The organism is Paenibacillus sp. EKM206P (assembly GCF_011066155.1).
GTDB lineage: Bacteria > Bacillota > Bacilli > Paenibacillales > Paenibacillaceae > Paenibacillus > Paenibacillus polymyxa_D.
Window position 1 is genome coordinate 288,357 of record NZ_JAAMNQ010000004.1, and the last position, 57,671, is coordinate 346,027.

At 47.0% G+C, this 57,671-nt stretch carries 61 protein-coding genes (1 of these 61 only partly in view); 3 read left to right on the forward strand and 58 right to left on the reverse strand.

The window, feature by feature from the left end; translation table 11 throughout:
• The 27 genes from G9G53_RS11135 to G9G53_RS11265 all read right to left on the reverse strand — a co-directional run.
• On the reverse strand, positions 1 to 436 hold the 5' portion of the coding sequence (locus G9G53_RS11135) for a flagellar biosynthetic protein FliO (RefSeq protein ID WP_029517000.1). It extends 98 nt beyond the left edge of the window; 436 of the gene's 534 nt are visible here — the first part of the coding sequence; the start codon lies at positions 434 to 436; the stop codon falls past the left edge of the window.
• Positions 437 to 448: 12 nt separating this feature from the next.
• A complete protein-coding gene (locus G9G53_RS11140; RefSeq protein ID WP_010346372.1) occupies positions 449 to 814 on the reverse strand; it encodes a response regulator in 366 nt (121 codons plus the stop codon).
• Positions 815 to 843: 29 nt separating this feature from the next.
• The gene (gene fliY, locus G9G53_RS11145) at positions 844 to 2,154 is read right to left on the reverse strand and encodes a flagellar motor switch phosphatase FliY (protein WP_165147592.1); all 1,311 of its coding nucleotides are present in this window, start codon (positions 2,152 to 2,154) and stop codon (positions 844 to 846) included.
• Positions 2,144 to 3,142 carry a flagellar motor switch protein FliM gene (gene fliM, locus G9G53_RS11150; protein WP_029516998.1) on the reverse strand — a complete coding sequence of 333 codons (999 nt, stop codon included), beginning with the start codon at positions 3,140 to 3,142 and terminating at the stop codon, positions 2,144 to 2,146. Before fliM ends, fliY begins: the two co-directional genes overlap by 11 nt.
• Positions 3,143 to 3,185: 43 nt before the next feature.
• Complete coding sequence (locus G9G53_RS11155) at positions 3,186 to 3,659, reverse strand: flagellar basal body-associated FliL family protein (RefSeq protein ID WP_023988194.1); 474 nt, start codon at positions 3,657 to 3,659, stop codon at positions 3,186 to 3,188.
• Positions 3,656 to 3,880, reverse strand: coding sequence for a flagellar FlbD family protein (locus G9G53_RS11160; RefSeq protein WP_013309896.1), 225 nt, complete (start codon positions 3,878 to 3,880; stop codon positions 3,656 to 3,658). The genes G9G53_RS11155 and G9G53_RS11160 overlap by 4 nt, the downstream gene beginning before the upstream one ends.
• Before the next feature lie 60 nt (positions 3,881 to 3,940).
• Positions 3,941 to 4,759: a flagellar hook-basal body complex protein gene (locus G9G53_RS11165; RefSeq protein ID WP_029516997.1), complete on the reverse strand. Its 819-nt coding sequence runs from the start codon at positions 4,757 to 4,759 to the stop codon at positions 3,941 to 3,943.
• Between the two features lie 103 nt (positions 4,760 to 4,862).
• Positions 4,863 to 5,243: a TIGR02530 family flagellar biosynthesis protein gene (locus G9G53_RS11170; RefSeq protein WP_165147595.1), complete on the reverse strand. Its 381-nt coding sequence runs from the start codon at positions 5,241 to 5,243 to the stop codon at positions 4,863 to 4,865.
• Positions 5,240 to 5,773 carry a flagellar hook capping FlgD N-terminal domain-containing protein gene (locus G9G53_RS11175; RefSeq protein ID WP_165147598.1) on the reverse strand — a complete coding sequence of 178 codons (534 nt, stop codon included), beginning with the start codon at positions 5,771 to 5,773 and terminating at the stop codon, positions 5,240 to 5,242. Before G9G53_RS11175 ends, G9G53_RS11170 begins: the two co-directional genes overlap by 4 nt.
• A 19-nt stretch (positions 5,774 to 5,792) precedes the next feature.
• Complete coding sequence (locus tag G9G53_RS11180; protein ID WP_165147601.1) at positions 5,793 to 7,250, reverse strand: flagellar hook-length control protein FliK; 1,458 nt, start codon at positions 7,248 to 7,250, stop codon at positions 5,793 to 5,795.
• Positions 7,251 to 7,276: 26 nt separating this feature from the next.
• Positions 7,277 to 8,260 carry a magnesium transporter MgtE N-terminal domain-containing protein gene (locus G9G53_RS11185; protein WP_023988189.1) on the reverse strand — a complete coding sequence of 328 codons (984 nt, stop codon included), beginning with the start codon at positions 8,258 to 8,260 and terminating at the stop codon, positions 7,277 to 7,279.
• Positions 8,261 to 8,307: 47 nt separating this feature from the next.
• Entirely contained in the window at positions 8,308 to 8,751 is a 444-nt protein-coding gene (fliJ, locus tag G9G53_RS11190; protein ID WP_029516992.1) for a flagellar export protein FliJ, read from the reverse strand.
• Between the two features lie 10 nt (positions 8,752 to 8,761).
• Entirely contained in the window at positions 8,762 to 10,081 is a 1,320-nt protein-coding gene (gene fliI, locus G9G53_RS11195) for a flagellar protein export ATPase FliI (protein ID WP_029516991.1), read from the reverse strand.
• Positions 10,068 to 10,904 carry a FliH/SctL family protein gene (locus tag G9G53_RS11200; RefSeq protein WP_165147604.1) on the reverse strand — a complete coding sequence of 279 codons (837 nt, stop codon included), beginning with the start codon at positions 10,902 to 10,904 and terminating at the stop codon, positions 10,068 to 10,070. The genes fliI and G9G53_RS11200 overlap by 14 nt, the downstream gene beginning before the upstream one ends.
• Positions 10,897 to 11,913 carry a flagellar motor switch protein FliG gene (gene fliG / locus G9G53_RS11205; protein WP_013309887.1) on the reverse strand — a complete coding sequence of 339 codons (1,017 nt, stop codon included), beginning with the start codon at positions 11,911 to 11,913 and terminating at the stop codon, positions 10,897 to 10,899. The genes G9G53_RS11200 and fliG overlap by 8 nt, the downstream gene beginning before the upstream one ends.
• A gap of 11 nt (positions 11,914 to 11,924) precedes the next feature.
• Entirely contained in the window at positions 11,925 to 13,508 is a 1,584-nt protein-coding gene (gene fliF, locus G9G53_RS11210; RefSeq protein WP_013309886.1) for a flagellar basal-body MS-ring/collar protein FliF, read from the reverse strand.
• A 35-nt stretch (positions 13,509 to 13,543) separates the two neighbouring features.
• On the reverse strand, positions 13,544 to 13,858 hold the full coding sequence (gene fliE / locus G9G53_RS11215; protein WP_029516989.1) for a flagellar hook-basal body complex protein FliE: 315 nt from the start codon (positions 13,856 to 13,858) through the stop codon (positions 13,544 to 13,546).
• 39 nt (positions 13,859 to 13,897) lie between these two features.
• Positions 13,898 to 14,350, reverse strand: a complete 453-nt coding sequence (flgC, locus tag G9G53_RS11220; protein ID WP_029516988.1) for a flagellar basal body rod protein FlgC — start codon at positions 14,348 to 14,350, stop codon at positions 13,898 to 13,900.
• Between the two features lie 6 nt (positions 14,351 to 14,356).
• Positions 14,357 to 14,764 (reverse strand): flagellar basal body rod protein FlgB, encoded by a 408-nt coding sequence (flgB, locus tag G9G53_RS11225; RefSeq protein WP_165147607.1) that lies wholly within the window; start codon positions 14,762 to 14,764, stop codon positions 14,357 to 14,359.
• Between the two features lie 409 nt (positions 14,765 to 15,173).
• On the reverse strand, positions 15,174 to 16,574 hold the full coding sequence (hslU, locus tag G9G53_RS11230; protein WP_029516987.1) for an ATP-dependent protease ATPase subunit HslU: 1,401 nt from the start codon (positions 16,572 to 16,574) through the stop codon (positions 15,174 to 15,176).
• A 36-nt stretch (positions 16,575 to 16,610) separates the two neighbouring features.
• Complete coding sequence (gene hslV / locus G9G53_RS11235; protein ID WP_013309881.1) at positions 16,611 to 17,153, reverse strand: ATP-dependent protease subunit HslV; 543 nt, start codon at positions 17,151 to 17,153, stop codon at positions 16,611 to 16,613.
• Positions 17,154 to 17,179: 26 nt separating this feature from the next.
• A complete protein-coding gene (trmFO, locus tag G9G53_RS11240) occupies positions 17,180 to 18,520 on the reverse strand; it encodes an FADH(2)-oxidizing methylenetetrahydrofolate--tRNA-(uracil(54)-C(5))-methyltransferase TrmFO (protein ID WP_039274718.1) in 1,341 nt (446 codons plus the stop codon).
• A gap of 27 nt (positions 18,521 to 18,547) precedes the next feature.
• Positions 18,548 to 20,650, reverse strand: a complete 2,103-nt coding sequence (gene topA, locus G9G53_RS11245; RefSeq protein ID WP_165147610.1) for a type I DNA topoisomerase — start codon at positions 20,648 to 20,650, stop codon at positions 18,548 to 18,550.
• 352 nt (positions 20,651 to 21,002) lie between these two features.
• Positions 21,003 to 22,121: a DNA-processing protein DprA gene (gene dprA, locus G9G53_RS11250; protein ID WP_029516984.1), complete on the reverse strand. Its 1,119-nt coding sequence runs from the start codon at positions 22,119 to 22,121 to the stop codon at positions 21,003 to 21,005.
• Positions 22,122 to 22,347: 226 nt separating this feature from the next.
• Positions 22,348 to 23,277: a succinate--CoA ligase subunit alpha gene (gene sucD / locus G9G53_RS11255; RefSeq protein ID WP_029516983.1), complete on the reverse strand. Its 930-nt coding sequence runs from the start codon at positions 23,275 to 23,277 to the stop codon at positions 22,348 to 22,350.
• Between the two features lie 49 nt (positions 23,278 to 23,326).
• A complete protein-coding gene (gene sucC / locus G9G53_RS11260; protein ID WP_029516982.1) occupies positions 23,327 to 24,487 on the reverse strand; it encodes an ADP-forming succinate--CoA ligase subunit beta in 1,161 nt (386 codons plus the stop codon).
• Between the two features lie 336 nt (positions 24,488 to 24,823).
• A complete protein-coding gene (locus G9G53_RS11265) occupies positions 24,824 to 25,294 on the reverse strand; it encodes a MarR family winged helix-turn-helix transcriptional regulator (RefSeq protein ID WP_039274724.1) in 471 nt (156 codons plus the stop codon).
• A 147-nt stretch (positions 25,295 to 25,441) separates the two neighbouring features.
• On the opposite strand from G9G53_RS11265, the gene G9G53_RS11270 reads away from it, so the two are divergent.
• A complete protein-coding gene (locus tag G9G53_RS11270; protein ID WP_013370662.1) occupies positions 25,442 to 25,870 on the forward strand; it encodes an organic hydroperoxide resistance protein in 429 nt (142 codons plus the stop codon).
• Between the two features lie 281 nt (positions 25,871 to 26,151).
• Here G9G53_RS11270 and G9G53_RS11275 read toward each other — a convergent pair whose 3' ends face one another.
• The 28 genes from G9G53_RS11275 to G9G53_RS11410 all read right to left on the reverse strand — a co-directional run bounded on the left by G9G53_RS11275 (position 26,152) and on the right by G9G53_RS11410 (position 52,398).
• The gene (locus G9G53_RS11275) at positions 26,152 to 27,771 is read right to left on the reverse strand and encodes a YifB family Mg chelatase-like AAA ATPase (RefSeq protein ID WP_165147613.1); all 1,620 of its coding nucleotides are present in this window, start codon (positions 27,769 to 27,771) and stop codon (positions 26,152 to 26,154) included.
• Positions 27,772 to 27,932: 161 nt separating this feature from the next.
• Positions 27,933 to 28,484, reverse strand: a complete 552-nt coding sequence (locus tag G9G53_RS11280) for a nitroreductase family protein (RefSeq protein ID WP_134904001.1) — start codon at positions 28,482 to 28,484, stop codon at positions 27,933 to 27,935.
• Positions 28,485 to 28,639: 155 nt separating this feature from the next.
• Complete coding sequence (locus G9G53_RS11285) at positions 28,640 to 29,023, reverse strand: YraN family protein (protein WP_039274735.1); 384 nt, start codon at positions 29,021 to 29,023, stop codon at positions 28,640 to 28,642.
• The gene (locus G9G53_RS11290; RefSeq protein ID WP_023988176.1) at positions 29,023 to 29,322 is read right to left on the reverse strand and encodes an EscU/YscU/HrcU family type III secretion system export apparatus switch protein; all 300 of its coding nucleotides are present in this window, start codon (positions 29,320 to 29,322) and stop codon (positions 29,023 to 29,025) included. The genes G9G53_RS11285 and G9G53_RS11290 overlap by 1 nt, the downstream gene beginning before the upstream one ends.
• Positions 29,319 to 31,445 carry a DNA ligase gene (locus tag G9G53_RS11295; protein ID WP_165147616.1) on the reverse strand — a complete coding sequence of 709 codons (2,127 nt, stop codon included), beginning with the start codon at positions 31,443 to 31,445 and terminating at the stop codon, positions 29,319 to 29,321. Before G9G53_RS11295 ends, G9G53_RS11290 begins: the two co-directional genes overlap by 4 nt.
• Before the next feature lie 92 nt (positions 31,446 to 31,537).
• Complete coding sequence (locus G9G53_RS11300) at positions 31,538 to 32,185, reverse strand: ribonuclease HII (RefSeq protein WP_165147619.1); 648 nt, start codon at positions 32,183 to 32,185, stop codon at positions 31,538 to 31,540.
• Positions 32,186 to 32,394: 209 nt separating this feature from the next.
• Positions 32,395 to 33,255 (reverse strand): ribosome biogenesis GTPase YlqF, encoded by an 861-nt coding sequence (ylqF, locus tag G9G53_RS11305; RefSeq protein WP_029514994.1) that lies wholly within the window; start codon positions 33,253 to 33,255, stop codon positions 32,395 to 32,397.
• 86 nt (positions 33,256 to 33,341) lie between these two features.
• Positions 33,342 to 33,968, reverse strand: a complete 627-nt coding sequence (lepB, locus tag G9G53_RS11310) for a signal peptidase I (protein WP_025721709.1) — start codon at positions 33,966 to 33,968, stop codon at positions 33,342 to 33,344.
• 101 nt (positions 33,969 to 34,069) lie between these two features.
• Complete coding sequence (gene rplS, locus G9G53_RS11315; RefSeq protein ID WP_010346403.1) at positions 34,070 to 34,414, reverse strand: 50S ribosomal protein L19; 345 nt, start codon at positions 34,412 to 34,414, stop codon at positions 34,070 to 34,072.
• Positions 34,415 to 34,638: 224 nt separating this feature from the next.
• The gene (trmD, locus tag G9G53_RS11320; RefSeq protein WP_029514996.1) at positions 34,639 to 35,457 is read right to left on the reverse strand and encodes a tRNA (guanosine(37)-N1)-methyltransferase TrmD; all 819 of its coding nucleotides are present in this window, start codon (positions 35,455 to 35,457) and stop codon (positions 34,639 to 34,641) included.
• On the reverse strand, positions 35,457 to 35,972 hold the full coding sequence (gene rimM / locus G9G53_RS11325) for a ribosome maturation factor RimM (RefSeq protein WP_013309864.1): 516 nt from the start codon (positions 35,970 to 35,972) through the stop codon (positions 35,457 to 35,459). Before rimM ends, trmD begins: the two co-directional genes overlap by 1 nt.
• A gap of 97 nt (positions 35,973 to 36,069) precedes the next feature.
• Positions 36,070 to 36,300 (reverse strand): KH domain-containing protein, encoded by a 231-nt coding sequence (locus G9G53_RS11330; protein ID WP_013309863.1) that lies wholly within the window; start codon positions 36,298 to 36,300, stop codon positions 36,070 to 36,072.
• A 23-nt stretch (positions 36,301 to 36,323) separates the two neighbouring features.
• Positions 36,324 to 36,596 carry a 30S ribosomal protein S16 gene (gene rpsP / locus G9G53_RS11335; protein WP_013309862.1) on the reverse strand — a complete coding sequence of 91 codons (273 nt, stop codon included), beginning with the start codon at positions 36,594 to 36,596 and terminating at the stop codon, positions 36,324 to 36,326.
• A 66-nt stretch (positions 36,597 to 36,662) separates the two neighbouring features.
• Entirely contained in the window at positions 36,663 to 38,039 is a 1,377-nt protein-coding gene (ffh, locus tag G9G53_RS11340; protein WP_069011393.1) for a signal recognition particle protein, read from the reverse strand.
• Positions 38,040 to 38,090: 51 nt separating this feature from the next.
• Positions 38,091 to 38,459, reverse strand: a complete 369-nt coding sequence (ylxM, locus tag G9G53_RS11345) for a YlxM family DNA-binding protein (protein WP_165147622.1) — start codon at positions 38,457 to 38,459, stop codon at positions 38,091 to 38,093.
• A 166-nt stretch (positions 38,460 to 38,625) separates the two neighbouring features.
• Positions 38,626 to 39,276, reverse strand: a complete 651-nt coding sequence (gene trhA, locus G9G53_RS11350) for a PAQR family membrane homeostasis protein TrhA (protein WP_025721713.1) — start codon at positions 39,274 to 39,276, stop codon at positions 38,626 to 38,628.
• A gap of 165 nt (positions 39,277 to 39,441) precedes the next feature.
• The gene (gene ftsY / locus G9G53_RS11355) at positions 39,442 to 40,458 is read right to left on the reverse strand and encodes a signal recognition particle-docking protein FtsY (RefSeq protein ID WP_025721714.1); all 1,017 of its coding nucleotides are present in this window, start codon (positions 40,456 to 40,458) and stop codon (positions 39,442 to 39,444) included.
• A gap of 38 nt (positions 40,459 to 40,496) precedes the next feature.
• Positions 40,497 to 44,066, reverse strand: coding sequence for a chromosome segregation protein SMC (gene smc, locus G9G53_RS11360; RefSeq protein ID WP_165147625.1), 3,570 nt, complete (start codon positions 44,064 to 44,066; stop codon positions 40,497 to 40,499).
• 255 nt (positions 44,067 to 44,321) lie between these two features.
• Positions 44,322 to 45,020, reverse strand: a complete 699-nt coding sequence (gene rnc / locus G9G53_RS11365) for a ribonuclease III (protein WP_029515003.1) — start codon at positions 45,018 to 45,020, stop codon at positions 44,322 to 44,324.
• A gap of 12 nt (positions 45,021 to 45,032) precedes the next feature.
• Entirely contained in the window at positions 45,033 to 46,271 is a 1,239-nt protein-coding gene (fabF, locus tag G9G53_RS11370; protein WP_029515005.1) for a beta-ketoacyl-ACP synthase II, read from the reverse strand.
• Between the two features lie 228 nt (positions 46,272 to 46,499).
• Complete coding sequence (locus G9G53_RS11375) at positions 46,500 to 46,733, reverse strand: acyl carrier protein (protein WP_007429985.1); 234 nt, start codon at positions 46,731 to 46,733, stop codon at positions 46,500 to 46,502.
• A 108-nt stretch (positions 46,734 to 46,841) separates the two neighbouring features.
• Complete coding sequence (gene fabG / locus G9G53_RS11380; RefSeq protein ID WP_039274753.1) at positions 46,842 to 47,591, reverse strand: 3-oxoacyl-[acyl-carrier-protein] reductase; 750 nt, start codon at positions 47,589 to 47,591, stop codon at positions 46,842 to 46,844.
• 50 nt (positions 47,592 to 47,641) lie between these two features.
• A complete protein-coding gene (gene fabD / locus G9G53_RS11385; protein WP_165147628.1) occupies positions 47,642 to 48,586 on the reverse strand; it encodes an ACP S-malonyltransferase in 945 nt (314 codons plus the stop codon).
• A gap of 81 nt (positions 48,587 to 48,667) precedes the next feature.
• Positions 48,668 to 49,657, reverse strand: a complete 990-nt coding sequence (locus G9G53_RS11390) for a beta-ketoacyl-ACP synthase III (RefSeq protein WP_029515009.1) — start codon at positions 49,655 to 49,657, stop codon at positions 48,668 to 48,670.
• An 8-nt stretch (positions 49,658 to 49,665) separates the two neighbouring features.
• Positions 49,666 to 50,658, reverse strand: coding sequence for a phosphate acyltransferase PlsX (gene plsX / locus G9G53_RS11395; RefSeq protein ID WP_029515010.1), 993 nt, complete (start codon positions 50,656 to 50,658; stop codon positions 49,666 to 49,668).
• On the reverse strand, positions 50,642 to 51,238 hold the full coding sequence (gene fapR / locus G9G53_RS11400) for a transcription factor FapR (protein ID WP_039274761.1): 597 nt from the start codon (positions 51,236 to 51,238) through the stop codon (positions 50,642 to 50,644). Before fapR ends, plsX begins: the two co-directional genes overlap by 17 nt.
• 281 nt (positions 51,239 to 51,519) lie before the next feature.
• Entirely contained in the window at positions 51,520 to 51,693 is a 174-nt protein-coding gene (rpmF, locus tag G9G53_RS11405) for a 50S ribosomal protein L32 (RefSeq protein WP_007429979.1), read from the reverse strand.
• A gap of 186 nt (positions 51,694 to 51,879) precedes the next feature.
• Positions 51,880 to 52,398, reverse strand: a complete 519-nt coding sequence (locus G9G53_RS11410) for a YceD family protein (RefSeq protein ID WP_029515015.1) — start codon at positions 52,396 to 52,398, stop codon at positions 51,880 to 51,882.
• Positions 52,399 to 52,754: 356 nt separating this feature from the next.
• Here G9G53_RS11410 and G9G53_RS11415 point away from each other — a divergent pair, with 356 nt between their 5' ends.
• Positions 52,755 to 53,990: a nucleotidyltransferase gene (locus G9G53_RS11415; protein WP_165147631.1), complete on the forward strand. Its 1,236-nt coding sequence runs from the start codon at positions 52,755 to 52,757 to the stop codon at positions 53,988 to 53,990.
• Here G9G53_RS11415 and G9G53_RS11420 read toward each other — a convergent pair.
• Positions 53,980 to 55,011 carry a YlbL family protein gene (locus G9G53_RS11420; protein WP_165147634.1) on the reverse strand — a complete coding sequence of 344 codons (1,032 nt, stop codon included), beginning with the start codon at positions 55,009 to 55,011 and terminating at the stop codon, positions 53,980 to 53,982. The genes G9G53_RS11415 and G9G53_RS11420 overlap by 11 nt on opposite strands.
• 197 nt (positions 55,012 to 55,208) lie before the next feature.
• Between G9G53_RS11420 and G9G53_RS11425 the strand changes: the two genes are divergently transcribed.
• Positions 55,209 to 56,492 (forward strand): nucleoside recognition domain-containing protein, encoded by a 1,284-nt coding sequence (locus G9G53_RS11425; RefSeq protein WP_029514738.1) that lies wholly within the window; start codon positions 55,209 to 55,211, stop codon positions 56,490 to 56,492.
• Here G9G53_RS11425 and coaD read toward each other — a convergent pair.
• Both coaD and rsmD read right to left on the reverse strand, forming a co-directional pair.
• Positions 56,455 to 56,976: a pantetheine-phosphate adenylyltransferase gene (gene coaD, locus G9G53_RS11430; protein ID WP_029514739.1), complete on the reverse strand. Its 522-nt coding sequence runs from the start codon at positions 56,974 to 56,976 to the stop codon at positions 56,455 to 56,457. The genes G9G53_RS11425 and coaD overlap by 38 nt on opposite strands.
• Complete coding sequence (rsmD, locus tag G9G53_RS11435; protein WP_029514740.1) at positions 56,969 to 57,610, reverse strand: 16S rRNA (guanine(966)-N(2))-methyltransferase RsmD; 642 nt, start codon at positions 57,608 to 57,610, stop codon at positions 56,969 to 56,971. The genes coaD and rsmD overlap by 8 nt, the downstream gene beginning before the upstream one ends.
• Positions 57,611 to 57,671: the final 61 nt, after the last annotated feature.

Consider the following 57,671-nt stretch of genomic DNA (forward strand, 5'->3'; position numbering starts at 1 on the left):
TCTCGTGAAAAGATGTCTCCTCTTCAGGCTGCTGCTGTGCCGCGTTGTTCCGGCGAAGCTTATCCGCAATTTTAGCGAATAGCGGGGCAATCGGGCCGCGCTGCAGAGAAGCTTCCTGCTCCAGTGCGGCCAAAATTTGCTCCACTTCTTCAGGATCGGATACTTTGTCAACAAGCTGGATATCTTCTCCCACACCAATGAGGTACACACTGCTACCTACTTCAACAAGCTGAAGGGATTTATTGGGACCCAGTCCCACGCCTCCCAGTATGCGAACGGAGCGGTTGCTGAACCAGCTCTGATTTCTTTTACTCAAAAACCGTATCAAGTACACGATCAGTACGATGATAAAGATTAGCACGAAAAGGACCCAGGCAATGTTGCCTATATTGCTGGATGTACTCAATGCGTCAGAGGCACCCTGTTGTGTATCCATACTGGGTGCGCCTTACACACCCAGTGTTTTGTTGATGGCTTCGATAACCCGATCCGATTGGAAAGGCTTAACGATAAAATCTTTTGCGCCAGCTTGAATGGCATCAATAACCATTGCTTGCTGACCCATCGCGGAACACATGATAACCTTTGCATTCGCGTCAATTTGTTTGATTTCCTTCAGAGCGGCAATGCCGTCCATTTCAGGCATCGTGATATCCATCGTAATCAGGTCCGGACGAAGCTCCTTGAATTTTTCAATGGCCTGTGATCCATCTTGGGCCTCTCCTACTACCTCAAATCCATTTTTGGACAGGATGTCCCGAATCATCATTCTCATAAATGCAGCATCGTCCACGATCAAAATACGGTTTGCCATCTGAAATAAATCCTCCCTAAATTATGCTTTTATTGTAATTTTTGAATACGGTCCCATTGACTTACAATATCTGTTACGCGCACACCAAAGTTCTCGTCGATTACGACAACCTCGCCCTTGGCAATCAGTTTGTTGTTAACCAAAATGTCCACCGGCTCCCCAGCAAGCTTGTCTAGTTCAATAATTGAACCTTGTGAGAGCTCCAGAATATCTTTAATTTGCTTTTGGGTCCTTCCTAATTCTACGGTGACTCTAAGGGGAATGTCCATCAATAAATTTAAATTGTTTTCATCCACTTGCGCAAATGCACCGGACTGCAAGTTAGAAAATTGTACAGGTTGTACATTTACATTACGTCCCGGTACTGCGCCGTAATGATGAGGCGTTCCGTAAGGAGCTTGCGGCGGTACACCAGCTGGCATTCCATAACCCGGTGTTCCATAGCCTGGAGCGCCCTGCTGCCCATATCCCGGGTCTTGAGGATACATTGGCGGTTGTTGACCATAGCCTGCGTCTTGCGGCGCCTGCGCGGCTGCAGGTGGCTGTTGATAGGCTGGTGCAGGCGGTTGCTGCGGAACGCTAGCTTGTTGCGGCGCTTCGGGAGCAGCTGTTGCAGCTACCTGCTGTGCGGACGCTTGCGGTTGTTCCTCATCCTCTCCGCCATTCATTAGGATGCTCACCATTTTTTTGGCGAAATTAACAGGTAACAGTTGCATCAGCGTAGAGTCAATAAGATCCCCGATCAATAACCGGAAGGAGACTGTGATGAGCGTCTCTTCATCCGGCAGACTGGATACTCCATCACCGTGCATAGGATCCAAAATATCAATCCCCGGTGGAGAGATATTAACAAAACGATTAAACATAGTAGACATTGAGGTCGCCGACGATCCCATCATCTGGTTCATCGCTTCCTGCACAGCACTAATGTGGATCTCATTCAATTCTTCATCTGCTGGGTTTCCTTCACCACCAAGCATTAAGTCCGCTATCACTTGTGCATCACGCTTTTTGATTACGAGTGAGTTAATACCCTCGAATCCATCGACATAATTTACATGTACAGCTACGTGTGGCTTTGGAAATGCAGTTTCAAATTCAGAACGGGTAATAATTGAAACTTTAGGTGTCGTAATATCCACCTTTTGACCGAGCAGTGTGGAAAGAGCCGTAGCTGCGCTGCCGAACGTTATATTACCGATTTCCCCGAGAGCATCCTGCTCCAGAGGAGTCAGAAAATCGTCAACGGTCTTGCCTGCGGGAGTAGAATCCGTCCCCGCTTCAGACTGTTTCAGCAAGGCATCGATTTCCTCCTGGGACAAATAGTCTTTACTCGTCAATTTCTTCAACTCCTTCGTTGACAATTTCATCAATTTGTACGGCAACACGATCTCTTACCATGCCGGGACTTCCCATAAACTTCAATTTCTCGCCTACCCGGATGGATAGTCCTTCTTTGACAGGTTTGTTCAATGAAATGACATCCCCGACCGAAAGACCCAGAAACTCGGCTACATTTATCCGGGATTCACCCAACTCCGCAATAATAGGGAGCTCTGCTTTGGTGACCCGTAATCTCAAGGCGTCAATCTCTTCGGGCGCCCTTGATTTCTTTTCGGATGTAAACCACTGGTGCGTGGACAGTCTAGCCATAATGGGTTCCAATACCACATGCGGGATACAGAGGTTAATCATCCCTGTGGTATCACCAATTTTGGTACTAAGCGAAATCAGAGCAATCGTTTCATTCGGCGAGACAATCTGCATGAACTGCGGATTTGTTTCCATCGCCTCTAGACGCGGTTCAATGTCCAGTACCGTTTTCCAAGCCTCTTGCAGGCTATCAAAGGTACGACTGAAAATTCGCTCCATAATCGTCGTCTCGATTTCGGTCAACGCAGTAACCTTTGACGGTGCCGAACCTGTTCCTCCGAGAAGCCTGTCCAACATGGCATAAGCAACGTTCGGGTGAACCTCAAGCACCATACGGCCTTCCAGCGGTTCAGCTTCAAAAATGTTTAGAATGGTCATTTTCGGAATGGAGCGAATGAATTCATCATAAGGAAGTTGCTCCACCTGAACGACATTAATTTGGACAAAAGTACGAAGCTGCGCTGAAAAATATGTGGTCAGATACCGAGCAAAGTTCTCGTGTATCCGCGTCAGACTCCGTATATGATCCTTGGAAAACCTAAGCGCTCTTTTGAAATCATAAGCGCGAACTTTCTTTTGGGTATCTTCCTTTTTAAGTTCTTCCGCATCCATTTCACCGGACGAAAGAGCTGCTAAAAGGGCATCAATTTCCCCTTGTGACAGTACATCCACCAATGTTATTCACCCCCTTACGTGTTCCTGACAAGTTCACCTGGAATCAAATGGCTGCCAGCAAAAAGTCTGTAATTTTGGCGTTCCCCAGGTGACCTTCAGGGAGCGACTTGTTGATGAGATCCGTCAGCTTGTCACTGAACTGGTCCCGGCCTTTAGCCGTTCTGAGCTCATCAGGTTTGGTGTCTGCAAGTAATTGAATAACGATGGGCTTAATACTGATGTCTTTGATTTTTTCAAAAGATTCTTTTGCTTTGGCATCGTTCAATTGAAAAGATAGGTTCATCTGAACAATGTAATCTGCGTCTGCCAGATTTGTTTTGATACCGGTAATTTCAGAACTCACTTCCACCAATTCATCTGCTGACAATCTTGGGAGTTGTTCTGCCTGAGCAGCTTGCGCATTCGGTATGACTTCCGACTTCTTCCCGCTAAGCGCTGGTATAAGTACAAAGGCCGCGCCTGCAATCAAAGTAATCGCGAGTAAAATTGTAATGAGCCATGGCAGCATCTTCTTCATTCGTCTTCCTCCATTTGTTGCACTTTTATCGTGGCGGCATGCATGCCGATTTCACGGCTGTAACCCTTGATCAAGGAGACGACATCTGCCGCTTTTTCCAATACAATCAACCGTTTCCCCGTCACCAAAGTGACGTATGTATCCGGTGTTTCCTCCACAGTCTCAATGAGCAGCGCATTAAGCCACATAGGCGAGCCGTTCAGCCGCGTTAACGGGATCATCGTAATACCAACCTCCTGATAGGTGCGGAGGAGCCTCTACTCCTCCGCGTTTAAATAAGATTATCGTTTCAAGTTTACAACTTCCTGAAGCACTTCATCCGAGGTCGTAATGATACGCGAGTTCGCTTGGAATCCGCGCTGAGCTACGATCATTTCGGTAAATTCGCCTGTCAGATCAACGTTAGACATTTCCAGCTGACCTGAGATAATAGCACCGGTGCCATCATCAGTGCTGTTTGCTTCCATAGCAGTGATTTCACCCTCGTTTCCAGAGTTAACTGTAGCACGATACAGACTACCCCCGATTTTTTCTAATCCTTCTGGATTGATTACTTTAGTTACTCCAATTTTGGTAGCATTATCTGTTCCACCAGATGCCAAAGTTTGTACAATGGTTCCATCCTGAGAGATTGAGAAAGCAGTAACATCGTCTGCTAACGTAATGGGAACTCCACCACCTGAATCAGCAACAAAAAAACCGTCCGAAGTTACCAAATGCCTATTTCCGTCAATGTGAAAATCTCCTGCTCTAGTCAAGTATGGAGCTTCTTGATCCGCATTCATTTTAACCAAAAAGAAACCATCACCATTAAGGCGTAAATCTGTTGGATTATTCGTCGTCATGGCACTTCCTGGTAAATGAAGCGTGTCAATGGAAGCCACAGTCGAACCCAATCCAATTTGCTTTGCGTTACTTCCTGCCGTTTCTTCTCCAGACGCACTTGCACCTGAACTCGTTTGGCTCAAGATATCCTTGAACATCACTCGGCTGGACTTGAAGCCTGTAGTATTTACGTTTGCAATGTTGTTACCGATAACGTCCAGCTTCGTTTGAAAGCCCTTCATGCCCGATACACCTGAATACATTGATCTCAACATTGAGTATAAATCCTCCTCTGATTGGTTGCTTAGTTGACCGCATCAGTCGATCCGCGGCTTTTTCATGGCTTTCCTATTCGGGCCAGCCACTTCGTATACATTTTTATGAAATAATTACAGCACTATCTATCTGCGTAAATACGTTATCCTCCATGGATTTCTTATCCATCGCGGTAACAACTGTTCGATTAGGTACACTTACAATCAAAGCCATATCCTGCATTAAGATCAGTGATTCTTTGGCGCCTTTGGCAGCTGCTTTATCCACAGCAGAGTTGATTTTCGCCATTTGGTCACTTCTCAACTCTATTCCCCGCTGCTCCAGACGCTTGGCTGCATGGTTGCTCAGCTTGAGCACCTGATCCTGCAACACCTGACCGAACGGTCTGGCACTCTTCGATACCGAATTTACTCGGTTTTGTGAGATTGCTGCTGGGGGCACATTGGCGGGAAAAAGGCGTCCGACCGTTATTCTGTCATTCATGAGTTCTCACCGCTTCCAGTAGAGGAAGAAGATGAAGTATCCGATGTATCTGTAGCGGGAGTCGTTTTGTTAGCCTGGCTCACTGATGTTACATCTTTTAATGCCACCTCAGCCGCTCCCATTTTGGCATACTGCACACCGTCACGAATAACGATGGAATCCACGATTCCACTTTTCACTGTACCCGCACCTGTTTCACCTGTAATGGAGTCTTTTTTACCTGCCTCAATCCAGCTGACTTCTTTTCCTATCAAACCGGAGGCTGTACCTAAAGACTGTCCCAATGCATTCAACTGCGTAGAAATGTTCATCAGTTGTTCCACCGAGGAAAACTGGGCCATTTGAGCGATAAATTCTTTATCCTCCAAAGGCTGCATCGGATCCTGATTTTGTAGCTGGGTGATCAAAATTTTCAAAAACTGATCTTTACCCATCGTTTTAGTATCCTTGGCACTTGCTGTTTTGACATTATTCACATTGTAATTCGGCCAGACGTTACTGGTGGATACATTGTTGTCTGTAGTCGTCATTGTGTTCTCACCTCCATCATTACGCTTGTGCTGTAAAGGAGCCTGTCCGATTCATATCATCTGCGCGTTGTTCAGCTGTCCAGTTACGAAGCTCTTCTGCCATTTCAGCTACCTTCAAAGCATCCTCGCTCTCTTCTCTACCTCGAGCTTTGGAACGTTGATTGGATTGCTGCTGCTGATTAGCTCCAGATCCGCGTCCATCCTGATACATATGGGAGGAAAGCGACTCATTGTGCGTTACTTCTACCTTATCTACCTGGATACCTTGGCTCTGGAGACTCGAACGCAGCTGCGACATTTGCTGTTCCAGCAAATCCTTCGCTCCGCTATGCTCAGTCATGAACTGGGCAACCAGATGACCATTTTGCATTGTCAGCTTAACCTCCAGCTGGCCCAGATGATCTGGACGAAGCATGATAGTCGCTTCCGTCAAGCCAGTGTGTTTTACAATGTCAAGTTTCTGCACTACAAATTCGGTCATCTCCTTGGCAAATTGCCGCACATGTACGACTGGTTGGGCCGGAGCCGAAGGCGTTGTTCCTTGCGTTTGTACCGAAAGCTGTCCCGCAGTCGTGATCACTGGAGTCTGATTGTCAGTTGCTGTCGAATCCGCTTGCTCAGTTGCATCTACGAATGCACTCGCTTCATCCGTTGCAGTCGTCTTAACTGCAGACTGAACGAGAATATTAGTTGATGAACGTTGCCCTTCTGAACCTTGTTGATTAGTTTCGCCTTGACTAGCTTGCTGCTGAGAAGCAACAACCTGTTTGTCTGTAGTGGCTGTAGCTACGGTCTGAGTACCATTTGTTCGATTTGCAGAAGGCTGAACTGCTTGTGAATCCCCACCATCAGCAAGTTCCACAGCTTTCATTACACCATTCCACTGCTCATCGGAAATTGCTCCCGTACCTGCCGTTGCGCTTTGGAGCGATTGTAGCAACTGTGTCACCTGGGACTTTTGGTCTCCAGAAGCCTGCTCTGCTACATTGGCAAGTTGTGACAAAGCGTCCTGCAATGCAAATCGAAGAGTAGCCGGGTTGGCTGCCAAGGCTGTTAAGCCTGTCGCCTCTGTCGTTTCTCCACCGTTTAACTGTTGATTTGTTCCGTCGCCTTGCAAAAACTGTTGTACTTGCTGAATCCAAGCTTGCAGAGTTGCAAGCAGAGCAGGATCGGCAGCTACTTGATCATCCAACTTTTCGAGATTCTGCAGCAAAGGAGCCAGTGTTTCGACCAGCGACTCGGTTGGAGCTTCCGTGGATTCTCCAGTCGCAATAAGCGGGAGTACCATAACTAATGGAGAACCGTTCGCATCTGTGCCTGCTGAGCCCGTTTGCCCGCCTGTCATCATTTGCGTAAGTGTTTGATTAAAAGCACCCGTGGTTGCTCCAGCAGCTGTGGCTGTAGTCGTTGTTGAGGCCGTTGTACTGCTAGCTGTCTGACTGGAGCCGAGCGATACACTTTGAGAAATAAGGGTCATTTATTTTTCACCTCCCTTCATTTAAATTACTTACTGCCCATCAATTTGTTTAAAATTTTTGCGGTCTGAGCCGCATCCTTGGCAGACATATTTTGTAGTAAAGAACCACGTGTCGAATCATCTACTGTATTTAATATGTTTAATGCCTTGTCTGGACTGATTTTGTAAGTTTGCAAAATAAGTTCGGCACCGCTCTTCTTGTCCATGGAAGCAAATGTGCTACTGATTTGAGTGCTTTGCAAACTCTTACTCGTCGTGCCAGCTGTGGTACCTTGATCCTTTTTCAGACGAGACTGCAACGCTGCAACTGACAAATCCGTAGATGGCGTTACGTTTTTCAGAGCCATAGTAATATCGGCTGCTTTTTTAGCGTCCATCTTTTGCAAAATCTTCGCACTGTTGGCAGGGTCCATGTAGCTTAACAGCTGCACAGTCTCTTCCGTAGTCAGATTCTCCATAATCGGTGCCGCTTTACTAGCTGTCATTCCTTCATACATGCTAGCAAGATCTCTGGCCTGTTTTACATAAGGATCTTCATTTGTTGTTCCACCTGTAGTTTGCGTACCAGCCTGTCCCTGCTGACTGGCCTGTGGCTGCTGTTCCTGTTGCGTTTGGAGCGTATTGACCTGATTCTGCAGTTCAGTAACCTTTTTATCTTGTGTCGTCTTAGCAGCGGTAGCCTTTTTAAGCTCCTCCGTCTGCTTGGCTAGATCTGCCTTTAACTGCTGAATGGTTGCTTCAGAACTTTCGGACTGAGCCTTTTGATCTGCCTCTTTCGTCTGTGTAGCCTTATCTTTCGGTTCAGGTACCCAATTTTTAACAACTGGTATTTTGTTCCCTAATGAAATCATTTCGCTTCTGAAGTCCATATTGAACAATGTAAGCAGGACCCCGACCAGAACGATTGTGAACACAATCGGAATCAGGAAAAACATAAACCGTTCAAATCCCCCGCCTGATTCTTTTCCTAAATCCATATCCAGTTCATTTTCTGCTAACTTCTGTGCCATCGTCTTCCTCCTCAGGCAGCTGATATGCGTATCCTATGACTTTCCGCTTACCGGGCTTTCATGGCAAATCGCACGGAAGCCATTTCATCCAGCTCGTTCTGCTCGCGCAGGAGCACTTCCTGTTGGAATTTCACGTTGGCCTTCTCTCTCGCTTTCAGCCAAACCTGTTCATCCAGCATTTTATCGGTCAAAACGGTTTGTTTGCTTTGCACATTTTGCTGCGCATATTGAACATCCCTATGCTTGCGTGTAATACATTGGTCCAGATGATTAACATAAGCCTGTAATTCCTGAATGGTAGAGAGTGGTGCGCAATCCTCGGCAGCCTTTTGGATGGCTGATATGACTCGATTCCTTTCGCCTACAAGCTGTGTTAATGTCTGCTCCTCAGCCTGCAATTGTCCAACAGCACTGGAAAGCAACCATTCGGCCTGTGACTTTTCGTTGGTTTTCAAGTCTACAACTTTCTGAAAGGAATACTGAAATCTCATCGTTCAACCTTCATCTCCTCGTAAATTCAGAAATCAAACGCTCTCTTACCTCGTCCAGCTCAGCCTTTTCATCTGTTCTTTGTCTTGTAAAATCCCATATATCCCGTATACGCTCCATGGATTCGTCAATTTCTGCATTTGAACCCTGCTGATAGGCCCCAATATTAATCAGGTCCTCCGAATCTTTGTAAATGGCCATCAAGCGCTTAATGTTCTCGGCAGCGTCTATCTGATCTCGTGGTGCGATATCCTTCATAACCCGGCTAATACTCGCTAACACATCGATTGCCGGAAAATGTCCTTTGTTCGCAATTCCACGATTCAAGACAATGTGTCCATCCAAAATCCCGCGCACCGCATCCGCGATGGGCTCGTTCATATCATCACCATCGACCAGTACCGTATAGAAAGCGGTTATGGAGCCAGTAGGGCCTGTCCCTGCACGTTCTAGAAGCTTAGGTAGACTAGCAAACACGGAAGGTGTGTACCCTCTCATTGCCGGTGGCTCCCCTACGGCTAGGCCGACTTCACGTTGGGCCATCGCATACCGGGTAACTGAATCCATCATCAGCATGACATTCAACCCGCGGTCCCGAAAATATTCCGCGATCGTCGTTGCAATAAGTGCACCCTTAATACGGATTAACGCAGGTTGGTCGGAAGTTGCCACAATGACCACGGAACGTTCTAGTCCCTCCGGACCTAAATCCCGTTCAATAAAGTCCAGCACCTCGCGTCCACGTTCCCCGATCAAGGCGATTACATTCACATCAGCTTCCGTATTACGGGCAATCATTCCCATCAAGGTACTTTTACCTACACCCGAACCTGCAAAAATACCAACCCGTTGTCCTTTACCGATAGTAAGCAACCCGTCAATAGCGCGCACCCCGATACTGATTGGTTCCTGCACACGCGGACGATTCAGCGGATTGGACGGAATATTGAAGGTTGAATATCTCGCCATTCGCGAGGGAATCAATGAGCCATCCAGAGGCTGACCCAAGCCGTCCAGCACCTTGCCTAACAGTTCCGACCCGACCTGCACATTCAACGGCTTCCCTGTTCCTACTACATCACAACCGGGACCAATGGATTGCAGTTCTCCAAGTGGCATTAGAAGCACTTTATTGTCCCTGAAGCCTACAACCTCCGCTTGCAACGGCTTTGCCGTTTTACCCGGATAAATGTAACAAACATCCCCGATACTGGCATCTGGACCTTCCGATTCAACCATCAGGCCGATAACCTGCGTAACCTTGCCATTTACCCGAACCGGGTCCAGCTGGCGCAAATGATCCATGTAGCGCTGCGTATTAAGCCCCTTCATGTCTTCGCTCCTCATTCTCATGTGCCAGACGCAGTAGTTCCTTTTTGATCTCAGCTAATTGCGTATCAATCCGCGCATCCACGCTCCCAAAAGAAGAACGGATAACACAACCGCGATCTTTCACGGTACCATCAGGAATAATTTGCAGTTCTGCCTGCGAATCGACAGTTAATGACAATTCTTCTCGTGCACCTTGCACAAATGCGAAATGCTGAGGCGACACACACAATGTAATGGTTCCTTTTTCCCGCTTACGAGCCAAATTTTTACGAATTAATTCAATTGTGTAGTCCGGCTCAAGGCTAAGCTGTTTCTCAATGACCTTCTCAGCAATAGCACTACTCAGTTCAACCAGAAAAGGCTCAGCTTCCTGAATTAGTTGTTCCTTTATCTCATAGGCCTGACGTAGAATATCCTGTGCTTCTTCCATCATCTGCTCTGATTTCGTCTGAAGCTCGGCCTCAGCCAGCTTCTGACCTTCTTCATATCCTTGCTGAAACCCATCAGCCTTTAACGACTGAGTCAGCTGATCGTCATGCTCGCGTCGCTCCTGCCACCAGGCTTCAATCTGCTGCTGCGCCTCCTGAAGCATCCGTTCCGCTTCTTCAGCTGCCTCGCGAACCTGACGTTCGGCAAAATCCTTAGCATCTTTCAGCATTTCATCCCGTAGCCGTTCAGCCTCATGATCTCGCTGAGGCTCCGGCTCCGTATATTCAGTTGTGATTTCTTCGTCCGTCGTTTCTGGCGCATACGTATGTGCCACATCAATTGTTTTCAAAGCCTCTACAGGAATATATTGGAAAGATTTGATCAAGTTAGACAATGATGTCATCTCCTCCGCCGCGTGCGATTATAATCTCACCGGCCTCTTCCAATCTGCGGATCGTCGATACGATACGTGTCTGTGCTTCTTCCACATCACGCAACCGCACCGGTCCCATGTACTCCATTTCCTCTTTGAAGGTTTCTGCCATACGTTTCGACATATTTCGGAAAATCACATCACGTACTTCTTCACTGGATACTTTAAGCGCCAATTGCAAATCTGCATTGTCGATATCGCGGACAATGCGCTGAATGGAACGGTTGTCCACATTGACGATATCCTCGAACACGAACATTCTTTTCTTAATTTCCTCAGCCAGTTCTGGATCTTGAATTTCAAGCGAGTCGAGAATCGTACGTTCGGTTCCGCGGTCTACGCCATTCAAAATCTGAACAATGGACTCAATACCACCTGCATTCGTATAATCCTGCGTCGCGGTTGCAGACAGCTTTTGCTCCAACACTCGTTCCACCTGGGAAATAACTTCCGGAGATGTACTGTCCATGACAGCGACACGCCGGGCCACATCTGCCTGCTTTTCCTGTGGCAGAGACGACAGAATTGCAGCCGCCTGCTCGAATTGCAAGTACGAAAGCACGAGAGCAATCGTTTGCGGATTCTCATTCTGTATAAAATTCAATATCTGGTTTGGATCAGCTTTGCGGGCAAAATCGAAGGGTCTTACCTGTAACGTCGCTGTTAGACGGTTAATGACCTCAACTGCTTTTTGCGATCCGAGTGCTTTTTCCAATATTTCTTTAGCGTAATTAATACCGCCTTGGGAAATGTACTCCTGAGCCAAACAAATTTGATGAAACTCGGCCATGATGGAGTCCTTCTCAATGGCATCGACCTTCCGCACATTGGCAATTTCCAATGTAAGTTGCTCGATCTCCTCATCACGCAAATGCTTGAATATTTGAGCAGATACCTCTGGTCCCATTGTGATCAGAAGTATAGCTGCTTTCTGTCTTCCCGTTAAACCTTGACTGCTTGCCTTTGCCAATGAACTCACCTCTATTCGTCAGCCAGCCATGTACGAAGCAGATTGACGAATTCGTCGGGTTTCTTTTTCGCCAGACTTTCAAGCTGTTTACGCACTTGACTTTCATTTGTCACACTTTCCATGGTAATAGACGGGAACTCCGTCGGCGTTGGCATAAGTTGCAATTCTTCATCCAACTCTTCTTCCTGCTTACGACGACCGCGTACGATGAGGAAGATTACACCCGCCAGCAGTGCCAGAACAGCAGCTCCGATGCCCCATAGCCAAGGGTTGGAAGCTGAGAAGAATGTATTTGTGCTCGCAGGCGCCGGAACTGCTTGTGAGAACACCGAAACCTTCTTAGCCAAATCAGCGTCTGTAATTGTAGTACCAGAATTCGCCAACGACGCTCTTACGATATTAACCAAAATATTTTGAATTGCTGTCTGAGTTGCAGTATCCAACGTTTGCTGACCTGTTGGTGGTTCAACTGCTACATTAATGGTTAAATCTTTTACAGTGTACGGACTTTGGATAATATCCCTTGCAATTCGGTTAACTTCGTAGTTAATCGTACTTGAGCTCTTATCTGAGCTGGTATTGCCGGAATTAGCTCCTCCGGGGTAGCCCGGAACATCCTGTGTTCCTGTTCCTGCAACTCCTCCGGTTTGTCCACTACTACCTGTATAGCTTTCCTGAATTTGTTGGGCGCTAATTTCAATACCCTTCATTTTTGTTTGATCAACAGGTGTAACCATTTGTTCCTTTGATGTTACTTTGTCGAAATTTAGCTGGGACATCACCAGCACATTTACCTTGTCGTCTCCAACAATTTTCGACAAAAATTGTTGAACATTATTCCTTACATCGCTCTCAAACTTCTTCTGTAGAGCCATGTTTTCTTGAACACCACTAGTGAGCCCACCTTGGCCGCCCTTGGCCGTTGGAATCAACTCATATTCCTTATTAGTGATCGTAATGTTTTCCACTGGAAGATTCGGTACGGCCGTTTTTACCAGATTAAAGTATCCATCGATCGCCTGCTGATTTGGAGTAAAGCCAGGCTCGAATTCCATTTGAATCGAAGCGGAGGCTTTGTCCTTTTCCTCAAGTCCGGCAAAAATGTTTTCCTTTGGCATATTAATGACAGCTTTGGAGCTTTGGACACCATCCATCCGTTCCAACAGTTGCTGTATTTCGCCGTTCAATGCATTATTGTACTTCACATTGAACTCGTTCTCCGTCATGCCAATGGCAGAGGAGGACTGGTCAAAAGCGCTCATGCCGATTGAACCCTTCTGAATCAGGCCTTGAGACCCAACATCTACCTTCGCCTTATCCGCATTAGCGGTTGGGACTGAGATTTGTGTCCCACCAGCATTAAGTTGATACGGTATACCCGCAGAATCGAGATATTTAATGACTCCGGCAGCATCGTTAGCATTTAAATCTCGGAAAGCCACTTCATACTCGGTTTTGGTAAACTGCATCGTTAGCACTACAACAGCGATAATGATGAATGCTAATGTCGAAACAAGTAATATCTTCTGTTTTTTGCTAAAATTATTCCAATACCCGGAAATCTTATCCCGATATTGGGCGATTCTCTCGTTCACTCCGTCACCCCATCCGAAACTTTGCTAAACCCTCTTTACATCTGTGTACGCATGATCTCCTGATAGGCTTCGATCGCTTTGTTTCGGACCTGTGTAGTAAGCTGCAGGGAAAGCAGCGCTTGTTGGGAAGTGATCATGACCTGATCTACATCAACTTTGCCTGCCATGAATTGGTCGGACATCTGGTGCGTAGCGGCTTCCTGCTGCCCTACTTCATTGAGAGCATCCTTTAGGAAGGAACCAAAGTCCTTCAAGGATTCGGAAGGCGTCGCTTTCGCCAACTCATTGTTAGGCGATTGAATCTGCTGTATTACCGGTGTCTGTACATTAAACATGGCGTTCTGAATCATGTTTTACTCTCCCTATTAAGTAATTAGTAGTCCTAGAGCTTAGCGACCGATTTCAAGCGCTTTGGAAACCATAGCCTTTGATGCATTCAGAGCTGTTACATTGGCTTCGTATGAGCGTGTTGCGGAAATCATGTCGACCATTTCTTTCATAATGTCTACATTAGGCATATATACATAGCCATCTTTATCAGCATCCGGGTGACCCGGATTGTACACAGGCTTCAAAGGTGACTGATCTTCCTGAATTTGCGAAACCTTAACGCCAGCAGCGCTAGTTCTACTTCCTTCCATTTGAGCCTTCAAAACATCGGCAAAGCCAGATTGGTTCGGCTCCAAAACAACCGTTTTTCTCCGATATGGAACTGCTTGTCCATTCTCCACTTTCGCCCGAGTTGTCTCTGCGTTGGCAATGTTGCTAGATATAACGTCCATCCGCAACCGTTGGGCCGTAAGAGCAGACGCACTAATATCAAAGCCGTTGTTAATCTTCACCTATTCCTATCTCCCTTCTACCGCTGTTCTCATCATCTTGATGCGCTCATTAATTTCTTGGATGTAGGTATTATATCTTAGTTGATTTTCAGCCATAAGACTCATTTCTCTGTCGATATCTACGTTGTTCATATTGTTATTCATGACTGAGTACCCATCTTTGGTGACCGTGGCATCTGGAATGGAGTTCACAGGTCCTATTTGAAAATGTCTTGAATTGGTTACTTTTCCACGTAGTGGTGTGACGTTCCCGTCCATTTGCTGCTGAAGCAGTTCTTCAAATGAAACCTCCGAACGCTTAAAATACGGGGTATCCGCATTGGAAATATTGTCAGCCATCACACGTTGTCTCGTATTTGCCGCCTGTACACCTGCCTGAAGCTTTTGAAAGCTCATATCACCCAGCAGATTCATTTAGCTCCTCCCTCCCAGCGTCTACTCCAAAGTAAGATTCAATAAAACAAGATTTTTCACTTTTTTTCGACAATAAAATTTCATAATTATACATTTCTTTTAGGTCTTAAGTAGAAAATAATAACTTTCTGTCATATATTCTAAGTTTCGTAGAGTTGGGACCTAATTACAATAAGAAAAAAGCCCTATCTTTTTAAAAAAAGAGGGCTTTAGATGCATAAATTGTTAAATTTTTCAGGTTTTTTTCAAGAAAATGAATGTTTTCTTAGCACTTTACACCTGTAAAAGATTATACGTCCTACTTTTGGAATAGACAGAAAAATCATCAACTTGACCATTATCTAGGTCTAAATGACGGTGCAAGATAGTGTTATTCTGGACCACACACCCTATTTTTAGAAAACCCTATTCATAAAATATACTGACTAAGGTCCCTGTTTTGGGCAATATCTCCCAGCTTCTCACGTACATATTCCGGGGTAATGATCATACGATCCAATGTAAGCTCTGGTGCTTCAAACGACAGATCCTCCAGCAGCTTTTCTAGAATGGTATGCAAACGACGTGCGCCAATATTTTCGGTGTTGCGATTTACAGACTCAGCAATACTGGCAATCTCACGAATCGCTTCCGCAGAAAATTCGACTTCAATCTCCTCGGTACGGAGTAGATCAGTGTATTGCTTGGTCAGCGCATTTTTAGGCTCCGTCAGTATCGACACAAACTCATCCAAAGTCAGGCTACTTAATTCCACACGGATTGGAAAACGGCCCTGAAGCTCAGGGATCAGGTCAGATGGTTTTGCAACATGAAAAGCTCCTGCAGCAATAAACAGAATGTAATCTGTTCTTACCGGACCGTATTTGGTCATGATGGTAGATCCCTCGACAATAGGTAAAATATCGCGCTGGACGCCTTCTCTCGACACATCGGGGCCACTCCCCTTACCCTGGCTGGCAATCTTATCTATTTCATCGATAAAAATAATACCCGATTGCTCAGCACGCTTCACAGACTCCTGAATCACATCGTCCATATCGATCAATTTGGCGGCTTCATCTTGAATCAACACCTTGCGAGCTTCCTTGACTGGCAGCTTGCGCTTCTTCGTCCGCTTGGGCAGAAAACTTCCGAACATCTCCTGCATATTCATACCCATTTGTTCATTCCCTTGCCCAGCAAACATATCGAGCATATTGGGTGCAGTATCCTCCACATCAATCTCTATGACATCATCCTCAAGCTTACCGGACAACAGATCGAATTTAACCTTACGGCGCTTTTCTGCCAAAGATCCATCCTGTTGTGGTGGTTCTTCTTCTACCGAAGTTCCCGTGTTATTGCCAAACAGCATTTCAAAGGGATTACGTTGCGATTTGTTTGACTTTTCTGCAGGTACAAGGATGCTGACAATCCGTTCATTTGCCATGTCCTCCGCTTTGTCCTTCACATTCTCTGTTCGTTCCGACTTGACGATGCGAATGGAGGTTTCCATCAGATCACGCACCATGGATTCCACATCACGACCGACGTAACCTACTTCTGTAAATTTGGTCGCCTCTACCTTGACAAAAGGAGCCCCCACGAGCCGTGCAAGTCTACGTGCAATTTCAGTTTTACCCACACCAGTCGGTCCGATCATCAAAATATTTTTAGGCACAATTTCATCCCGTATGTCATCCGGCAGCTTGCTACGCCGATAGCGGTTGCGCAAGGCAACAGCAACAGATTTTTTTGCTTCCTTTTGTCCGACAATATACTTATCCAGCTCGGATACCACTTGTCTGGGCGTCAACGATTGATTATTCATTTTGCACTCCTCCACCCTTGAATACTCAGAGCCGATTTACAGTTCTTCCACGATAATCTGATTGTTCGTATACACACATATTTCCGAAGCAACCTCTAGCGCTTCCCGTGCCATGTCCTTTGCTTCCATGCCAGAGCCATGGCGTTTGAAAGCACGGGCAGCAGCCAATGCAAAATTGCCACCTGAGCCAATGGCAAGCACATCATCATCCGGCTCGATAATTTCGCCGCCTCCAGAAATGAGCAGCATCCCGGAAGAGTCCATCACAATCATAAGCGCTTCCAGTTTACGCAGGATACGATCCTGACGCCAGTCCTTGGCCAGTTCCACGGCTGCTCTTTGAAGATTTCCGTGGTGTTCCTCTAGCTTATTTTCAAACTTTTCAAATAACGTGATAGCATCGGCCACCGAACCCGCAAATCCTGCAACGACCTGACCACGATACAATCTGCGTACTTTTTTTGCCGTCTGCTTCATTACAACACTGTTACCGAACGTTACCTGTCCATCACCCGCAATAGCTCCTTTGCCATTGTGGCGTACAGCGCAGATGGTGGTAGCATGAAAGGACATATCCATAACGCGCTCCTCCTTTTCCTTCATCCCTATGCCTGTACTTCAGCTGATATAACTCCCGTTTCATTGATATAACCGCGCAAACTTTCCAACGCGCGACTAGCGAGAGCTTCATTCTTTTCCTTTTTGTTACGAATCCGTTTTTCCAACTTTGGAAGCAAACCAAAGTTTGCATTCATCGGTTGAAAATGTTTAAAATCAGCGGTCGTAATATACCGCGCCATGCTGCCTAATGTCGTTTCTGCAGGAAATACAAACATTTCCTGTCCACGTGCTGCTCGTGCCGCATTCATCCCGGCCAGCAGACCAGAAGCTGCCGACTCCACATATCCCTCTACACCGGTCATTTGTCCGGCGAAGAATAGATTACTTCTTCCCTTGAACTGATAGGTTGGATGAAGTTGCTGCGGTGAATTAATAAAGGTATTGCGATGCATCACACCATAACGTACAAACTCTGCCTCTTCAAGACCCGGAATCATTGAAAATACACGCTTTTGCTCCCCCCATTTGAGGTGAGTCTGGAAACCAACCAGATTATACAGCGTTCCTGCAGCGTTGTCCTGCCGAAGCTGAACAACTGCGTGAGGCAGTTCACCTGTATGCGGATTTACGAGACCCACAGGTTTCATAGGTCCGAACAATGCCGTTTGTTTCCCACGTTGCATCATCACTTCGATGGGCATACAGCCTTCAAAATAAATTTCTTTTTCGAATTCCTTGACTTGCGCTACCTCAGCCGTAATCAGAGCCTCATAAAAAGCATCAAATTCCGCTTCGTTCATCGGACAATTCAAGTACGCTGCTTCTCCCTTATCATAACGGGAAGCCAGATAAACCTTGCTCATGTCGATAGAGTCCTTTTCCACAATCGGGGCCGCCGCATCGTAAAAATAAAAATACTCCTCTCCCATCAGTGATTTAATCTGTTCCGACAAAGCTGGAGAAGTTAAAGGCCCCGTCGCAATAACCACAATACCGTCCTGTGGGATTTCCTGAAGCTCTTCATTAACAACCTCGATCAAAGGATGTTGATGAAGCGTATCAGTAATATGACCGGAAAATCCGTCACGATCTACTGCCAATGCACCGCCAGCCGGAACAGCATGACGATCTGCTGCGCTCAGAATCAAGGAGTTCAGTATTCTCATCTCTTCCTTCAGTACGCCTACTGCATTCGTTAGGCCGTTTGCCCTCAAGGAATTACTGCATACCAGTTCGGCAAATTTATCTGTATGATGTGCTGGTGTTTTTACAACCGGCCTCATTTCATATAACTTGACTGGCACTCCACGGCTTGCAATTTGCCAGGCAGCTTCGCTGCCCGCCAAGCCTGCTCCGATGACCGTTACCTTTTGTAGTTCACTCACGTTTAAATCCCCCTGCTAATGTTGTTCTTAAGAAGTCTCTACACTCTCATCGCTCTCTTCCAGCATTTCGCTGTGATCGCAGACAGTACAGTTGAGCTTCGTTCCTTGTTTCGTACGTTTTTCAACCATTAGGCTACTGCAACTTGGGCAAGGCTTAATGGACGGTTTATCCCAGGATACAAAATCACATTCCGGGTAGCGGTCACATCCGTAAAAGATACGTCCCTTTTTACTTCGTCGTTCGACAACATGTCCCTCACCGCATGTAGGACAATTAATCCCGATATCCTTAACAATTGGCTTTGTGTTACGGCAATCTGGAAAAGCAGAACAGGCCAGGAATTTACCAAATCGGCCAAGCTTATAGACCATTTGGCTGCCACACTTATCACAAATGACATCGGATACTTCATCTTTTATTTCAATTTCTTTCATTTCTTCTTCAGCCACTTCAAGTCGCTTCTCGAATGACTCGTAAAAGTCACTCAACACCTTGACCCAATTACCTTCGCCTTCTTCGACGTGGTCAAGATCACCTTCCATATGAGCTGTAAACTCCACATTCAAAATCTCTGGAAAGAACTCCTCCATCTGTTCGATGACCAATTCGCCCAGCTCTGTAGGGAAAAACTTCTTCTCTTCAATAGCAACGTACCCACGTTTCTGAATGGTTTCCAGCGTCGGCGCATACGTACTTGGACGTCCTATACCCAGTTCTTCCAGCGTCTTAACCAGTCGCGCTTCCGTATAACGGGGAGGCGGTTGTGTAAAATGCTGCTTCGGCTCAACTGCTTCTTTTTTTAATTTATCGCCTGGTTGAAGTGGTGGCAGCAGTTTATCTTCTTCTGTTTTACCGTCGTCATTTCCCTCTACATACACTTTCATGAAACCTGGAAAACGAACCTTCGAACCTGCTGCCCGGAATATCGTCTCACCCGCTTCAATATCTACGGACAAAGTATCCATAATAGCAGAAGCCATCTGGCTGGCCATAAAACGTTCCCATACCAATTTGTACAAACGGAACTGATCCCGACTCATAAACGGTTTAACTGTTTCCGGTTCGCGTAACGCAGAGGTTGGGCGAATCGCTTCATGCGCATCTTGGGCGTTGGCCGCTTTTTTTGAATATTGACGAGGAGTTTCAGGTACAAAAGCTTCGCCATATTTTTGAATAATTAATTCTTTCGCTTCCTCTTGTGCTGAAGCGGCGATCCGTGTGGAATCCGTACGCATATACGTAATTAGACCCACGGTCCCTTCTTTACCTAAATCCACACCCTCATATAGCTGCTGAGCTACAGACATCGTTTTAGAAGCACGGAAGTTGAGCTTACGAGCCGCCTCCTGCTGCAAGGAACTTGTTGTGAATGGAGGAGAAGGATTGCGTAAACGCTCTTTCTCTTTCACATCGCGCACCTTGTAAGGCGATTTTCCGATAGCTTCCAACACTTCTTGTACATCCGCTTCGCTGGAGAGTTCTTTCTTTTCACCACGCAGCTTATGAAATTTCGCTTCAAAGGTGCTGTCTTTAATAGCTAGTTTAGCTGTAATCGTCCAGTATTCTTCCGGTACAAACTCACTAATCTCGTTTTCCCGGTCCAGAATAATTTTCACCGCAACCGACTGCACACGCCCAGCGGATAGGCCCTTCTTTACCTTTTTCCAGAGCAACGGGCTGATTTTGTAGCCTACAAGTCGATCCAGTATCCGTCGTGCCTGTTGAGCATTGACCAAATCCATATTGATTTTACGGGGTGTTTTAAAAGCATCTTTGACAGCCTGCTTTGTAATTTCATTAAATACAACACGGCAATCTGCCGTATCGTCCAGTTCCAGCGCATGCGCTAGATGCCAGGCAATAGCCTCACCTTCGCGATCCGGGTCAGCCGCCAGATATACTTTTTTCACTTTTTTTCGGGCATCCTTTAATTCTTTTAGAATTGAGCCTTTACCTCGAATGGTAATGTATTTGGGATTAAAATCATTTTCGACCTCTACGCCGATCTGACTCTTCGGTAAATCCCTGATATGACCCATGGAAGCCTTGACGATATATTTGCTGCCTAAGTATTTGCCGATCGTCTTCGCCTTGGAAGGCGATTCCACGATGACGAGTGAATCCGCCATAGGCTCTTCCTCCTCTCAATTACACACATGAGTATGATAGACTTCCTGAAATGTGGTGAGCTATAGTTCGTAGAGAAGCTACACGATGGAATTGATCTTACAATTGCTGTTTGTAACGGAATTCTTAGATTTTATAAACCTTCGATAAAGTTAGAATTCCATTACAAAGGCGAACGCTGTCGCTTTTCCAAGTTCAAATCCAACGCTTCACTAGTACGAGCTATAAATTCAACACATTTCAGGAAGTGGGGAAGGAGTAGGAATCCGCGGCGCGGATAAATGCCATACTGCCCTCCACCTGATGTTTAAAATTGAATTTGTGCATTTACTAAGGACTTTGCAAAAACAACTACTAAATAAGCTTGTATTTTGTGCCCGCTAGCTGGGCGATCCTTTTTTTTATGATTAACGATAACAGAACTGCGTGTAAAAGTCCAAAATCCCATGCCGTAGCATCGAGCAGTTCATCCAGAGTCATGGTTCCCTGTTCGAGCAACAGTATGACACGGTTTTCCTCAGAAGTCTCACTTTCTGGCAATTTGGAGACCTCCTTCAGATTAGGACTCTGCTCTCTATTGTATGAAGAAACCTCCCTTGTACGCAAATCCGCTTCATACTCCTCAATAATATCCGAAGCTTCAGTGACTGTTTTGGCTCCTTGCTTAATCAAGCTCAGCGTGCCTCTACTCTTCGGTGACGTAATGGGTCCGGGAACAGCAAACACATCTCGATTTGCCTCTAGCGCAGCATCAGCTGTAATCAAAGAACCGCTTCTTGCATCTGCTTCGACGACAAGCGTTCCCTTCGTTAGGCCGGCTATAATCCGATTACGTTGTGGAAACATTCCCGGATGCGACCTTGTGCCTGGAGGATACTCTGATACGATCAAGCCTTTGCTAGCCAGCTCTGCAAATAAAGACGCATTTTGGGGAGGATAAATTTGATCGATCGCTGTTCCCAGTACACCAATCGTGTTTCCTCCCCGGCGCAGGGCTGTTTCGTGACAAATACTGTCAATGCCTCTCGCCAATCCGCTAACTATTGTAATCCCTGCATTACATAATCCCTCTGTTAGTATCTCCGCTGCTCTACGTCCATAAGCGGTGGGAACGCGAGTTCCTACCATGGCTACAGAACATGTATGCAAAAGTGATTTATCCCCTATTGTATACATTACCCAGGGTGGATCAACTGTTTCCTTCATTAATAGGGGATAATCCTCGTCCACATAAGTTACCGTTCCAATATCACCGGATTGGACTCGCTGATATCGTTCATGCACCCATTCTTCATCGTAACACTGGGCCGCAATGCGTGCCTGAGCAGGGCTTAACCCTATCTCAATCCATTTTTGTTCGCTAAAATGCAGTAGCTCATGCAATTGATAGTCACTCGACCAAATACGCTGGATTGTTTTTCTTCCGATTCCCTCTAACTCATGTAAGCCTAACAAAAGCCATCTTTCTTCCAAACTATGGTTCCCCCATTCACGGAAGAGTGAACCCTCCCTTATTTTGTGGCACAATGAGTCATTTTGCAAGCGTTTCCCTGATAAGCCTGTCTTAACGCAAAAAAAGCAACCTTTTCATCCCCTGTTTCAGAAGATAAAAAGGTTGCTTACCTTTCTTTCATTATACACTAGCCTGCGGCAAATTTCGATGCGTTTTATGGCCTGTATATTAATGAAGGAACACGATTTAATGTGTCGTGCACAAATTCAAAATACCACGTGCTTCCAGCACACTTACCAGTGTCGAGCCCATTTCGGAAGGAGTCGGTGCCACCTGGATCCCGCAGGCTTCAAGCGTGGCGATTTTCTCTTTAGCCGTTCCTTTTCCGCCAGAAATAATGGCACCAGCATGCCCCATCCGTTTGCCCGGAGGCGCAGTCACACCGCCGATAAAACCAACCACCGGCTTCGTCATATTGTCCTTAATCCACTCAGCAGCCTCTTCCTCGGCTGTACCCCCAATTTCTCCAATCATAATGACAGCGTGAGTGTTGGGGTCCTCATTGAAACGTTGCAAAATATCAATGAATTCCGAACCTTTAACGGGGTCACCGCCAATACCAACAGCGGAAGATTGTCCTATACCCCGGGTCGTTAACTGATGCACTGCTTCATAGGTCAAAGTGCCACTACGTGACACAACGCCTACATGACCTGGTAGATGAATGTAACCTGGCATAATACCGATTTTACATTCTCCTGGTGTAATAACACCTGGACAGTTAGGGCCAATCAGAACGGTCTTTTTACCTTCCATAAAACGTTTGACCCTGATCATATCAAGCACCGGAATGCCCTCCGTGATACAAATCACGAGATCTAAATCCGCATCTACAGCCTCCAAAATGGAATCTGCTGCAAAAGCCGGTGGCACGTAAATCACGCTCGCTGTTGCGCCAGTAGCTTCCTTGGCTTCGCTCACTGTGTTAAACACTGGCAATTTGACCTGTTGTCCGTTCTCCAGTGTAATTTCTACCTCGGTGCCCCCCTTACCTGGAGAGGTGCCACCTACCATTTGTGTACCGTAATCAAGTGCACCCTTGGCATGAAACAACGCCGTTTTTCCCGTAATCCCCTGTGTAATCACCTTTGTATGCTTATCGACCAAAATACTCACGATCTTCACATCCCCTATCGTTTATTCGGCATATCGGAATGCAAACAGGCTATTGAACAAGTTCGACGATTTTTTGGGCGCCATCCGCCATAGAATCGGCTGCCACGATATTCAAACCGGATTCCGCTAAAATCTGTTTACCGAGCCCAACATTCGTCCCTTCAAGACGGACAACAAGCGGACGAGTCAGCCCCAACTGTTTGGCAGCCTCCACGACGCCGTTCGCAATGATGTCACACTGCATAATTCCGCCGAAAATGTTCACGAAAATACCTTCTACCTTCGGATCGGACAAAATGATTTTGAACGCTTCGGTTACCTTTTCCGTCGTCGCACCGCCTCCCACGTCCAGGAAGTTGGCCGGATCGCCACCGTAATATTTGATAATATCCATGGTTGCCATCGCCAAACCCGCACCATTGACCATACAACCAATATTTCCGTCCAGAGCGATATAGCTTAGATCGTATTTAGATGCCTCAATTTCCTTCTCATCCTCTTCATCCAAATCACGCAGTTCCAAAATATCCTTGTGACGGAACAATGCATTAGAATCAAAATTCAGTTTGGCATCCAACGCCAGTACATTCCCATCACCCGTAACGACTAAGGGATTGATTTCTGCAATCGAACAGTCCTTGTCCACAAAAGCTTCGTATAGTGCCAACATAAACTTGACCGCTTTGTTTACCAGTTCATTAGGAATATTAATGTCATACGCCAACTTACGGGCCTGATACACCTGAAGCCCAATCGCTGGATCAACAACCGCTTTAAAAATCTTCTCCGGAGTAGCTGCAGCTACCTCTTCGATTTCCGTACCACCTTCTTCTGAGGCCATCATTACGATACGTCCAGTCGCACGATCTACGACAACACCGACGTAATATTCTTTACGAATATCGCAGCCTTCCTCAACCAAAAGGCGTTTGACCTCTTTACCTTCAGGTCCGGTCTGATGCGTCACCAGCACCTTACCCAAAATTTCAGCAGCAAAAGTCCGCACCTCATCCAAACCTTTGGCAACTTTCACGCCACCCGCTTTACCGCGTCCACCAGCATGAATTTGTGCTTTTACCACCGTAACAGCGCTCCCAAGCGATTCTGCCGCAGCAACGGCTTCCTCCACCGTATAGGCAACCTTACCGTTCGGTACAGCCACTCCGTACTGTTTCAATACTTCTTTACCCTGATATTCATGGATATTCATTCTGGAATCCTCCTATCAACATGACTGCAACAAGGGCGGTTCACAAGGAAATCTATACTAAACCTACATCATTGTAACATGTTTTTAAAACGCTTTCCTTATAATTTAACCTTATGAATTACAGTATTTTGATATCATTATCATTCCCAAAATCGAATGTTTGGATATTATTGGATATCATATATAATACAAATTCACACAAAAAAAGCACCTCTACAATATGGGATTACTAATCCGCATTAAGAGGCACTTTATTTCTTCAAGCATGATTAGGTATTTTTTCTTTCAGTGGAGATTAACTCATGCCGTAAGATTCGCAGAGCAACTGAAAATACCTTATGATTTTTCGATTTGTACATTCGCTTGATGAACACGATCGAGCAGATCATTGAATTGGAGCAGAAGCGACCCAAATTGATCATGGGTCATACTTGTTTTTTCCTGGATGCATCCAGGTACAGACAGAGCTTTTTCCCGTAATGCGATTCCCTCTGTCGTCAAAGAAATCAGCACCTTACGCTCATCCTGAGTGGAACGCTTTCGATCGATAAGCCCGGCGTTCTGCAATCTCTTCAATAGCGGAGTTAGTGTGCCGGAGTCCAAATATAGTGCCTCACCTAATTCCTTCACTGTACACTCTTCACGCTCCCAGAGCACGATAAGCACCAAATATTGTGAGTACGTCACACCGAGCTTTTCCAGATAAGGCTGGTATAGCTTCGTAATCTCTCTGGAGCATGCATATATGGCAAAGCATAACTGATTATCAAGTTTCAACGCTGCGTGTTCATTGGAATTATTTTCCATACTGTCTAGTCACCTACTTTCGTCATTATTTTAGCACATTATATAGCAAAGTACATTCTAATTGCATAAAATACTTTACAAACAATAATTATTTTGATAAATTAAATTGTGTAAAATATAAATTGAGCGAGAGGCAGTGATTGGATTATGATGACCATTCAACAAAAAATGTATGAAACAACAGTAAAAGCAGTTGGTGGACGTAACGGTTATATCGAGTCTTCTTCCCCTGAACTTCGTTTAGATATTGATACTCCAAAAGAAATGGGTGGCGCCGGCGGTACAGGTACGAATCCAGAGCAGCTATTCGCAGCAGGTTATTCTGCTTGCTTTGACAGTGCTTTAAATATGGTCGCTCGCATGCAACGTGTTAAACATGAAGGTACCGAAGTCACAGCTACGGTCCATTTTGGCAAAGTCGAAGACGGCGGCTTCGGAATCGGAGTAAACCTCGACGTTCTGGTCAAAGGCGTTGATCATGAAACTGCGGTAAAACTGGTGGAAGGCGCACATGAACAATGTCCATACTCCCGCGCTACCCGCGGTAATATTGAAGTGAAGCTGAACGTTTTGTAACATAGAGTTAGAATGAATTTCACAACAAGCCCCTGAACCGTATTGGTCGAGGGGCTTGTTGTTTTTCCATCAAGTAACATGGGAGATGATGCATAATCGTATATACGAAATTGATATACTCATAGTATAATCACTATTGTCATAATCTTTTTTTGCTTCTCCAGGTCTTTTTGCCTGGAGCTTTTTTTGTCCTTATTTCCGTTTTCTCTCGTATACATACCCTTCGGGAAAAACTTTTTCATAAAAATGATCGTGCTGTATCTGCTAATTTTATCGCCTCTTTACATTTCGGGAAAATTGGAATTTGCTCTATCCATCTGGCGGTATTGAATAGCTTCAGCCACATGTGAAGTCGTAATTTTCTCTGACTCATGTAAGTCTGCAATGGTGCGGGACAGCTTGAGAATTCGATCATACGCACGCATGCTTAAACCAAGTGCATCCATCGTCTGGTCAAGCAACTCCGCTGCATTTTGTTCTAATACCGCATATTTACGCAGCAGCTGACCGGACAGCTCACTATTCCATGAAAAAGGAAGCTTGCTGTATCTGCGGATTTGTATTGCTCGAGCAGCCAACACCTGCCTTCGCATTTCAGCGGACGACAATGATTCTTTTTCCTCCCGCCAATCCTTCGGCTGCGATACTTCAAGCTGAAGATCGATCCGATCCAGCAGTGGACCGGAAATACGTGAACGGTATCGAGCGACTGCTGCAGGTGAACAGGTACAGCGCTGATGTTCCGTATCATTTCCGAAAAAGCCACAGTGGCACGGATTTAAAGAGGCAGCAAGTAAAAAATGCGCCGGATACTTAAACACTGCACGTGAACGACTGATTGTAACATGGTGGTCTTCCAGAGGCTGCCGCAGCACTTCTAGCACATGACGGCTAAACTCAGGCAGTTCATCCAGAAATAAAATCCCTCGGTGTGCAAGACTGATTTCTCCTGGTTTGGGTATGCCTCCTCCGCCTACCAATCCAGCAGCAGAGATCGTATGATGAGGCGAACGGAAGGGACGAACATGCATGAGATGGGGCGATGACTCCTTCCATTTTCCTGCTGCGCTGTATACCTTGGTCACTTCTAGCGACTCCTTTTCAGTCAAAGGCGGCAGGATAGAGGACAATCTGCGGATGAGCATCGTTTTTCCAGCACCCGGCGGCCCCATAAGCAAAATATTATGCATTCCTGCTGCAGCAATAACTAACGCACGTTTGGCGTGTAGCTGACCCAGCACATCGCTGTAATCCTCCATATTACTGGCTAGTTCCTCTTGCTCGCACAACGCTATATGCTCTGCTTGGGATAAATGGTCATAGGAATGGATTATAACTTGTTTACTGGCAGTACAATTTTGATTGGTCACTTGGCCGTCCGGGGTGTCTTGTACATGCTCATTAACCGGGATAAGATCCACCAGATGGCGTATAGCGTAAATACGTATATCCGCAATTAGACGAGCCTCGCTTGCGTTTTCTTGAGGAAGCAGCACGGAATCGAATCCTTCTCGCTTGGCCAGATCAACCATAGACAACACCCCATTTACAGGACGAATGCTGCCATCCAGTGCCAGCTCGCCAATAAACAGCGTTCGTTCCCCTACTGGTAAAACAACCTGTCCGCTGGTTGTCAGCAAGCCTAAAGCGATAGCAAGATCAAAAGATGAGCCTTCCTTACGCAAATCTGCAGGAGCTAAGTTAATCGTGACACGCTGGGACGGATATTTGAAACCGCAGTTTTTGATTGCTGCTCTCACACGCTCTACTGCCTCTCGAATCGCTGAATCTGGCAATCCGATAATTGCGGTCTGAGGCAAGCCATTGGACAAATCAGTCTCAACTTCGATCAGAACGCCATCTATCCCATATAGGCAAGCTCCATGTAATTTTCCATACATATCAAAAAAGCACCTCTCCTCATATTGAAATGTCCCTCTCGGGAATCATTGCCTATATGAAAAAAGGTGCTTCCAAATTTTCATTTATTGCAAATATAATGTTCTAATTTTAGCTCCGAACATGCTTTCAAAATTCTTGACTAAGTTTATCTAACGAAAGATTATTTGTCAAACAAGGTCAGCTTATCGGCTGCCGGAGTACGTGGCCTTGATTCTGGGATAACGTCAGGATAGCCTGCATATATCATTCCTATTACCTTCTCACCCGGTTGGATTCCCAAATGTTCACGGAACTTAGGCGAGTATAAAAATGGCTTTGTCACCCAAAACGTTCCGATCCCTTTGCTCCATGCAGCAAGCATAAAGTTTTGAACAAGCGCGCTGACTGCTGCAAAATCCTCATCCCAAACCGCTTGACGCGGATCTTCTTCCATCACCACTAAAAGCTGAATCGGGTTGTGCAGAATTCCACTCTCAAACTTGTTGTCTTTACCAATATCGGCTGCAATGGCTTTTGCAAGCTTTTTCCGTCCTTCGCCAGCAAACAACAAAAAACGCCACGGTTCACGCATTTTATGATTAGGAGCCCACACAGCGACGTCCAACAGTTCTTTAATTGTATCTACCGGAATGGAGTCGGATTTAAATCGTTTAATCGTTCGACGTTCCTGAATTACATCTATGACATGTTCACTAAAGGTATGCTTTGTCACGTAAATCCTCCTTCACAGGTACAACTTCTCGATATTCATTTTAAGATGAAAATGATAACTATTCTCAATAAAATATACCTGTAGCTTTCCTTTCTGTCAACCTGCACATTTGAATTCAGTCCCGCACTCTTACCTTCGCAAAAGCTCTTACTCTTTTAAAATGCACCTATTAAATGGTCCGTAACAACTGCCTTTTCGTCAGTTAATTGTACAGAAATCATGTCAAAGCGGATTGGAGCATCTCCAATCCCATTCATATGCAAATATACAGCAGCTGTTTGGCGAACTTGGGCTATTTTACGCGCAGTAACTGATTCTGCTGGCGTTCCATATTTGGAGCTACTACGACTACGTACCTCAATAAACACGAATGTATGCTCCTGCTTGGCAATCAGATCTATTTCACCACTGCGGCATCGCCAATTACGCTCTATGATACGGTAACCCAAGTTTTCTAAAAACAAAGCCGCTGCCTCTTCGCCCATCGCTCCTTTGGCTTTCCGTTGATCCTTGCCTCCAGCCTTCATCTCATTCCTCATCACCAGTCATCCCTTGATGCAAGTCGATCCATTTGATAAATATAGGTAAGCACCTCTGCCACCAACTGATAGAGCTCAGCAGGGATTTGTTCGTCCAAATCAAGTTTGGATAGTACTTCAACCAGCGCAGCGTCCTCCTGTACCGGAACACCATGTTCTTTAGCTTTTTCTAAAATGCTATCCGCAATACGGCCGCTCCCTTTGGCAACGACAATCGGTGCTTCGCTCTCACCAGGCGTATATTTAAGGGCGACCGCCTTCTTTATGGAAGGAGAAGGAGGCTCCAACGGCTCTTTCATATTTTAAGATCGACTCCTTTATACGGCTGAGGTACATAGCTTTGTACTTCAGAAGAGACGAGGCTGTTCTGTTCAGTCCTTATAGGCATGGGCTCGGTACGAAGCGATAGAAGTTGGTATCCTAGTGACTCCAATGCTGTGTGAATGGACTCACGCCCACTGGTTAACAACGATGCCGCCCATTCATGATCATTATGGAGCTTGACACTTACAATCCGATCTACAACCTGGACATCTACCAGGGTCCGTCCAAGCCCCTTCATGTCCAAATCAAACCAAAGACGACAGTTGGAGGCGTCCAGTTCTCCCCGTTTGCCGCGGCGAGACTGAATCTGGATCGTAGCTGTTTCACGACCGTCCGGTCCAACGAACGGTATAAACATGTGTACTTGTGCAAAAGGCGCCGTTCGGTCTGTATTGAGCAGCAACTGCTGACCTGTCAGGTGCTGTACAACCTGCTGAGCCGCCTCTTTCAAAGCGGGCGGCAGGTCGTCACTGCTCATCAGCTGGAGCAGCGCACCTTTTACGGTGGCTGCGTCTGCTGACACTGTGTCGCCTGACGTAGCCGCTAATCCCGGCAGTGTCTGGGGCATTCCCTCTGGCGACCCCATACGTGCCGTCGCCCCTTGCGCGACCTGTGTAGTCGCGCGGTGCACTTGCTGCTCATGCTCTGCACCGAGCAGCTTCAGTACGCGGCCCACCCACGGATCCTCCGTGGGGGTGAGCTGCGGGCTGGATGCCGCAGGCTGTGAAGCAGCGGCATCCGCAGTCCGCGAGGCGCCAGCCGCCGGCTGCGCTACCTCTCCCGTGGACTGGTCTGGTGCAGCCGTGCTCAGTTCGGGTGGCACGGCTGCACGCAGCTCTTGCAGCAGGAGGCGCAGCCGCTGGAGCGGCGCCTCTGGCGCAGTAACGTTGTTCGCCGCGGATGGTAGCGTAGAGCCAGCGGCTTGCTGTGCGGAAGGACGGTCTGCCATGACTGCGTTTAAGGCAGACTTCGTCCCCGTAGGCTCTGCCGTGGCCGGAGTTGGAGCACCATCGGCATCCTTAAGCTGCGTACCTGCCGCAGTAGCTTGCTGTTGTTGCTCCGCTTTGACGCGGGAGCCGTTTAATGCATCAGCAGCGCCCGATTCAGACGCATTGGCACCAGCATCCAATACCACTGGCGCTCCTCGCCCGCTAACTGCTTGCGGTTCTTCTGAAGCAGTCCCGTTGGATGCAAATGCAGTAGATCCCGCCGAAGTATCCGAATCTGTAGCCAAAACACTCGCTTTGCTTACTGTAGCAGCGAGATTGGCTGCCTGAGTCCCTTTTAACAATTCCTTGCCACCTGTGACTTGTTGTCCTGTTTCTGCCTGTTTTGTAGCAGCAGAGGCAGAAGCATCCTTGGACAATGTTAAAGCTTGGCCTTCCTGTCCATCTGCAATCACCACAGAAGAAGTGCCTGTTGGACTAACTGACGTTCGGTCAGTGCTTTTTATTGTGGCTGCTTCCCCTACTGAACGGTCAGTAGGCGTTCCCTGTCCTTGCTGCTTTAACACCGCTTCAAGTTCTTGCTCCAGCGAAGACAACAGATCATTTAAAGGAGGCCCAAACATCGCTTGACGCAATCCGTTTATGCTTTCTGCCGTCAATGGAAGTCCCCGCTGAAAAGCAACTGCCGCCGCCTGCACAAACGTTCCCAACTGTACATTGCCACTTTGCTTCGCCATAGCTTCTCGCAAAGAAGCCGCATTTTCAGATGTCAACGGCACACCATTCTTTTGCATTGCCTGTATAAGCTTCCTGTTCTGAGCTGTATCCGGCAGTCCCACCGATTCCAATACATCTGTCAGCGCTACGGTTTGCTGTGGTGTATTGGCCACATCGTTCAAAGGTTTAAGCACCGTCATTCCGCTGGGGGAAGCCGGTTGAACCTGAAACGTTGTAGTCTGCCCAGGTTGAAGAGGGGTCTCCAGCTTTGCCCTGACCTGAGAACCTTGTATTTGCAATACAGCCTCGTCGCCGTCCTCAGACACCTTTAATACGACTCCTCTTACGACCTGGCCTGGCTGCATATCAAGTTTTTTTGCCTCTCCCGCCTTCACATCTCCAAGTAATCCCCGAAATACAGATCCGATGTTCATATCGCCCCTCCTCTCACTCTCCCCCTACTCAAAAGGGGCTTATGGTATTAGTTATCCTTTATATCGGCATTGTCCCGATTCATAATAAGTAATCACAGATCAAACAGCGTCGGTTGCTCCGTCAACAGATTTCCCAGAAAGCTGCGTCTATGCATCTTTGTAGGTCCTAGCGCCAAAATTTGTTCCCTATGCAACTTGGTAGCGTAACCTTTATGTATACCGATCCCATATTCCGGATACTTCGCATCCCATTCACCTTTGCACAGCCGATCACGGGTTACCTTGGCGATGATAGAGGCCGCCGCAATAGACTGACTGTTCGCATCTCCTTTAATAATAGAGAGCTGAGGAATAGGCACTTCTACCTTTTCTGCATCCACCAGTAAATAATCAGGAGACACATGTAAAGCCTCAATAGCCTGCTTCATAGCCAAACGAGCTGCTTGCTTAATATTGATATCATCAATCGTCTGCGCATCTACATAGCCAACTCCTACAGCAATGGCCTTCTCCATAATCAGCTCGTAGTACGCTTCTCTCTTCTTATCCGTCAATTTTTTGGAATCATCCACACCTTCCAGTAACTCACCCACTGGTAAAATGACTGCTGCGGCCACAACATCACCAAACAGACATCCGCGACCTACCTCGTCAATTCCTGCAATCCGCTCACAAGACTGCTCCCAGCATTTTTTTTCATAATGTAGCATGTCCTTCACTACAATCTCTTTATCTTCCATATTCAATACCTTCCCATCTATATGTAGTTTAACGCGTCATTCATGCCGTAGCTCTAGCGATTGAATTCAGCTTACCACAGACCTTCACCGTCCAAAACCCTTTTCTAACTGCCTTCAAATACCAAAAAAACCTTCCTCCTCTCCGGAGAGATGGGGAAGGTTCTTCCTTGCCACAAAATGCTGTGTTCTGTATCGGTGTACCTGTAGAATCAGTAAGGAGCTTCCAGACTGAACCGTCCCAGCTTCCCTGCACGCAGCTCACGCAAAATGATTTTTGACGCCTTTTCGAGATCCACACGTCCGCCACTAACAATACAGCCGCGTTTACGTCCGATCGCTTCCATGACGTTGACAATTTCATCAGGATTTTCTGTATCTTCAGGACGTTTGGTGAGCTCAAAGCGCTCTGCCATTACATCCCAATAGTACTGGACCAAATATTTAGTCGCAAAAAAAGCAATATCCTCGACATTCAGAATTTCTTCCTTGATCGCACCTGTAACAGCCAGACGATAGCCTACATTCTGATCCTCGAATTTAGGCCATAGAATACCTGGTGTATCCAGCAATTCAATTTCACCGATCTTGATCCACTGCTGTGCCTTCGTTACCCCTGGACGGTCACCCGTAGCTGCAATATTACGTCCCGCCATTCGGTTGATCAATGTCGATTTACCGACATTCGGAATACCAACAATCAAACCACGCATAGGACGCGGGTTCATTCCCTTCCGAATCTGCCGATCTATCTTTTCCTTAAGCAACAGCTTAGCCTGAATCGGGATTTCTTTTAGCCCCGTTCCAGTTGTGGCATCTACTGGTAAGGCCACATGCCCCTGCTCCTTAAAGTAGGCAATCCATTGCTGTGATACTACGGGGTCCGCCAAATCTGCTTTATTCAATATAATCATTCGCGGCTTGCCTTGCAAAATATCATCAATCATTGGATTTCGGCTGGAGAGCGGCAATCGAGCATCAATCAGCTCAATAACCAAATCAATCAGCTTTAATTTTGCTTCAATTTGGCGGCGCGCTCTGGTCATGTGACCAGGAAACCATTGAATCGTCACCGTCATCACCCCATTGTGCGTAACTCCAACTTTTACCCTTAGGCTCTTAGTTAGGATTACGGCAGCTATGCTGCTTATTAGTTATTCTAGTGGTTAATCCACTGCATATCTTTCGCCGGCCAGAAAATAACGTCAGCCCGACCCACGACTTCTTTCAAATCAATATATCCGATCATCCGACTGTCTGTACTATTGGAACGGTTATCTCCCATTACAAAAATATGCCCAGCCGGAACTTTTCCATCCTTAAACTTCTCATTTGGAAAATTTGTAAACTTGTTGTAAAGCTCGCCATTTTGATGCGCTTCTTCCAAAGGAGCTTTCAGGTAAGATTCCTGAATCGGCTTGCCATTTACTGTAATTGTGTCACCTTCTACCTTGACCGTATCTCCTTCAACGGCAATGACGCGTTTGATAAAGTCTCTTCCTTCCTCCGGCACATGAAACACGATCACTTCTCCTGGTTTAGGGGCACGGAAATCATACAAAATCTCATTCACAATGACGCGTTCTCCGGTATGAAAGTTAGGCTGCATCGACGGGCCATCCACAATAAACGGCTTAAAGAGAAGCCAGCGGATTAAAAAGACAAGCACTAACGCAATAATGATGGCCTTGAGCCACTCAAAAATCTCATTTTTTGGTTTACGCTTGGGCGTACCATCCTGATCAGTTGGCTGCTGTACAGCTCCTTGTCCTACTTCTTGCTCCATAGCTCACTGTCCTCTCTTTACGGTCAATAATCCACAGTTCCCTATGTACTTAGAAAAAACGAAAGGAGCTTGTAACCAAGCCCCTTTCGTTATTCGTTGTATTAACGACGAATTTCTTTAATTCTCGCTGCTTTACCGCGCAGTTCACGAAGATAATAAAGCTTCGCACGACGCACTTTACCACGGCGAGCCACGTCGATTTTATCGATTTTCGGGGAATGAAGCGGGAAAGTTCTTTCCACACCTACACCGTAAGAAATTTTACGAACTGTAAAAGTCTCACTGATTCCACCACCACGGCGTTTAATTACAACACCTTCAAACAACTGGATACGCTCACGAGTTCCCTCAATAACTTTCACGTGCACTTTCAAAGTGTCACCAGGACGAAAGTTAGGCAAATCTTTACGCAGTTGTTCTTCAGTGATCGCTTGGACGATATTCATCTATGACTCCCTCCTTCCGTACAGGTGTTCATGCTTCTTCTGGAAACACAACCGTTTCCTTCATCATCCACAGAGGACCACCGTATTACACACAACAGATGTATTGTATCATGGAGGATACCGCATTGCAACAACAAAAAGGGATTTGACCAAACATTATTTAATTGACTTTATTATAGAACAGGTCACTGCCTGCTTTCAAATCCACTCATGTTTAAAGCGTTTTAATGCTTGTCTTCCAAAAAGTCAGCTTTGCGTTGCTCCTCAATCCACACGCGCTCCTTGCCTGTCAGTTCAGCTTGTTCCAATAGATCCGGTCGGCGTTCCATCGTGCGACGTAACGCCTCTTGTCGTCTCCAAGAATCAATATTGACGTGATGCCCTGACAGGAGTACATCGGGGACTTTCCAGCCCCGAAACTCCGCAGGCCGGGTATAATGGGGGTACTCCAGCAGCCCCGTACTAAACGAGTCCGTTACCGCACTCGTTTCGTTCCCCAGAACTCCTGGAAGCAACCGTGTCACACTGTCAATGACGGTCATGGCTGGAAGCTCACCACCAGTCAATACATAATCTCCGATAGAAAGCTCATCCGTCACCAAATGCTCTCGAATACGCTCATCATAACCCTCGTAATGCCCACATATAAAAATAAGATGGTCCTCTTTAGCCAGCTCTTCCGCTTTCTTTTGCGTAAAAGTCTCGCCTTGTGGACACATCAAAATGATACGCGGAGATTTTATGTCTGTGTTACGTTCTACCCCTTCAAGTTGGTTAACTTCATCGGCAGTCTCTAATGTTGGTTGCTCTGATTTATCCAACAGCGCTTCCACAGCAGCAAAAATAGGGTCAGGCTTCAAAACCATGCCGCCCCCACCGCCATAGGGCGTATCATCCACTTGTCCGTGTTTGTTGCCGGCATACTGACGAAAATTAACCGCTTGCAGTGATACAATTCCCTTATCCCTTGCTTTTCCCAGAATGCTTGCATTAAATACTCCATCAAACATCTCTGGAAACAGGGTCAGCACATCCACCCGCATTACAGCAGACCTTCCATTAACCGTACCGTAACTCGTTTTTCACGCACGTTTACATCCAAAATAACATCTTCTATATACGGCAATAGCAGTTCCTTGCCTTTAGGCATTTTGACTACCCATACGTCATTGGCTCCCGGAGTCAAAATTTCCTTGACCACGCCGAGCTCATTTCCGTCCTCGGTCACCACTTCCATGCCGACTACTTCATGAAAATAGAATTCATTTTCTTCCAATTCGCCTAACCGCTCAGCAGATACCTTCAACAATGTACCTTTATATTTTTCAACTTCATTAATATTGTGATATTCCTTAAATTTAGCGACAACCATATTTTTTTGAAAACGCGCTGTTTCAACAGTTACGGGGATCGGTGCTTTACCTTCAGCCGGAACAATCAAAAGCTCACTGCCTTTTGCAAAGCGATCCTCTGGAAAATCTGTCGTCGTTAATATTTTTAGCTCCCCACGGATTCCATGGGTGTTCACAATTTTTCCGACATTAAACAATTGTTGCATCGTGTTCCTCCTGCTTGTAATCGGTCCCGCTCCATATCATCTTCATCATGTACGAAAAAGGGTTAGGACATACATCCTAACCCACTTTCGTATATCTTTAAGATATGATGTCTACGGTAACCCGTTTATCCATCTTAACGGCTGCTGATGCAACCACAGTGCGAAGCGCCTTGGCGATACGACCCTGCTTACCAATGATCTTGCCTACATCCTCAGGATGTACACTAAGCTCATATACAACAAGCCGATCCTTCTCCAAGGTCTTCACGGTTACATCTTCCGGATGATCGACTAAAGCCTTAGCAATGATTATCACTAATTCTTCCATGGTTGACCCTCCGTATCAGCACCTTATTTCTGTAGTTTAGACTCATGAAACTTTTTCATTACGCCCGCTTTGCTAAGCAAGTTACGGACTGTGTCGGATGCTTGTGCACCATCTTGCAACCATTTCAGCGCTTTATCTTCATCAATTTTTACAACCGCTGGTACTGTGATTGGGTTGTAGTAACCGATTTCTTCGATAAAACGACCGTCACGCGGGGAACGAGAATCAGATACCACGACGCGATAGAAAGGAGCTTTATGTGCACCCATACGTTTCAGACGAATACGAACTGCCACGAAAATTCACCTCCTTCAAAAAGTAGACTGTATATTGTTATCCATAATTCCAAGGGCCTATTGGCCTTAGCGGAAAGGAAACTTCATACCTTTACCCATACTCTTTAACTGCTTCATAGCCTTGTTTTTGCCACCCTTAGGTCCCATCATATCTGAGAACTGCTTCATCATGCGACGCATTTCGTCAAATTGCTTTATCAGACGATTTACCTCAGCCAGTGATGTTCCACTGCCTACAGAAATACGTTTGCGACGGCTATGATTAATCATGTCTGGGTTTTGCTTCTCCTGTGTGGTCATAGAATGAACGATAGCCTCAATTCGGCCCATCTGTTTGTCATCCACTTTGATATCTTTCATTTGCTTCATATTGCCCATACCGGGAATCATATCAAGAATCTGGTCGATTGGGCCAAGCTTCTTAACTTGATCCATTTGCTCCAGAAAATCTTCGAAAGTAAACTCGGCATTACGCATTTTCCGTTCCATTTCCTTCGCCTTATCGGCGTCGATATTGGACTGCGCTTTTTCAATCAGGGACAACATGTCACCCATACCTAAAATCCGTGAAGCCATCCGTTCAGGATGAAACGGCTCCATCGCATCCAGCTTTTCACCCAATGTAGCAAACTTGATCGGACATCCCGTTACAGCTTTAACCGATAAAGCTGCGCCACCACGAGTGTCGCCATCCAGCTTCGTCAGTACAACTCCCGTCAACTCTAGGCTAGTATTAAAGTGCTCCGCAACGTTAACCGCGTCCTGCCCCGTCATGCTATCTACAACCAGTAGAACTTCATCCGGGTTGACGTTGGTATGAATCTGGCGCAACTCTTCCATGAGTTCTTCATCAACATGAAGACGACCGGCAGTATCTATAATAACGTAGTCATTTCCATTATCCTTAGCATGCTGCAAACCCTGTTTTGCGATTTCCACTGGGCTTGTCTGATCTCCCAGAGTAAATACAGGAGTATTAATCTGCTCCCCAAGAACCTGAAGCTGCTTGATCGCGGCTGGTCTATAAATATCACCAGCTACAAGCAATGGGCGATGATTTTGCTTTTGCAGCAATTTCGCCAGTTTACCAGATGTCGTCGTTTTACCTGCGCCCTGGAGACCCACCATCATAATGACCGTAGGCGGTTTGTTTGCTTTGGCAAGCTTGGCCTGACTGCCACCCATCAATTCGGTCAGTTCCTTGTTCACGATGTCGATGATGACCATGCCTGGCGTAAAGCTGTCCATCACTTCCTTACCAACGGATTTCTCCTTTACCTTGGCAATAAAGTCCTTTACAACCTTGAAGTTAACGTCCGCCTCAAGCAAAGCTAATCGTACTTCGCGCATCGCCTGAGCTACATCATCCTCAGACACTTTTCCTTTACCGCGCAGTTTACTGAATACATTTTGCAAGCGAGTCGATAATCCTTCAAATGCCATACTTTCGCACCTCCTTGTCTACCAGGGTTGTTTGTTCTTAATCTATATGTCCTACAGTTCCTGCAGGCGATTTACAATTTGATGGACATGTTGCAGAGTGCCTTCATCGGATTCACCGATTTTACCGAATGCCTCATACAACGTCTTATTTAATTCATCGAGATCTTGGATTCTGCGCTCATACTTACTTAGCAAACCAAGCTTTACCTCGTACATTTCCAATACCTGTTCAGCACGTTTAATATGTTCATATACTGCCTGACGGCTAATTTGAAATTCCGATGCAATTTCCCCTAAAGAAAAATCATCATGGAAGTAATATTTTAAAAACATCTGTTGCTTCTCTGTAAGCAGAGGTTCATAGAAGTCAAACAGTCGGTTAATCCGGTTTGTCTTTTCCAGCCGATTCTCCTGACTCATCTTGTATACCTCCATCGTCAAGGAAAAACACTTTACAGTTCTTTTCAACGTTCCTTATGATACCTAAAAGAAAAGAAGATGTCAAGCGTTATCCCTTGTCATACAAAAAAAAGCCGATCCACTGTCCTTAAACGGAAGTACGGATCGACTTTTTACCCATTGTTACTTAAACCCTTACTGGAGTAAGATACAGCAGAACAGCCAGAAAATGAAGTATGCTGCCTGCCAGAACAAACAGATGCCAGATCGCATGGTGATATGGAAATGCCCGCCACACATAGAAAATCGTGCCCAACGTATACATAAGGCCACCTACGAACAATAACGTCATCCCTCCGGCGGGAACAGTCGCAACCAGAGGATTCCAGGCAATGGTGATGAGCCAGCCCATCACAATGTAAAACACGGTAGACATAAATAGGAAGCGCTTGGTGAAGAAAGCCTTGAACAACACACCGAACAGTGCAATCCCCCAAATCACTCCAAATAGTGTCCATCCCAGAGTACCTCGCAGTGCAACGAGCATAAACGGGGTGTAGCTACCTGCAATGAACAGGTAAATGCAAGAATGATCGAATATTTCGAACAAATCCTTCATTTTTCCTTCACGCAGGCTATGAAGCAACGTTGAATTGGTGTACAACAGCAGCATCGTAATCCCGTAAATCGTAAAGCTGACGACATGCCAAGTGGTTCCTTTCATGCTAGCAAAAACAATAAGCAACACAAGCGCTGCCACGCTTAAAACGGCTCCAATTCCATGTGTAATGGCGTTGGCTACTTCTTCCCGTCGGGAGTAGGTATAGGTGTTTGCCATCGGTTTTTCACCCGGCTTCCTGATTTATATTTTACATACAAGATACATTACATATACGACATCGACAGACCTCTTGCTTTCATTATACATCTGGGCAAACTTGAACAGCAACAGGATGGCTACTTAGTTATCCCAAACGTAGCATGAAAGCCCACTTTAAACGTATCAGTTCTGTTCTTCCTCGCCTGTAGCAGTTGCTTCGACCGTCTCTTCCTGAATCAACCCCGCGAACAACGCATGAACGAATTGCTCGGAATCAAACGGTTGAAGATCATTCACTTTTTCACCTAAGCCCACCAGCTTAACAGGCAAATTCAGCTCCTGACGGATGGCCACAACAATCCCGCCCTTCGCTGTACCATCCAACTTCGTTAGTACCAGCCCGGTTACACCGCTTTTCTCACCAAACAGCTTGGCTTGGTTAAGTGCATTTTGTCCAGTCGTCGCATCAAGTACCAACAACACTTCATGAGGAGCATCTGGAATTTCGCGTTGAATCACACGGAAAATTTTGTTCAGTTCCTCCATCAGATTGCTTTTATTCTGAAGACGTCCTGCGGTATCACACAACAAAACATCCACTTGTCGCTGCTTGGCAGCCTGTACGGCATCAAACATAACTGCAGCCGGATCGGAACCGGATTGCTGCTTAATAACCTCTACACCTGCCCGCTCGCCCCATACCTCCAACTGTTCGATCGCACCCGCCCGGAACGTATCTCCGGCAGCCAATAATACTTTTTTGCCCTCTTGTTTAAAACGATGAGCTAACTTGCCAATGGTTGTCGTTTTGCCGACGCCATTGACTCCCACGAATAGAATGACTGTAATTCCGTCAGGACTCATTTTGAGCTGACTGTTGTCATTCCCCCGCAGCAACTCGGACAGCTTTTCCGACAATACAGGCTGTAATTCGGATGCATCCTCAATTTTGCGCTTTTTCACTTCTTCTCGCAGGTCTTCAATGAGGTTCATAACCGTGTTGACGCCTACGTCCGCTCCGATCAGAATTTCTTCCAGTTCCTCATAAAATTCCTCATCAATCTTTTTACGGCGAATCATCAAGTCCGTTACTTTTTCAACAAAACCTTTACGTGTTTTTTCCAATCCATCTTTGAACTGTTTTGTGACCGATTCAGTTTTGTTTGCAATGCTTTCCTTCAATTTCCTAAAGAAACTCATGGATTCCCTCCGTTGGTCTGAAAGTATGTTATTTAATGTCAGGCAATCTCAGCTTCATCGTTGTCCAGCTTGACAGATACGAGTTTGGAAACCCCGCCTTCCTCCATCGTAACCCCGTACAGCACATCAGATTCTTCCATTGTGCCCTTGCGGTGTGTGACTACAATGAACTGTGTCTGCTCCGAGAATTCTCGTAAATACTGGGCAAAACGCACCACGTTTGCTTCGTCCAATGCAGCCTCTACTTCATCGAGTACACAGAATGGAACAGGTTTAACGTGTAAAATGGCAAATAGTAACGCCATCGCTGTTAACGCACGCTCACCGCCCGACAGTAGCTGCAAATTTTGCAGTTTTTTGCCCGGTGGCTGAGCTACGATGTCAATTCCCGTCTCCAATAAGCGTTCCGGGTCAAGTAACACGAGATCAGCACGTCCGCCTCCGAACAGCTTGGAGAATACCGTTCCAAATTCGCGCCGAATAGCATCGAACGTAGTCTTAAAGCGTTTGGACATTTCTTCATCCATTTCACGAATAACCTGATAAAGTGTTGTCTTGGCCTCCACCAAATCAGACTTTTGCTCATCAAGAAACGTATAACGCTCATGCACACGCTGGTATTCATCAATGGCGCCCAGGTTCACCTCACCCAACGCGGAAATACCACGTTTGAGCCTTTCCACCTCGCTCTGCGTACCTTCAATATCTTCCGGTATAGGGTAACGCTGCTTGGCTAACTCATAGCTGAGTTCATAATCATCACTTAATTTTTTCAGAACGTTTTCCAGTTCCACATCAAGTCGATTTACTCCAATTTCCGTTTGACGAAGCAACTCCTCCACTGACTTGAGCTGAATTCGCTGTTCTTTTGTATCGTTTTCAGCCACTTCAAGCTTTTTGGACAAGCTGCTGCGTGCAGCCCGCTTGAATTCCAGTTGCTGTGCGGCTTCTTCCTTTTTCAAACGGTATTGATTGAGATTTTCAATCTGTTTCACGGTCTCCTGCTCATTGGTCAGCAAATCTGCTTCGATGGAAGCAAGCAACGTTTTGTTTTGTCTTGAATCCTTACCAAGAGTATCATAATCCCCACGCAATCTGCGCAACTGCTCTTCCAATGAAAAGCGTTCCTGGTCCAGCTTTCCTTCTCTTACTTTGAGATTCGTGAGCTCTCCCTGCAACTGCTCTTTGGCAGATTCGTTGGCTTTACGGGCGAATTCAGCAGCGTGAATGGCCTGATGCGTTTTCTTTTCTTCTTCCTCCAGCGCAGCTAACTTTACCAACGCTTCTTCCCGGGAAGTTTCCAACTCCTTGATTTCCTGATCAAAGCCCTTTTTCTCCTGACCAGACGCAGCGACCTGCTCCAGAACATGACGAAGTTCATGCTCCAGTTGCTTAAGTTCCATTGCCATCTGTTGCTCTTCACCGCGCTTCACATCGCCGCCCTGACGCAGCTCGTCCAGACGGGTCTGTGTCTCCTCCAACTGGCGTTTGGTATCTATTGCACTCTGGCGCAACCTTGCAATTTGCTGCTCCGTATCTACAATGTCTTGATCCAACTGATCCAACTGACGTTTGCGTCCAAGCAGATTAGCATTTTTCTTGAACTGGCTTCCACCAGTCATGGAACCCCCTGCATTGACAACATCGCCTTCCAAAGTGACAACGCGGTATCTATATTGGCAACGAGCCGCAATACGGTTTGCGTCTTCCAACGTACGAGCAATGACCACATTCCCCAAAAGACTGCCTACAATTCCGGCATATCGATCATCATACTGAACAAGATCTGCACCGATCCCGACAAAGCCTTCAGCTCCTTCTGCAATTTGGCGTTCCCCTGCGCCGATTTGACGCGGGCGGATAACATCCATAGGCAAAAATGTCGCTCTGCCCAGTTGACGTTGCTTTAGAAAACTGATTGCCTGTCTGGATACGGATTCATTTTCCATCACGATATGCTGAACTGAAGCACCCAAAGCAGTTTCCATTGCCTGCTCTAAATGCTCAGGCACCCGAATCAGCTCTGCTACCGCTCCATGCACACCGTGCAAGGTTTCTTTTCGTGCAGCCTTCAATACCTCTTTAACTCCAAGCATGAAGCCGTCAAAGTCATCCTGCATTTCCTTCATTGTATCTCGCCGTGAAATTTGAGCCTCACGTTTTTGTTCCCATTTACGAACTGTACCCTGGTTTTCTTCCAAAAGTTTTTGCAGGGCCTGGTACTTTTCACTTCCCTGAATATAGCCACTACGCAAACTACTGATTTCCTGCCCCAGCTTCTGAACCGCAGCTTCCAATCCCTTTTTGCGCTGTTCAAGTTGTACTTTCTGGGCTTCCCATTTGCCGGATTCGTCACTTACGCGAGTCACACGCCGTTCCAATGCTTCCTTCTGTTGGTCTGTATAACGGATTTCGTTACGCGCCTGCGCCATCTGATTCATCAGCTCCAGCAGACCACCCTTTAGACTTTCTTCCTGCTCCTGGCTGATTCCGCCTGTAACTCCAATCAGTTTGGCCTCTTCGTCAGACAGCCGCGCACGCAACTCGTCAAGCTCTACATTCAGTGCAGACAGCTTTTCGTTCAGCTGATCCAGTTCACTCTTGCGCTCGGAATGCCGTGATTCGCTTGTACTAAGTGATAAGATCAGTTGTTCCCGATTAGCCGCCAGATTGCGTGTGCGCTCTTTGAGCAATTCGCCGTAGCCTTCACTTTTCTCCGTCGCTTCACTGTATTGCAGCAGATCCCTTTGCAACTGTTCTACTTGCTCTTCCAGCTGGCGTAATTCGTTGCGGTCGCTTTCCAGCATCGCATCATGGCGGGATACCACCGTGGACAACTGAAGTTGCTCCTGCTGCAGCAAAGCTAATTTGGAAGTCGCATCGCTCCACGAAGTATGAATTTGTTCAATTTGATGGACGTACATAGAGATTTCTTTTGATTTCAATTCACCGCGTAGCTCTTTAAAATGAATCGCCTTTTCAGACTGCTCCTTAAGCGGTCCAATCTGATCCTCCAGTTCACTAACTAAATCGTGAATACGCAGCAAATTTTGCTCCGTCTCATCCAGCTTGCGAACCGCATCTTTTTTACGGGATTTATATTTTACGATACCCGAGGCTTCCTCAAAAATACCTCGACGATCCTCAGATCGAGTACTTAGGATTTCTTCAATGCGTCCCTGCCCAATAATGGAATAAGCTTCTTTACCAATCCCTGTATCCATAAACAGCTCTGTAATATCTCGGAGTCTGCATGATTGCCGATTAATGAAATATTCACTATCCCCACTTCGATGTACACGTCGCGTTACCGTAACTTCACCAAAATCCAGAGGCAACGCCTGATCTTCATTATCCAACGTAAGCGATACTTCACCGTAATTAACAGCCTTACGAGCATCACTACCTGCAAAAATAATGTCCTCCATTTTGCCGCCACGCAGTGATTTGGCACTCTGTTCGCCCAGCACCCAACGAATCCCGTCGGAAATATTACTTTTTCCGCTTCCGTTGGGTCCGACGACTGCCGTAATGCCGCGGACAAATTCCATTTCCGTTTTATCTGCAAACGATTTGAAGCCCGCCAGCTCAATGCGCTTTAAAAACATGCTCAATCTCACCTCTAACATTTCAAATATGCTTGTACAACACCGTTTACCTGATTGATATGAATTATCCCTATTGTAGCATAAACTAGCTTGTTTAAAGCACAGTACCAACACTCACATTACACCAGCAAGCCACGAAAAAAGAGCAAAACGCAGTCCATTCGCCATTACGGGCCGGGACTCCCCGCGGACTGCCCTTTGCTCTTACTTTGTGCCCCCTGCTTGCGTAACCCGTCCGGGCTGCTCAGGTACCGATTACGATTCTGCCAGCTTCAAACGGTTTAAAGCTACTGCCGCCGCTTGCTGCTCTGCTTCTTTTTTGGAGCGCCCCGTACCTGCCCCTAGCCGTTCGCTGTCCATATATACCTCGGCTACAAACTCGCGCTCATGGGCTGGTCCGCGCTCCTCTACAATCTTGTATTCAAGCATCCCCATGTTATGATGCTGTGTCAGTTCCTGAAGCTCTGTTTTGAAATCACTCATCTGAAGTTTACCATTTAATACAATTTGAGGAAAAATATAATGTTCCAGAAACGAACGGACGGCCTCCAGACCCTGATCCAAATAAAGCGCACCTACGAACGCTTCGAATACATCAGCCAACAGAGCCGGACGAGTACGTCCACCTGTCAACTCTTCACCTTTTCCAAGCAGCACATATTGCCCGAACTCAAGCCCGACAGCAAACTTCACCAGAGAAGGCTCACAGACAATAGCTGCACGCAGCTTGGTGAGTTCGCCTTCGGGTCGGTTAGGGTACTGATTGTACAATTGCTCGGACACCGTCAATTCCAGAACAGCGTCACCTAAAAATTCAAGACGCTCATTGTCTGCATGCTGACTGAACCGATGTTCGTTTACGTAGGAAGCGTGCGTAAAGGCCTGCTTCAGAAGCTGCCGATTGTTGAATTGAATATGAAGTTTCTGCTGTAATTGCTTCAAGTCTCCACTCAACGAACTGACCCCTTATGCTTCATATTTTTTTAGAATAACCGTAGCATTGTGACCGCCAAAACCAAAGGAATTGGACATAACCACATTCAGTTCCGCTTTTCTCGGCTTATTAGGTACATAATCAAGATCGCATGCCGGGTCTTGATTATCCAAATTAATCGTTGGCGGAATCGTCTGATGCTGAAGGGCGAGACCACAGATCACGGCTTCAACGCCGCCCGCTGCACCCAATAAATGCCCTGTCATCGACTTAGTTGAGCTGATCGCTACCTTATAGGCATGATCTCCAAGCGTTTTCTTAACTGCTTCCGTTTCGGATTTATCACCGACTGGCGTAGACGTACCATGTGCATTGATATAATCAATCTCTTCAGGATTCAATCCAGCGTCACGGATCGCCATTCTAATGCAGCGTGCTGCTCCCTCTGGATCAGGCTCTGTCATATGATGAGCATCGCCAGAAAGACCGTAGCCAATCACTTCACCGTAAATACGCGCACCACGCTTCAAAGCATGATCCAACGATTCCAGAATAAGAACACCAGAGCCTTCGCCCATAACAAACCCGTCTCTTTCGGTATCAAAAGGGCGGCTTGCCTTTTCAGGCTCGTCGTTACGCGTGGACATCGCTCGCATGGAACAAAATCCAGCCATACCAATCGGACGGATAGTCGCCTCAGCTCCTCCGCAAATCATGGCGTCTGCGTCACCGCGCTGAATCATGCGGAAGGAATCGCCAATAGCATGACTGCCCGTGGCACAAGCCGTAACTGGTGATGTATTTGGGCCTTTAGCACCGAGCGAAATCGACACTTGACCGGAACCCATATTAGCAATCATCATCGGGATGAAGAAAGGGCTTACGCGTTTAGGTCCTTTTTCAATCAGTGCGTTGTGCTGATCTTCCCAAGTTCCCAATCCGCCAATACCGGAACCGACAGATACACCAACACGCTCAGCTTCCGCATTTTCTCCGATTACAAGTCCGCTGTCCTCAAGCGCCAATTTACTAGCAGCAACCGCAAACTGCACAAAGCGGTCCATTTTACGCGCATCCTTACGTTCAATATAATCCTCTGGATTAAAATCTTTAATGGAAGCGGCTATTTTCGTAGTGTACTCACTTGTATCGAAAGCTTCGATTTCACTGACGCCGGATTTTCCGGCCATCAGATTATCCCATAGTGTGTTCAAATCCTGTCCCAGCGAAGTGATTACACCCATTCCTGTTATGACAACACGTTGTTTCAAAGATAATCACCTCTATGTCTACTGCATATTGTATTTTAAGACCGCACACTTTTGTGCGTAAAAATAATATAGAATCAACTAAAGTTAGTAATGCGGCATACTTCTCAGCCTTTGACTAAGTTAAGCTGAACCAAACTCAAAAACACGCAGCAATTCCGCCTTTAGTTCAATCTGTATAATTAGGAGAAAGTCCCGCCTGTAACAGAACGGGACTTTTGATGACATGAATTAGGTATGAGATTGTATGTACTTCACAACTTCACCTACAGTTGTAATTTTCTCTGCATCTTCATCAGAGATTTCCATATCAAACTCATCTTCCAATTCCATTACCAATTCAACTACATCGAGAGAATCAGCGCCTAAATCATCTTTAAAAGATGCTTCAAGTGTAACTTCGGCTTCGTCGGCTCCCAAACGGTCAACGACAATGCGTTTTACGCGCTCCAATACATCGGACATCCGGCTCACCTCCTCTTAGGTATTATACGAAAATTACAATTAAAATGCCATAGAAGAGAGTTTTCTTTGACAACTCTTCATCGGGGCATGCAGATTGGCAACATGCTACTACATATACATGCCGCCATCCACATGCAAAGTCTGGCCCGTCATATATGAGGAAGCATCCGAGGCCAAGAACAGCACCACGTCAGCAATTTCCTCAGGCCGTCCAAGACGGGCCAGCGGAATACCGCTAAGCATATTGTCACGCAAATCATCAGCCAGTACCTGTGTCATCTCAGTATCGATGAATCCGGGAGCTACACAGTTCACTGTAATACCTCTCGATGCAAGCTCTCGAGCAGAGGATTTGGTAAGACCAATCACCCCTGCTTTAGCAGCAACGTAGTTGGCTTGTCCTGCGTTGCCAAGGACACCAACCACGGAGGAGATATTGATAATTCGGCCAGAACGCTGTTTCATCATTGGACGTGTTGCCGCCTTAAGACAATTAAACACACCCTTCAGATTCGTTTCGATCACCTGATCGAATTCCTCTTCCTTCATGCGCATGATTAAATTATCTCTTGTTATGCCGGCATTATTCACCAGGATGTCAATCTTGCCCCAAGCGCCAATCACATCCTTGATCAACTGATCTGCTTCGTCAGCGCGACCGACATTAGCCTGAACTGTAATAGCCTCCACACCTTTGGCACGAATCTGCTCAGCTACCTCAGTCGCAGCCGCTTCACTGCCAGCATAGTTTACCGCCACATTAGCGCCTGCATCAGCCAGCGCCAGCGCGATACTACGGCCAATTCCGCGCGACGCTCCCGTAACGAGCGCCGTTTTTCCACTTAATGGCTTAGACATCATAGTCCTCCCTTGCAAGTATATAACCCGTTAAGGCAATGATTATACTTTTAACGGGCCTCCAAGGCTTCCGTTACAGAAGCAATCGACTCCAGGCTACTTATATTATACAGCTTAACCGTTTTGTCGATTTTTTTAACCAGTCCAGTCAAAACACTTCCCGGTCCAAACTCAACAAAAGTGTCAACACCTTGTTCCAGTAGCCATGCTACACTGTCTTCCCACAGTACCGGAGAATAGACCTGATCCACCAACAGTTGGCGGATTTCACTCCCCTCACGTACAGGTTTAGCTGTTACATTAGCCACCACCGGAATCTGAGCTTCAGAGAAAGTTACAGTCCCCAACTTGTCTGAGAGCTTGGTCGCTGCTTCCTTCATCAATGACGAGTGGAAAGGACCGCTAACCTCCAGAGTAATAGCACGCTTGCCGCCTGCTTCCTTCACACGTTCAGCGACAGCAGCTACGCCCTCCTTCGTACCAGATACAACAATTTGTCCAGGACAATTGATATTAGCTAGTTCGACCAGTTGACCAGACTCCGTAATATCACGGCACAATGCTGTCAATGCTTCACGATCAGCTCCCAACACAGCAGCCATACCGCCTTGTCCATCAGGAATAGCCTGTTCCATAAACTGACCACGTGCACGAACAGTCTCAACCGCATCCGCAAATGCAAGGACACCTGAAGCAACTAGCGCGCTGTACTCTCCTAGACTGTGTCCAGCTACATAATCGGGATGAATGTCCATTTTTTCCTTGAACGCTTCATACAGCGCAATGCTCGCCGTTAACAGTGCAGGCTGCGTATTGGATGTTTGCTTCAAAGCTGTGTCTGGCCCTTCAAAAACCAGTGTGCTTAGTGCGAACCCTAACCGTTCGTCCGCTTGGCGAAATACTTCTGTTGCAGCTGGAACTGCTTCATAAGCATCTTTAGCCATACCTACAGCTTGTGAACCCTGACCGGGGAATATAAATGCCGTTTTGCCCATCGTGTATGCACCTCTCTATATCCAATGCTTGTCCTGTAAAACACTACACAAATTCAATATTATATCAAAAATTCCATCTTATTACCAGACAAGAACCGACGCTCCCCAGGTCAAGCCACCGCCAAAGCCCACCATTAATACACGGTCGCCTTCCTTCATGCGGCCTTCCTCAGCTGCTTCTACTAGGGCGAGAGGGATTGATGCTGCGGATGTATTCGCATATTTATGAACATTAACAACTACCTTTTCCTCTGGCAAATCCAGACGTTGCATCGCCGATTGGATGATGCGAACATTGGCTTGATGTGGAACGAACAGATCAATATCATCTTTGGACAGCCCTGCTTTTTCCAACACATCAACCGTTGCCGTTCCCATAACACGAACCGCGAACTTGAACACTTCGCGTCCGTTCATGTAAATATAGTGCTGTTTATTCTCCAGTGTGTCTGCACTCGCAGGCAAACGCGAGCCACCAGCTTCCAGCTTAAGCAAGGTTCCACCTGCGCCTTCAGCCCCGAGATCAAAGGATTGGAATCCTCTGCCTTCAGGCACTTCGCCAATCACTACAGCTCCTGCACCATCTCCGAATAGGACACAGGTATTGCGGTCGGTATAATCTGTAATCCGAGAAAGACAGTCTGCCCCAATGATTAACGCATTATTATAAATACCTGTCTTAATGAAGCTCGTTGCCGTAGCCAGTCCGTATACAAAACCCGAGCATGCCGCAGACAAATCGAAAGCCGCTGCGCCTTTGGCTCCCAGTTTGTCCTGAAGAATGCAGGCAGTTGACGGAAACGCCATATCCGGTGTAACCGTAGCTACAATAATTAAATCCAGATCCTGTGCCGTCATACCCGCGGACTCCAACGCCTTAATTGCTGCTTCATAAGCTAAATCAGATGTAGCCTGCTCTGGAGCTGCAATATGGCGCTCCTGAATCCCTGTACGGCTGACAATCCATTCATCACTTGTTTCTACGATTGCTTCCAAATCTTTATTGGTCAGAATTTTCTCAGGTACGTATTTCCCTGTTCCGATAACACCAACCGGCCGTAATTTATTCATATCGTCACTCACTTCCTGCTGATTTCCTTGGATATACTTTCCACCAACCGGTTTTGCAAGGCCGTACGAGCCTGCCTTACCGCATTTTTGACGGCAACGCCGTCAGACGAACCGTGACTTTTCAGGACGAGTCCACTCAAACCCAGCAAAGGAGCCCCGCCATGCTCTTTATAATCCAATTTACCTTTCAGACTGCGGAGCTCAGGCATAATCAAGGCTGCCGCAAGCTTGGTCTTCAAGGATTTGGTGAATTGCTCTTTTAAGAGAGAAAATATGGCCCCCGCTGTACCCTCTAGTGATTTTAGCATGATATTTCCAGCAAATCCATCACACACCAGTACGTCGCAATTCCCAGTTAACACATCTCTCGATTCAACATTACCCACAAAATGGACAGGTAACTGCTCAATAAGTGGAAATGCCAACTTCGTCAGTTCATTGCCCTTCCCAGCTTCGGTCCCCACATTCAGCAGACCCACCCTTGGAGAAGCCACACCGTGAACTTTCTGACGATACAAGCTCCCCATCAGTGCATACTGGGCAAGATGCTCAGGCTTGGCATCCATATTGGCTCCCAAGTCAAGCGCCAGAATACCCTGATCGTCAATCGTCGGTATCATCGGCGCGAGAGCCGGACGTTCAATGCCCTCCATTCTTCCAACCACCAGCAACCCCGTGGTCATTAGCGCGCCTGTATTACCTGCAGATATCATGGCATCCGCTTCGCCTTCTCTGACCATTCGACCAGCTACGACCATTGAAGCATCCTTTTTGCGGCGCACTGCCTTTACAGGCTCGTCCTGCGCATCTATCGTTTCGGATGCATGGCGAATGCTGAGGTTCGTCGGCAACGCTCTACCATTCAGAACCGATTCAATTCGTTCCCGGTCACCAACCAGCGTAATGTCCGTATCCTTCCATTCCGCCGCCGCAGATAGCGCGCCCTCTACTGTCGCCTCAGGAGCATTATCTCCCCCCATGGCATCAATGGCGATCCGCATGCTGACTTCCTCCTTCGCTATACTCTTCCTCCGTGGAGCGATAAATGACAAAGTTGCCTTGGAACACCATTTCTTCTCCTACGTAGGCGAAAACTTCCACTTTAGCCTTCCCTTTTTGTTCTGGATTTGAACGTACATATGCCTTGGCAATGCACTTTTCACCTAAATGAACCGGGCGGACAAAGCGTATATCCGCTGATGCAGTCAATGCTATCTCATCATTAATCACAGCAACGGCCAATGAATTGGCCTGAGCAAATACATAATGCCCCCGCGCAATGCCAGTACGCGAAAAAACATGTTCCTCTTTAATCTCAAAAATCGAAATACCGCTTCGATCCAACTGCAGATCAACGATATCCCCGATCACTTCATGCAAAGGCAAGGAACGAACCTGGTCGTAGGAGCGCTCAGCCATCAGCTTTAGCCGTTCCCGCAATTCCGGGATTCCCAGCTCCATCCGGTCCAGCCGAATAGTCTGAATACTCACCTTCAGCTGTCTTGTCAATTCCTGATCCGTTACGAATGGATTATCATCAATTAATTGAGTCAGCCGCTGCTGTCTCTGTCTCTTCGGCAAACGTTCGATGTCAGTGACGCCTCCTTTCCCTACAATAAACCATCGTTCAGACGACAGTTCGGGTTACTTTACTTCACTTTCTAACGGCGAAACTTCAAGCCGATTTGTCTTCTTGTATGTATAAAGGAACCCCTTCGGCCCTTCTTTCTTAGAACCTGGTACTAAAACAGTATATAGCATGCTGACGTAAAAAGGAAGCATGCAGACAAAAAAAGTAGCGCCTCACTGAAGTGAAGCGCTACTTTTTCTGCGAAGATTCCAAAGAATCCGCTTATCGGACATTATTGAGAGATGATCTCTCTAGCTTTGTACGTTCCGCAAACTTTGCACACATGGTGAGCAAGTTTCAATTCGCCGCATTCGGAGCATTTCACCATACCTGGTACTGCCAGTTTAAAGTGAGTACGACGTTTGTCGCGACGAGTTTTGGATGTTCTCCGTTGAGGTACTGCCATTATTCCCACCTCCTTAACCAGATCAACCCCGCATAACGGGTATGACTTCTTATCTCATTCAAGACTGAAGAAAATGCCAGAAGCAATTATCTTACAGCCGGTGAATCAAGCCTGCAACATCCACGCATCGGTTCTGTAACTTTCCGGCACAAGCGGATGATGATTTTTCAGAATTGAACTCAATTCTCATTTAAAAAAATCCTTAAGCCCTGCCAGACGCGGATCAATCTTTTCCGTATCGCCATCGCTACTGTCATCGGAGCCAATACTCCAGTTTTGTCCGGTCTTTGGTGCGATTCCCTGACAATCCTCACTGCACAAAGGCGCAAACGGCACATGCAGTACAAACAGTTCTTCACAATACGGTGCAATGTCGAAGGAGTCCTCCGTCACTGCGATAAAATCGCCATCTTCATCCTCCTCTTCAACACTCGAAGAGGTTTGCTTGAACCGTTCACGGAATTCAATCTTTAAATCCTCGTGCATCGGGCTTAAACAGCGTGAGCAGAGCATGTCCAGACCTGCGGTCAACGTGCCTTCCACGCTCATCAACCCTTGACCCAGACTAACGGCGACCAAGTCGGTCTCCAGCGGGGAAACGGCCGTAACATCAGCACGATCATCCACCAATTCACTCACATTAAGAGATTCACGGATAGGAAAAGGACCGTCACTTGTTGCTACTTTGCGAAAAAATAGTTGCATCACTATCACTCCAAACAAACAAAAATTATTATACCGACTGATCGAGTCGTTTGTCAACACCTTTCACTTTACACCACTCACAAATCCACCGGTTTTCCAATGGTTCGACAAGTTTTATGCAGAAGCAAAAATGCATTGTGCTAAACATGTACTGATGAGTATTCGTACCCCCGCCACTCTTCGTGTACAATAATGCGAGTATAAAGCTTTTTCGTCCAGGTCTCAATAGTCTTGTTCATGCCGATGCTGAAAAATCAGTATAGCTGCCCTGAAAACAATCATTCACGGGTACTTAACCATTATTGTCAAAATAGTTATCCAATAAGCTACTATAAGAAAGGAGCCGACATACGGTCTTGAAAACACTCGGTATGATTGTAGAGTACAATCCCCTGCATAACGGACATGTCCATCACTGGGAGGAATCTCTTCGCATCACTGGTGCACAGCGCACAGTGGCTGTGATGAGTGGTCCTTTCCTTCAGCGAGGTGAACCCGCGATTACAGACAAATGGTCCCGCACCGAAATGGCACTCGCCATGGGTGTGGACCTCGTTCTGGAGCTGCCTGTGGCCTATGCCGTCCAGCCTGCAGAATGGTTTGCCCGCGGAGCAATCGCCCTGCTCCATGCGACAGGCATCGTAGACGCGCTCTGCTTCGGCAGCGAGAGCGGAGACATCGCCCCGCTGCGCGCGCTGGCCCGCGTGCTGGCGGCAGAGCCGGCCGAGCTCAAGGCCGGCATCGCGCAGCGCCTGAGTAGCGGCGCGAGCTATCCCGCTGCCTACGCGGGAGCCGCAGCCGCGCTCGCGGCCGAAGGAGCGGACGGCGCTGCGCTCGCCGCCCTCATGCAGCAGCCCAACAATACGTTGGGGTTGCATTACTTGATTGCGCTGGAACGGCTGGGCAGCACAATCAAGCCCTTCACGGTAGCCCGCACGGGATCGGGCTACCATGAAGCCGTGGCCCCTGCGGACGGAGTCATCGCCAGTGCCACGGCCATTCGCCGTCTGCTGCTGGACGGCGGGCCGGAGGCCGCGTCGCCATACATACCTGCGGCGACACTGGGGATTTTGCGGCGCGAGTGGCAAGCCGAACGCGCTCCGCTGCATTGGGAAGCGTTCAGCCAGCCGCTGCTGAACGCCCTGATCACACGTAGCTCGCAGCAGCTGGCGGAGCTGCACGAGGTCACCGAAGGGCTGGAGCATCGTCTGCGACAATCGCTTTACACGCTGCCCCAGCCCTCTGTGGAGGCCCTGCTCGCCGCGATCAAGACAAGGCGCTATACTCGTACGAAGCTCCAGCGGATGTGTGCACATATTTTGCTAAATCATGCCAAAGCCGATATGACTCCGGCTGAGCTGGCGAAAGGTCCGGGCTATATGCGCGTGCTTGGCTTTAACAGGGCTGGACGCGAACTGCTGGCACGTATGAAGCAGACAGCCACCCTTCCGGTATGGGTCAAGCTGTCTGCCGGATCACATCCTCATCTGGACTGGGATACAGCCGCAGCCGCCATACATGCAGCCGGGATGCCACGCCCCGCCATCCGCGACATGTATGCTGATTACTTGCGACCGCCCATTATGGTTTGATGGGCAGCTTTTCCATATAATTCAGCGCATCGCCAAGTTTGCGAACCGGAACAAGCTTCATCCGGGTTCCAATTTGCTCAGCTTTGGTCTTGGCCTCTTTATAATTATCCGCAGGGACGAAAAACAAATCCGCACCCTGACGGTCAGCAGCAACTATTTTATACTTTGCACCACCAATCGCTCCAACCTGACCGTCCTTATCAATGGTACCCGTACCGGCTACACGATATCCCTTACTCAAATCACCTGGTGTCAGTTGGTTATAGATTTCCATGGTAAACATCAAACCTGCCGAAGGACCGCCAACATCCGTAGATGTAAAATGAATCGTTTTACGTCCATCCTTCGGCTCTACCTTCTGTACCGTGGCAATACTGACGCCAAATCCGGAACGTTGCTTGCCCGTCTCACTGTCCGTAATGGTCGTTAAAGGAGCTTGCACGGACAGCAACTTTCCATCGCGCTTTAGCTTCACTTTAGCCATTATTCCCGGTTTTTCGTCCTCCAAAGCCTTCCGAATGGAACGATTATCGGTCACCCTCACGCCGTTCAGCTCCAATATTTCATCCCCGGGGTCAAACACGCTGCTCGATCCCGGGACCTTAAATACATACACGTAATCCGGCACAATGCGATAGGGGACATGGGCACGGGTGTAGGCAGCCTCCATCGCGGAAGACTGGGAATCCCCCATATACCATACCTGTTCTGCCGCATATTCGTCTTCACTTCTTCCATGCAGACGATCCTCTTTGCGCTGAATCTCCGAATTGCGGTCCAACTTGGACAGGCCCAACATGATAACATTGGCATAACGCGCCGATACCGTCGTCATCATAAAGGCCCCCCGTTCGATGCTGTCACCCTCCCGAACTCTAACCATCGGTTTAATCTCATTTGCCCCACCTGGTCCGTAGATCAGATAAGGGGTTGGCATATAGACCAGCACATAGACCATTGCAGCCAGCATTAAGACATAACCGGTTGTAAAAAAAGCTCTTTTCCGGTTTATTCGTTTCATTGCTTCTCCCCCCTTCCAGCCTAACTTCTCCCATCTTATCCAAGTGCCTCTGTGCACCTGTTCTCAAGCCTTTCAAAAAAGCATACATTATTTACGACAACGTATACGAACAACCTATCCCAAGACAGCGAACGTGAATAAACGCTGGAGATAGCATCCGACTCTCCTTAGCATATTTATGAGAGGTGAATTTTTTGATGCAAAAGGAAGCCCATTCCGCTCCTTATTGGACAACCGTACTGCTTGGCCTCGGAGCCATTTTGCTTGTACTGGCTGTTGTCGCCTCACCAGAAAAAGTATTTCAAGCCTCTACTCAAGGCCTTAAGCTATGGTGGAATATTATTTTCCCAGCTATGCTACCTTTTTTGATGCTGTCCGAAATGCTCATCGCCTTTGGTCTAGTACATGGACTAGGTGTCCTGCTGGAACCGTTTATGCGATTCTGGTTCCGTCTACCCGGACGAAGCGGCTGGGTGTTGGCCCTCGGCCTGACCGCGGGATTCCCGGCTGCTGCGGAAGCAGTACGCCAATGGTCACAACAGGAAGATATGACCGCGCTTCAGCTTCGACGTCTAACCGCCATCGCTCATTTCTGCAATCCGATTACCATCCTGCTCGTCATCGGGACAGGGCTACTGCACAATGCTGCCGTAGGCGTGATGTTACTTGCCGTTCACTGGATTTCCGGGCTGCTGGCAGGCTGGATCACCGCCAGACTACCTGTACCGTCCAAAGAATTGCAAAAACGGGAAACGCCAGCTGCCCTTCGGCGCACCTCAGTTTCCCGTACTTCTCCCTCCCTGATCCGATCCGCATGGGAAGCTACCCGTTCTGCCAGAGAACGGGACGGCCGCAGCTTCGGAAAACTGTTGGGCGAAACCGTATCCCATGCTGTACAGACGCTGATGGTGACAGGTGGATTCATTATTTTCTTTTCCGTACTGATTCGACTGCTGTCCATATACACAGGCCAAGGATCGCTTTCTTTCATATGGCCTGCTTGGATGGAAATCCATCTGGGTTCCTATGAAATCAGCCGTCTGCCCTACGATCTCCGTACACAAGCAGCGCTGATCAGTGCTGTGTTGGGCTGGGGCGGCCTGTGCGGCTGGCTTCAAATTACCGCCGTCACCAGACCTTCCGACAAGGGTATCACCTTCACCTTGTCACGAGTGCTCCATGGGATCATTGCTTTTGGACTTACCTTGGCGACATGGGTCCCGCTTAACCGCATCGTCAGCAATACAATTCCCGCTTACGTCAGTCGCAGTTCTGTGTCTTCTTTTGCGGAAAGCGTAAATGAATCCGCCACGCATCCTGTCATGGCCGAAGCCAGCAGCTTACTAACACAAATAGAAGGAACATCTATGTACCCCTGGCAACTAACCGTACTGTCCATTGCGCTGCTGGGTACAATTATAGTTACCCTGCTGGCCTTTTCCTTTATGACTTCATGGTGGAGCCGCCGCGATTTGCGTTGACCTTTGCACGCAGCGCGTCTTCCACCTCCGGTGCCACCAGATCTACAACCTTGCCATCAAAATGCGCAATTTCCTTCACCATACTGGAACTCAGATATGAATAAGCCGGATTGGTCATCATAAAGATCGTTTCCGCATCCGGGTTCAGCTTATGATTTGTAGAGGCTAATTGCAGCTCATATTCAAAATCAGTCACCGACCGGATTCCTCTGACAATAACTTGGGCCCCTTTTTGACGTACATAATTAGCTGTCAAATCACGGAAGCTGTCCACCTCAACGTTCGGGATATTGCGAGTTACCGTTCGCAGCAGCTCCATTCGTTCCTCAAGTGAAAACAGCGGATTTTTACTAATATTGTTAAGAACCGCGACAATCAATAGATCAAACTGTCTGGCTGCTCTTTGAATAATATCCTGGTGCCCCATTGTCACAGGATCAAAGGTTCCCGGATATACGGCAATACGTGGTTTGTGCTCAATCATGATGGTCCTCCCCGTCTGATTCGATGATGCCGAACTTGACCACTCCGGCTTCTGTATGTTCTTCGACATCCGATAAAGCATCGGCTGCAAAATGATAAATGGATAACGCCGTTTCCCCATAGACTGCTTTTCTAACCTGTTCGAACGGCCCGAAGCTTTCCGGATATTCATGTCCCGATTCATACTCCAGCACGATGATTGCATCTGAACGAAGCAAGTTCAATTCAACCATACGGCTCATCAATTCATCTCCGTGTTTGAGACGATAGGGCGGATCCAGAAAAACAGCATCAAAAAGAGCTCCACGTTTTGCCAGCGCCTTGAGCGCTCGTCCGGCATCATTGCGGAACACTTCAGCCTGTCCTTCCAATCCAGTTTTTCGCAAATTTTCTTTAATGACATCAATGCTTTTGGATTCCATATCAATAAAAACAGCCTTGTCCATCCCCCGGCTAAGCGCCTCTATACCCAGGCCGCCACTGCCAGCAAACAGATCAAGTGCGACTCCCCCATCAAAATAAGGACCTATCATGCTAAATAGCGCTTCCTTGACCTTATCCGTGGTTGGCCGCGTCCCTGTGCCGGGAACTGCCTTTAACGGCCTTCCTTTGGCACTACCTGATACCACTCTCACGCTGAAACTCACCTATTTTCTATATGTGTTCATAACCATAGATTATGACGCTATCGTACCA

Excerpts from the sequence above, each read along its gene's own strand:
- G9G53_RS11140 (WP_010346372.1), bottom strand. The coding sequence starts at position 814 with ATGGCAAACCGTATTTTGATCGTGGACGATGCTGCATTTATGAGAATG.
- G9G53_RS11155 (WP_023988194.1), bottom strand. The coding sequence starts at position 3,659 with ATGAAGAAGATGCTGCCATGGCTCATTACAATTTTACTCGCGATTACT.
- G9G53_RS11160 (WP_013309896.1), bottom strand. The coding sequence starts at position 3,880 with ATGATCCCGTTAACGCGGCTGAACGGCTCGCCTATGTGGCTTAATGCG.
- G9G53_RS11165 (WP_029516997.1), bottom strand. The coding sequence starts at position 4,759 with ATGTTGAGATCAATGTATTCAGGTGTATCGGGCATGAAGGGCTTTCAA.
- G9G53_RS11170 (WP_165147595.1), bottom strand. The coding sequence starts at position 5,243 with ATGAATGACAGAATAACGGTCGGACGCCTTTTTCCCGCCAATGTGCCC.
- G9G53_RS11175 (WP_165147598.1), bottom strand. The coding sequence starts at position 5,773 with ATGACGACTACAGACAACAATGTATCCACCAGTAACGTCTGGCCGAAT.
- G9G53_RS11180 (WP_165147601.1), bottom strand. The coding sequence starts at position 7,250 with ATGACCCTTATTTCTCAAAGTGTATCGCTCGGCTCCAGTCAGACAGCT.
- G9G53_RS11185 (WP_023988189.1), bottom strand. The coding sequence starts at position 8,260 with ATGGCACAGAAGTTAGCAGAAAATGAACTGGATATGGATTTAGGAAAA.
- fliJ (WP_029516992.1), bottom strand. The coding sequence starts at position 8,751 with ATGAGATTTCAGTATTCCTTTCAGAAAGTTGTAGACTTGAAAACCAAC.
- fliI (WP_029516991.1), bottom strand. The coding sequence starts at position 10,081 with ATGAAGGGGCTTAATACGCAGCGCTACATGGATCATTTGCGCCAGCTG.
- fliE (WP_029516989.1), bottom strand. The coding sequence starts at position 13,858 with ATGATTCAGAACGCCATGTTTAATGTACAGACACCGGTAATACAGCAG.
- flgB (WP_165147607.1), bottom strand. The coding sequence starts at position 14,764 with ATGAATCTGCTGGGTGATATGAGCTTTCAAAAGCTTCAGGCAGGTGTA.
- hslU (WP_029516987.1), bottom strand. The coding sequence starts at position 16,574 with ATGAATAATCAATCGTTGACGCCCAGACAAGTGGTATCCGAGCTGGAT.
- hslV (WP_013309881.1), bottom strand. The coding sequence starts at position 17,153 with ATGGATATGTCCTTTCATGCTACCACCATCTGCGCTGTACGCCACAAT.
- topA (WP_165147610.1), bottom strand. The coding sequence starts at position 20,650 with ATGGCGGATTCACTCGTCATCGTGGAATCGCCTTCCAAGGCGAAGACG.
- sucC (WP_029516982.1), bottom strand. The coding sequence starts at position 24,487 with ATGAATATCCATGAATATCAGGGTAAAGAAGTATTGAAACAGTACGGA.
- G9G53_RS11265 (WP_039274724.1), bottom strand. The coding sequence starts at position 25,294 with ATGGAAAATAATTCCAATGAACACGCAGCGTTGAAACTTGATAATCAG.
- G9G53_RS11270 (WP_013370662.1), top strand. The coding sequence starts at position 25,442 with ATGATGACCATTCAACAAAAAATGTATGAAACAACAGTAAAAGCAGTT.
- G9G53_RS11275 (WP_165147613.1), bottom strand. The coding sequence starts at position 27,771 with ATGTATGGAAAATTACATGGAGCTTGCCTATATGGGATAGATGGCGTT.
- G9G53_RS11285 (WP_039274735.1), bottom strand. The coding sequence starts at position 29,023 with ATGAGGAATGAGATGAAGGCTGGAGGCAAGGATCAACGGAAAGCCAAA.
- G9G53_RS11290 (WP_023988176.1), bottom strand. The coding sequence starts at position 29,322 with ATGAAAGAGCCGTTGGAGCCTCCTTCTCCTTCCATAAAGAAGGCGGTC.
- G9G53_RS11295 (WP_165147616.1), bottom strand. The coding sequence starts at position 31,445 with ATGAACATCGGATCTGTATTTCGGGGATTACTTGGAGATGTGAAGGCG.
- G9G53_RS11300 (WP_165147619.1), bottom strand. The coding sequence starts at position 32,185 with ATGGAAGATAAAGAGATTGTAGTGAAGGACATGCTACATTATGAAAAA.
- lepB (WP_025721709.1), bottom strand. The coding sequence starts at position 33,968 with ATGGAGCAAGAAGTAGGACAAGGAGCTGTACAGCAGCCAACTGATCAG.
- rplS (WP_010346403.1), bottom strand. The coding sequence starts at position 34,414 with ATGAATATCGTCCAAGCGATCACTGAAGAACAACTGCGTAAAGATTTG.
- trmD (WP_029514996.1), bottom strand. The coding sequence starts at position 35,457 with ATGCGGGTGGATGTGCTGACCCTGTTTCCAGAGATGTTTGATGGAGTA.
- rimM (WP_013309864.1), bottom strand. The coding sequence starts at position 35,972 with ATGCAACAATTGTTTAATGTCGGAAAAATTGTGAACACCCATGGAATC.
- G9G53_RS11330 (WP_013309863.1), bottom strand. The coding sequence starts at position 36,300 with ATGGAAGAATTAGTGATAATCATTGCTAAGGCTTTAGTCGATCATCCG.
- ffh (WP_069011393.1), bottom strand. The coding sequence starts at position 38,039 with ATGGCATTTGAAGGATTATCGACTCGCTTGCAAAATGTATTCAGTAAA.
- ylxM (WP_165147622.1), bottom strand. The coding sequence starts at position 38,459 with ATGAGTCAGGAGAATCGGCTGGAAAAGACAAACCGGATTAACCGACTG.
- trhA (WP_025721713.1), bottom strand. The coding sequence starts at position 39,276 with ATGGCAAACACCTATACCTACTCCCGACGGGAAGAAGTAGCCAACGCC.
- ftsY (WP_025721714.1), bottom strand. The coding sequence starts at position 40,458 with ATGAGTTTCTTTAGGAAATTGAAGGAAAGCATTGCAAACAAAACTGAA.
- smc (WP_165147625.1), bottom strand. The coding sequence starts at position 44,066 with ATGTTTTTAAAGCGCATTGAGCTGGCGGGCTTCAAATCGTTTGCAGAT.
- G9G53_RS11375 (WP_007429985.1), bottom strand. The coding sequence starts at position 46,733 with ATGTCCGATGTATTGGAGCGCGTAAAACGCATTGTCGTTGACCGTTTG.
- fabG (WP_039274753.1), bottom strand. The coding sequence starts at position 47,591 with ATGTCTAAGCCATTAAGTGGAAAAACGGCGCTCGTTACGGGAGCGTCG.
- fabD (WP_165147628.1), bottom strand. The coding sequence starts at position 48,586 with ATGGGCAAAACGGCATTTATATTCCCCGGTCAGGGTTCACAAGCTGTA.
- G9G53_RS11390 (WP_029515009.1), bottom strand. The coding sequence starts at position 49,657 with ATGAATAAATTACGGCCGGTTGGTGTTATCGGAACAGGGAAATACGTA.
- plsX (WP_029515010.1), bottom strand. The coding sequence starts at position 50,658 with ATGCGGATCGCCATTGATGCCATGGGGGGAGATAATGCTCCTGAGGCG.
- rpmF (WP_007429979.1), bottom strand. The coding sequence starts at position 51,693 with ATGGCAGTACCTCAACGGAGAACATCCAAAACTCGTCGCGACAAACGT.
- G9G53_RS11410 (WP_029515015.1), bottom strand. The coding sequence starts at position 52,398 with ATGCAACTATTTTTTCGCAAAGTAGCAACAAGTGACGGTCCTTTTCCT.
- G9G53_RS11420 (WP_165147634.1), bottom strand. The coding sequence starts at position 55,011 with ATGAAACGAATAAACCGGAAAAGAGCTTTTTTTACAACCGGTTATGTC.
- G9G53_RS11425 (WP_029514738.1), top strand. The coding sequence starts at position 55,209 with ATGCAAAAGGAAGCCCATTCCGCTCCTTATTGGACAACCGTACTGCTT.
- coaD (WP_029514739.1), bottom strand. The coding sequence starts at position 56,976 with ATGATTGAGCACAAACCACGTATTGCCGTATATCCGGGAACCTTTGAT.